A 57,671-nucleotide genomic window follows, 5' to 3' on the forward strand; every position below is an offset into this window, starting at 1 on the left:
GGTATGGCGATAACCACGTTGTAAAAAATATGAATATGGAAATTGCAGAAGGAGAATTCCTGACTTTGTTGGGCCCTTCCGGATGTGGGAAAACAACAACTTTAAGAATGATTTCCGGATTTGAATCTCAGACATCAGGTTCTATTAAAGTCGAGGGCGAAAGTGTTGAGAAGAAAGAGCCTTATCAGAGAGATGTAAATACCGTATTTCAGAACTATGCATTGTTTCCTAATATGAATGTTTTTGACAATGTGGCATATGGTTTAAAAGTCAAAAAAGTGCCAAAAGCTGAAATTAAAGAAAGAGTAGATGAAATGCTGAAGCTGGTAGAACTGGATGGCTTCGGAAAACGTCGAATAGACCAGATGTCAGGTGGCCAAAAGCAACGTGTTGCCATTGCAAGAGCGTTGATCAATCGTCCGAAAGTATTACTTTTAGATGAACCTTTAGGTGCGCTGGATTTGAAACTTCGAAAGCAGATGCAGATTGAATTAAAACGTTTGCAGAAAAAATTAAATATCACTTTTGTATATGTTACGCATGATCAGGAAGAAGCCTTGACTATGAGTGACCGAATTGCAATCATTAATCAGGGTGTTTTGGAGCAGATTGATGAACCTAGAAAAATATATGAAAAGCCAAAAACAAAATTTGTTGCAGGATTTATCGGAGAATCTAATATTCTTGATGTTGTAGCACTGGAAGATATGGGAGACGGTGTACTGAAAGTAGGTTCAGAAGCAGGAAATGGTCTGGTTAAAACAGAAAACTACAAATCCGGAGATACATTTTCTATTTCCGTACGTCCTGAACATATGATGTTTTCCAAAGAGCCAATGGAAGGCTTTTCATTACGAGGAATCGTAAAGGATACGATTTATGTAGGAAATCTTATTAAAATGATGGTTCAGTTAAATAATGGAGATGAGATTAAAATCAATCGTTTCAATGCCGAAGATCTTGCAGAAATCGGAGATAAAGTTTATCTATACTGGCATCTGAATAAATGTGTAGCCGTAGAAAATCAGAGCCGAAGCATCGTTGACACAGATACTGTCAGAGATTTAGGAGGCGATTGGAATGAAGCAGAAAAGTAAAAAAACAGTTGCAGCAAGAGTTGCGGAATTTGTCCAGGCAGGGCCAATTAGTATTTATGCTGTTATCTTTATTATTATTCCATTTCTTGTATTGCTATTTATGAGTTTTATGACCAAAGGACCTTTGGGAACCATTCAATATAAATTTACATTGGATAATTATAAAACAATATTGGAACCTGTGTACTGGAAAGTTGTGAAAGATTCTATTGTCATTGCAGGAATTTCTACCATTGCAACGGTATTTATCGGATATCCTCTGGCATACTATGTGGCAGGAAAAAAACCCGGTGCATCTAATGCCATGCTTATGTTGATGATGATTCCGTTCTGGGCAAGCGAGCTGGTTATTTTATACAGCTTTGTTACATTATTTAATAAGACAGGAATCATTAATACATTTCTTTTAAATATTGGACTAATTCAGCAACCACTAAATCTATTGTATAACAAGTTTGCTATTGTTGTAGGTATGGTATACTCACTGTTACCATTTGCCGTGCTTCCAATGTATTCTTCCATTGAGAAAATGGATAAAAGCCTTCTGGAAGCTTCTAAAGACCTTGGAGCAGGACCTGTTAAAACATTTTTAAATGTAACTCTTCCTTTAACAGCGCCTGGAATGTTTGCTGCAGTTATTCTTGTATTTATACCTTCTGTTGGATATTACATGATTACTGACATGTTAGGAGGAGGTACCAATATTATGATTGGTAATATTATTTATAATCAGTTTACCGTAGCCAGAAATTGGCCATTCGGATCAGCATTATCAATTATTCTGGCGGTTATTATTCTGATTATGGTAGCAATTTACAGTAAGATGGGCGGAGACCTGGATGATTTGGGGGTGTAGGAAATGAAAAATCCAAGAATGCTGAAGAAAAAAATATTTGCCGGATTTGGACATTTTTATGCACTGCTAATGCTTGCATTCTTTTATATTCCGGTTATCGTAATGGTAATTTACTCTTTTAATGACGGAAAGAATAATAACACCTGGGGTGGATTTACAACCAGATGGTATACAGAACTGTTTCAAGATACAGAATTGTGGGGTGTATTTGGAACCACGGTATGGATTGCAATCGTATCAACAATTCTGGCTATTATCATTGGAACGCTGGGAGCTGTAGGGCTTCATAAATGTAAATTCAGCGGGAAAGGGATTATCACAAATTCCATGTATCTTCCTATTGTAGTGCCGGAGATCGTCCTTGCCATTGCAACCTTTATTGCACTGCAGACAGCCGGGTTCGAGCTGGGACCTGCAGCTATGATTCTGGGAAATACAACATTGGTACTTCCTTATGTATATATTACAGTTAAGTCAAGACTGGTCGGTATGGATCCTTCTATTGAAGAAGCATCCCTTGATTTGGGAGCAAACAGAGCCTATACCTTTTTGCACGTTATACTGCCAGCTGTAATGCCTGGAGTAATGTCTGGAGCATTTATGTCTTTCACACTGGTACTGGATGATCTGATTGTATCAAGTTTCCTGGCAGATGCCACCACTGTAACACTTCCAATGAGAGTATACTCTATGCTGAAAAAAGGAATTAAGCCGGAAATCAACGCACTTTCTACTGTAGTCCTGGCAGCATTTCTGATTGCTCTATTGGTTTATGGAATTATTTTGTTTGTGAAGGGAAGAAAAAATAAATTAGCTTATAACTAGAACATTGACAACGTAATGAGACAGAAAAGAGGTTTGGATATGAGTGATACAAAAATTGAGTTTTTATATTTAAACGAAGAAGATATGATCAAATCCGGAGTACTGGATGCGGGAAGATGTGTGGATGTTATGGAGGATGTAGTTACCTTATTAAGTGAAGGTGACTACCGTATGGGAGGAAAAGAAAATAACTCCCATGGGTTATATGTAACATTTCCGGATGAATCAGACATTAAAGATTTTCCGTTAAATGATTCCAGGGATCGCAGATTTGTATCTATGCCGGCTTATCTTGGAGGAAAATATCATTTATGTGGTGAAAAATGGTATGGTTCCAATGGAAGAAATGCGGCAAAAGGACTTCCAAGATCTATTCTTATGGTAACCTTGAACGACCTGGAAACAGGGCAGCCAATTGCTTATATGTCAGCTAATCTGCTAAGTGCTATGAGAACAGGTGCCATGCCAGGTGTGGTTGCAAAACATCTTGCAAGAAAAGATTCAAAAGTTATTGCACTCATTGGAGCAGGTGTCGTAAACAAAACAAGTATTATGGCTTATCTTTCCAAGTTTCCGGGAATAGAAAAAGTAAAGATAAAAGGTAGCACTCCAACATCAAGAACAGCAATGGAATTAAAGGCGTTTATTGAAGAGAAATATCCAGATTTAAAAGAAGTTACGGTATGTAAAACACTGGAGGAAGCAGTGAAAGATGCTGATATTATCAGTGAGGGTGTTTCTACAACTGTAAGAAAATGGCCTGTCTATGATCCAAAATGGTTTAAACCGGGAGTTGTATTTATTTCTTCCGGAAGTATGGGACTGACAGATTTAACATTTGCCAGAGATCATATGACCAAGGTTGTGGATAATATTAAAATGTACGAGGAATATGTGGATGAATTTGAAGAGTATGATAAACAAACCGGTAAAAGGCTGTCATCAGGTATTCCTGGAATGTATTTTGTAAATATGATTCAGGACGGGGAAATTGACCCTAAAGAGGTAAGACATCTGGGGGATATTGTACGAGGAATCGTTCCAGGAAGAACTTCAGATGATGAGATGTTTCTGGTAAGCGTTGGAGGCATGCCGATTCTTGATGTGGCATGGGGAAAAACATGCTATGACCGTGCCGTTGAATTAGGATATGGAACTAACTTGAAATTATGGGATCAGCCATATTTTGCATAAAGAAAAACTAAGAGGAAAAAAAGTGACAAACAGACGATTACAGGTACATTATTGTTGTGTTCAAGGGGCGTATTGGATACTTGCAGCGATCATGTCCGGATTTATGACACCAATCCTACAGGCAAAAGGGTTTTCAAGTATGGAAATTGGAATTTTGCTTGCGGTAAAGCATATCTCTTCTATATTTGTACAGATGTGGGTTGCAGATTTTTCCGATCGGCATGCAGATCGGATTCCATTAAAGTACATTATTGGCACGGGACTTCTAATAGGGATTATTGCAACCGGTGTATTTTATTCCTGTCCGGAAAATTTTATAACAGCAGTTTTTCTGTTCCTGATTTTTGGTTCGACTATTAATATTATAGTTTCTTTTATTGATGCAATGTCTATTCAATATATAAATTCAGGAAAGAATATCAGCTATACAATGGCAAGAGGATGTGGTTCTTTTACATGGGCAGTGTCCAGTATCTTTCTAGGCAGATATGCTGATCAGTACGGTGCAGCAAAACTCCTTCTCGTTCAAATGGGAATTTCTTTTCTGCTGTTCATGATTATTTTAACCATCCAACCGGCTCAAGTAGTAGAGCAGGCAAATCATAAAAAACAGAAAGTGGAAGTCCATAGTATTGGATATTTATTAAAAAATTATCCTGGATATACATTATTTCTCCTGTCTTGTGTTTTAACGACCATCTGCTATAATACGGGAAGCTGTTTTTTGATTGATATTGTAAAAGCAACCGGGGGTGGAGAAAGTGAATACGGAATTGTGTGTTTTGTACTGGCTATTGTTGAGATTCCAACCGCTGTCTTTTTTATGAAGATGAAAGAAATCGTTGGATTAAACCGGTTATTGATGATTTTCACTATTTCGAATACGTTGAAAGCAGCAGTTTTATTTTTTGCCACAAATGTTTATGCTATTTATTTTGATCAGATTTTTGAGATGTTAGGATTTGGTTTGTTTTATGCAGGAAGTGTTTTTTTTGTCATGGAACAGCTTCCATCGGAAGATGTTGTAAAGGGTACTACTTTGATTACGGTTGCGGTAAATGGGATTGGAACGGGAGTAGGCTCTATGATTTGTGGATGGATCATGTCTGTATTAGGACTAAAAGCACTACTTGGATCCGGTATTATGTTTGGTGCTGCAGGAATTTTTATTATGAGTCTTGCAATGTCAGAAAAAAGTAGACCATAATGTCATTTTAAGATGGCATTATGGCCTTTTTTTGTTATAATGAGATTAATCAGAATATCAGAAATTTGGAAAGGAATATAACAATGAGCGGAAGAAATGATTTGGAACTGGGGGATATCACTTTACTGGGAAATCAGAAAACGAAATATCCAGATGATTATGCACCGGAGGTTCTGGAAACGTTTCCTAATAAGCATCCGGATAATGATTATTTTGTCAAATTTAATGCACCGGAATTTACAAGTCTTTGTCCTATAACCGGACAGCCGGATTTTGCAACTATTTATATTTCCTATGTACCGGGAGAGAAGATGGTTGAGAGTAAATCCTTGAAGTTATATCTGTACAGTTTCAGAAACCATGGAGATTTCCATGAAGATTGTATGAATATTATAATGAAAGATCTAATAAAGTTAATGGAACCAAAATATATTGAAGTTTGGGGTAAATTTACTCCAAGAGGAGGAATTTCTATCGATCCTTATTGCAACTATGGAAAACCAGGGACAAAATGGGAAGAAGTAGCTTGGAATCGACTGGCAAACCATGACTTGTATCCGGAAAAGATCGATAATCGATAGTATATCAGATGAGGGATGACTCCCGCCTCTGTAGGCGGTGAGCAACAATTATGTATCAGTGGCGGGTTTCAATCCCCCATCTGATATACGCTCCGCGAGGATGCGCAGGAATTCGGATTGGAAGTATGTCTGCTATGCAGACCCGAATTCCGCGCCAAGACTCGCGAGCGAGTCTTGAATTAAAAAGAGGGAACAAATATTTTAAGGATATTTATTTTAAGGAGGAAGAGGTATGAGAAAAAGATTTTTAAAAGGAGCAGTTTGTGCGGCATTGGCAGTGTCGATGGCGCTGGGAACGGTCATGGTAGGGGCAAGTGATAAGATGGAATTAAAGGAGCACATCGCTTCAATTGATACCGCAAATAGCGGAATAAATTGTCGGATTACTTCCGTTGGGGTGGAACAAGGGAAAATTCCATTAGCTAAATCTGCAAGATCAGGGAGAGTGACTGCAAGAAGTGTACAGTATGATACGGCATATCTTGTGTATAATGCATATACAATAGACAAGGTGAATATGGATTTACAAGATACGACTCATTATACAAACTGGATATTAGGACGAACAACAGCAGATGCCAATACCATGGTTGTTAACATTACATTACAGAAATCAGGATATTTATATGTACCATTTATAGGGCAGGATGAAAATGGACTAGATCAAAATACAGAACTTACTTTATATCAGGGAAATACAAAGGTTGGGTGGACCTATGGTAGTTCTGGAGTATTAAAATCTCAGAAGGTTTTAGGAAGAGGGACATATCAATTGGTATTAAAAGCACCATATGGTAAAATAGGTTATGCAGCGGTTTATCCATATTATGTCACTTCTGAAAATATTGGAATGTCAACAAGCAGTAAATTAATTGTTGGAAATGGAAACAATATCGTTCAAACATTTAAAATCAGTGGAAGAAGACAGGTTTGGATTGATTCTGATAAAGCAGGGTATGGATATATTCAAAGATATACAAGTGGGAAGTGGAAAACTGTTTCCTATCAGAACTATTTTTACAATTCCAATGGAAAATTAGAAAGAGCATATTACGCATTAAGCACTGGAACTTACCGTTTTGTTATGAAACCAGCAAATGGAAATTTTGTTGAATTCCGTTATGGAAGTAAATTATATTCTGGTTCCTATGCAACTAAAAAATCTAAAGCGAAAACTTTAGGTCGTAAGAAATCAGCAAAATATAATGTTTTGACTGCAACAGATGCTAAAGGAAAATCACATTACTATAAAATTAAAGTAACAAAAAGAAGAAGTACAAGAATTAATATTACTACAGCTCAAAATTCAGGAAATATTAGAGTTACTGTATACGGAAAAGGTTTAAAAACAAAGAATTTATATTTTAATGGTAGTAAATCCGGGTATGTGAAAGGGACTTTGAGAAAAGGAACATATTATATTCGTGTTACGAAAATGACACAGAATACCAGCGGAAGATACTCTGTACAATATAAATACTAAAATTCTTTTGTTGATTTTTACACAATTTTATTTTTTCTTTAGAATTGTTTATAATCAGTACATTGATTAAGGAGAGGGTTGGGAATATAATAAGACCATAGTTTTTCATATATATATTTTAATCCTCTCTTTTCATTTAGACCCCGCAACGAAAGCGGGGTCATTTTTGTTTTATAGGAAGTTTTGCAAAAAAGACCTGTTCAAGAGTTTTTTATAGAATTTAATAATTTGTTTATAAATGTTTATATATAGTATATTGATTAGAAGGACACATGTGATTATACTTAAACCATAGTTTTTCATATATATTTTTTAATCCTCTCTTTTTGAAATAGCTTTGTTTAATCACGAAGCTATTTTTTTAAATTGTTCAAAAATTAAAAAAGTATTGACGTGAGAAAAAGACCATGATATACTCATTACGCTAGACTTTAGCGTTGGAAGAAGGTCTTTTTTTTATGCCTTATTTTAATTAACAATAATAATGGAGGTGGAAGTTGTGCGCACAAAAATCACATTAGAATGTACAGAATGTAAACAGCGTAACTATGACATGACTAAGGATAAGAAAACTCATCCAGAACGCATGGAAACAAAAAAATACTGTAAATTCTGTAAGAAACACACATTACACAAAGAAACTAAATAGTTTCCCGGTAATAGCTTAAGGAAGTGGAGTATGGAAAAAACTAACAAAGCGAAAAAGTCAGAATGGTTTAAAGAATTAAAAGCAGAATTTGCAAGAATCATTTGGCCAACAAAGGAAAAAATCGTAAGAGAAACAGCAATTGTAGTTATCTGTGCTATTATTATCGGAATCATTGTTGCAGTTCTTGACATGGGACTCCAATATGGAATTCAGGCATTGGTAGGATAGAGGTAAGGAGAATATATGGCAGAAGCAAATTGGTATGTTGTTCACACTTACTCAGGATATGAGAACAAAGTTAAGGCAAACCTTGAAAAAACCATTGAGAATCGAAAGCTTCAAGATGAGATTTTAGAGGTTCGTGTACCGCTGGAAGATGTGGTAGAGCTGAAAAATGGTGTGAAAAAACAAGTTTCTAAGAAAATGTTTCCGGGATATGTATTAATTCATATGGTAATGAATGATGACACATGGTATGTAGTAAGAAATACCAGAGGTGTTACAGGATTTGTCGGTCCTGGATCAAAACCGGTGCCGCTTACTCCTGCTGAAATGAAACCATTAGGAATCCAGGTCAGTGGAGGAGCACAGGAAGAAGCACCAAAACGTGAAAAAGTTGAAATTGATGTAGAAATTGGTGATATGATTGTTGTAACTTCCGGTGCTTGGGAAGGAACAACAAGTGCAGTCACTGCAATCAATGAACACAAGCAAACAGTTACCATTGAAGTAGAGATGTTCGGAAGAGCTACTTCTGTGGAAATTGATTTCTTAGATATTAAGAAAGTGTAACGAAAAGCAAAAAGTAATGATATTTTTTGTTTGAGACAAAGTGGGAGGGCTATCCCGTAATTACCACAATAATCAGGAGGTTAACGATTATGGCAAAGAAAGTAGAAGGTTATATTAAACTTCAAATCCCAGCAGGAAAGGCAACACCAGCACCACCAGTTGGACCAGCACTTGGACAGCATGGTGTAAACATTGTACAGTTCACAAAAGAATTTAACGCAAGAACAGCTGATCAGGGAGATGTGGTTATTCCTGTAGTTATTACAGTATATCAGGACAGAAGCTTTAGCTTCATAACAAAGACTCCACCAGCAGCAGTATTATTAAAGAAAGCTTGTAATATTCAGTCTGGATCAGGTGAACCAAACAGAAAGAAAGTAGCTACTATTTCTAAAGAAGATATTCAGAAGATCGCTGAAACAAAAATGAAAGACCTGAATGCAGGATCTATTGAAGCTGCTATGAGCATGATTGCCGGAACAGCAAGAAGTATGGGAATCACTGTAGAAGAATAGGCATTGAATGCCAGTCAGGTGTAACTACCTTAAATAATAGTAAAAAAAGTGGGAGGGCTTGCTCCCGATATTACCACAGGAGGTATTTTAGAATGAAAAAAGGAAAGAGATACGTAGAACTTAAGAAATTAGTGGATAAATCAACAGCTTATGATCCACAGGAAGCAATTTCTTTAGTTAAAAAATTAGCGAATGCGAAATTCGATGAAACAATCGAAGCTCACATCCGCCTTGGAGTAGATGGACGTCAGGCTGACCAGCAGATTCGTGGTGCAGTTGTACTGCCACACGGAACAGGTAAAGAAGTAAAAGTTCTTGTATTTGCTAAAGATGCAAAAGCTGAAGAAGCAAAAGCAGCAGGAGCAGAATTCGTTGGTGCTGAAGAATTAGTACCAAAAATCCAGAAAGAAAACTGGTATGACTTCGATGTTGTTGTAGCTACTCCAGACATGATGGGTGTCGTTGGTCGTTTAGGTCGTGACCTTGGACCAAAAGGTTTAATGCCAAACCCTAAAGCTGGAACTGTAACAATGGATGTTGCAAAAGCCATTAAAGAAATCAAAGCAGGTAAAATCGAATATAGATTAGATAAAGCTAATATTATCCACGTACCAGTTGGAAAAGCTTCATTTGGTGAAGAACAGTTAGCGGACAACTTCCAAACGTTAATCGATGCAATTATCAAAGCAAAACCTGCAGCAGCAAAAGGTCAGTATTTCAGAAATGTAACAATTTCTTCAACAATGGGACCTGGAGTGAAAGTAGATTCAACAAAATTTGCTTAAATCTTAACGATTTTCCCCTCTATAAGTTTTATAGAGGGGTTTATTGTTACATAAAAATACTAAGAAATGTTAGATATAAAAAGCGGACTTGTCCGCTTTATTCTGTATCCAGAGATATTTTAAATTAAAAACGAAAAAAGAATGAGAGGAAAAAATGAAGGATCTAACTACAGGAAATCCGTTTCAGGTCATTCTAAGGTTTACCCTTCCAATGCTTTTCAGCATGATTTTTCAACAGGTATATAGTGTTGTAGACAGTATTGTTGCCGGAAAGTACATAGGTGTCAATGCCTTAGGAGCCGTAGGCGCTTCTCAGCCTATAACAGCAATATTTATTGCTGTTGCTGTTGGAACCGGTATGGGAATAAATGTTGTTATATCAAACTTTTTTGGAGCCAGGAAATATAAAAGGGTCAAAAGTACCATTTCTACTTCTGTCATAACAGTGGTCATTATGAGTGTGATATTAACTGTTTTGGGCAGCATTGGATGTAATGGAATGCTGAAACTTCTGTCAACGCCGACAGATATATTTTCAGATGCGGCATTATATCTGAAAATATATATCTGGGGGATTATTTTTCTGATGCTGTATAATGCGGCAACTTCAATTTTTACAGCTTTGGGAGACTCCATGACCCCTTTGGTTTTCCTTATATTTTCATCTGTACTGAACATTATTCTTGATGTAGTGTTTGTAACCTGTTTTCATATGGGAGTATCAGGAGTTGCCTGGGCAACATTTATAGCTCAGGGAATTGCTTCGGTATTAGCTGTTATAACAGTGTTTATAAAAGTTAAGAAAATCAAAACTCCTGCATATAAGAAATTTAATACTCTTTTATTAAGAAAGGTTATGACGATTGCGGTTCCAAGTATTATGCAGCAGTCATTTGTGTCTATCGGACAGCTGTTTGTACAGGGAAGGATCAACAGTTTTGGAGCTATCGTAGTTGCAGGATATTCTGCAGCATTTAAAATACAGATATTTATTCTTGCAGCATTAAGTACGGTATCCAATGCCATATCCAGTTTCATTGCCCAGAATCTGGGTGCTGGAAAAACAGAGAGAATGCGTGATGGAATTAAAATCGGTTTAAAAATGATTTTCTCTATGTCGGTAATATTTTTCCTTGTCTGCTATTTTATGGCAAATCCGTTGATGGAACTGTTTATGGATGGAAAGACACAGGAATCGTTAAATGGTATTAAAGTAGGTGTAGGATTTCTGCATATTGTAACACCATTTTATATGATAATCTGTATAAAATTTATTTATGACGGAGCGTTACGTGGAATGGAAGCGATGAAAGGATTTATGGCATCTACATTTGCGGACTTAATTGCCAGAGTAGTTTTATCTTTTCTGTTTTCAATACCATTTGGATATATAGGAATCTGGTGGGCTTGGCCGGTAGGATGGTTTATCGGAACCTGTGTATCGATTTACTGTGGGAAAAAAGAATTGAAAAAATATTAAAAGTAGTTGACAAAAAAGAACAAATATGATATCTTATTAAAGTATTACTGCCGAAGACAGTAGGTGCCATATGGCGTAACGTAGAACAACCTACCGAGGAGAATATTAGTATGAAGCTAATTATGCCCTTTGTTTTTGCAGACAGAGGGTTTTCTTATATTCGAGCGGTACACGAAAATAAATCAAGGAGGTGCACCAATAAAATGGCAAAAGTTGAATTAAAACAACCAATTGTAGACGAAATCAAAGAATTACTTACAGATGCTCAGTCCGCAGTATTAGTATCCTACCGTGGAATTACTGTAGAAGAAGACACAGCTATGCGTAAGGAATTAAGAGAAGCAGACGTAGAATACAAAGTATATAAAAATACTATGATTCGTTTTGCTGTAAAAGATACTGAATTTGATTCATTATCTGGAGATTTAACAGGACCTACTGCTATCGCTATATCTAAGACAGATGCAACAGCTCCTGCAAGAATCCTTGCTAAATATGCAAAGAGTGTTGAAGCTTTAGAATTAAAGTCTGGAGTAGTAGAAGGAACATTCTATGACAAAGATGGTATCCAGGTTATCGCAAGCATTCCATCAAGAGACGAATTACTTGCAAAATTCCTTGGAAGCATCCAGTCACCAATTACAAACTTTGCTCGTGTTATTAAGCAGATCGCTGAAAAAGACGGTGAAGTTGCAGAAGAAGCAGCTGAATAATTATCAGCAAAGAATTAAATAATATTAGGAGGAAATTATAATGACAACTCAGGAAATTATTGAAGTTATCAAAGGTTTATCAGTATTAGAATTAAATGAATTAGTAAAAGCTTGTGAAGAAGAATTCGGTGTATCTGCAGCAGCAGGTGTTGTAGTAGCTGGAGCAGCTGGAGCTGGAGAAGCAGCTGAAGAAAAAGACGAATTTGATGTAGAATTAACAGAAGTTGGTGGAGCTAAAGTTAAAGTCATCAAAGCTGTTCGTGAAATCACTGGTTTAGGATTAAAAGAAGCTAAAGAATTAGTTGACGGAGCTCCTAAAGTAGTTAAAGAAGCTGTATCTAAAGCAGAAGCTGAAGACATCAAGACTAAATTAGAAGAACAGGGTGCAAAAGTTACTCTTAAATAATTAAGAGAAAAAACTTCCGATTGATTTAGAAGATTTAAAATGCCGTACTAACGTAAGTTGGTACGGCATTTTTTTATTCATAAAGTACCTGCACATCGTATTTATAACACATTTCATCAATATCCTCCGGAAGGGGACGATCTGTGATCAAAACATCAATTTCTTCAAAAGAAAGAACTTTACGATAATAAGTATGTCCGAACTTTGTATGATCCATTAAAACAATGGTTTGATCGGCATTTTCGTGGAGGACTTTTTTTAAAACAAATTCTTCTCTGGAAGTTTCTGTCAAACCTCCATCTGCGGATAATCCATATCCACTCAGGAAGCAGATCGTTGCGTGATGCTGGCTGAAATAATCGCAGGCTTCTTTTCCGTAAACACATTCTCTTTGGGGATGAAATTTCCCGCCGGGAAGTTCTAAAAAGATTTTTGGATTTGTGCCTAAAGCTTGTGCGGCAGGAATGCCAAAAGTCAGTACATCTAATTCGATATCCTCAGGAAATGACTTTGCCAGACAGAGACAGGTAGAACTGGAATCTAGAAAAATACGATCTCCATAATTGATAAATGATGCAGCGATTTTTCCGATGTGAAGTTTCTCTGCAATATTTGTTTTGTTCCGAAAGACAAAAGGCCATCTTGCCAATGTTGGATGAATGTATGAAGCACCACCACGGGTCCGTTTTAAAGAGCCTTCTTTTTCTAAATATGCCAAATCTCTTCGAATGGTTGGTTCACTAACAAAAATAGATTTAGCAAGATCAGAAACACTCATATAGGTATTTTTTTCTAATAAAGCTAGAATTTCTTCTCTTCGGGTTTCTGGAATCATAATTTCTCCTCTCAGAAATGCTTTTGCTAATTTGATCAAGATATTTTCTAAAATATGAGAAATGATAACATGTTTTTGATCAAAAATCAATAAAATCGCCATTCATTCAAAAATTATCGATCAAGTGTTATACTAAAACAAAATTTAGACGAATCAAATAATCAGAAACGAAATGATAAATGAATGGAGGAGACGTGAATGGAAACCGTTACATTACAAAATGGAGTGAAAATGCCGGTCATTGGATTTGGAACTTGGAAATCTCCAAATGATGAAGTGACAAAGGAGGCAGTAAAAACTGCAATTGAATGTGGGTACCGTTATATTGATGGTGCAGCAGTTTATGGCAATGAAACATGGGTAGGACAGGGAATCAAGGAGAGTAATATTCCAAGAGAAGAATTATTTATTACAAGTAAAGTTTGGAATGATGCTCATGGATATGAGCAGACTTTGAAAGCATTTGATCAAACAATGGAGGATCTTGGTTTAGACTATTTGGATCTTTACCTGATTCATTGGCCGGTACCGGCAGGAACACAAGATACATATGTGGAAACATTGCGAGATACATGGCGTGCTCTTGAAAAGTTATATAAAGATGGAAAGGTAAAAGCAATTGGTGTCAGCAATTTTAAACCTCATCATATGGATGAAATATTGGAAGTATGTGAGATTGCACCGATGGTGAATCAGATTGAATTCCATCCAAGTTATCTTCAAAATGAAATTAGAGATTACTGCAAAGAACATGATATCATTGTTCAGGCATACAGTCCTCTGGCAAACGGAAAAGTATTTGAGTGTAAAGAAATTGCAGATATGGCAGAAAAGTATCAAGTATCTATTGCTCAGATCTGTGTCAAATATGCACTCCAGCATGATACAGTAGCTATTGTAAAAAGCGTAACAAAAGAAAGAATTCAAAAAAATATTGAGTTAGATTTTACGATTAGTGATGAAGATATGAAAGAAATGGATGCCATTACCACCTGTGAAGGATGGTGCCAGGATAGCGATAATATTGATTTTTAATAAATGTTACGAAGGAAGAAGGGAAACATATGAAAGCAAAAGCAGTCAGAATGCACGGAGTTAATGATTTACGGCTGGAAGAATTTGAACTTCCTGAATTAAAAGAAGATGAAATTTTAGTCCGTATCATGACAGATAGTGTGTGTATGTCTACATACAAAGAAGCAAATCAGGGAAGCAAGCATATCCGTGTACCGGAAGATATTGAAGAACATCCGGTCATTGTAGGACATGAATTTTCCGGAAAAATTGTTGAAGTTGGAGAAAAATGGAAAGATCAATATGAGGTTGGACAGACGTTTGCAATGTATCCGGGAATTCCCGGACAATTGTATGCACCTGGTTATTCTTATGAATTTTTTGGAGGAGCTGCAACCTACTGCATTATTCCTGCAGCTGCAATAGAAGCGAAAAGTCTGATGCCGATAGATTCTGAATGTTTTTATGAATTATCCACAACAGAACCGATTTTTTGTATTGCGGGAGGATTCCATTCCAATATTCACTTGAAACCGAATTCACATGAAGTGATCTCAGGAACAAAAAAAGATGGAAATATGATCATTCTTGGAGGATGCGGACCAATGGGATTGGGAGCTATCAGTTATGCTATGTCATTGGAAAATCATCCAAAACGATTGGTAGTGACAGAAATCTCAGATGAACGTTTAAAGAGAGCAAGTGAAATTTTATCCGTAGAACTAGCAGAGGAAAAAGGGATTGAACTTCATTATATCAATACTGCAAAGTTGGATGATGAGATTGCGGAACTAATGGAAATTACAGAAGGAAAAGGATATGATGATGTTTTTGTATTTACACCAATTAAGAGTGTAGCAGAAACAGGAAATGCAATTTTGGCAATGGATGGCTGCATGAATTTGTTTGCAGGACCTGCAGACAATCAATTTAAAGCAGAAATTAATTTATATGACAGCCATTACAAAAATACAAAGATTGTTGGTTCTTCTGGTGGAACAAGAGATGATTTTATAGAAGCATTAGAATTGATCAAAAATAAAGAAATCAATCCGGCAGTTATGGTAACTCATGTAGGAGGAATCAATGCATATTCAGATGCGGTAATTAATCTTCCAAAGATACCAGGCGGCAAAAAATTAATTTATCAGCAATTTGATATGCCGTTAACAGCCATTGATGATTTTGCAAAATTAGGAGAAGAAGATCCGTTGATGAAAGATTTAGCAGATGCCTGTGAACGAAATAAGGGTCTGTGGAATCCGGAAGCAGAGCAAATCTTGTTAAAACATTATGGAGTTATAAAATAAAAGAATTAGAAAGAATAGAAGGAGGAAAATAATATGCTAATTCATATGGGAAAACTTTTAAAAGATGCCAAGGAAAGAGGATATGGGGTTGCAGCACCAAATGTATGGAGTTTAAATACAGCAAGAGTGGTATTTGAAGCTGCGGAAGAATTAAAAGCTCCGGTTATTTTTGATGTGGCAGGAGTTCATAAATTAGAAGAATCTGCAGATGCGGTAAAATTCTATGAAAAGAAATTTCCAAATGTAGTTGCTGCATTGAATCTGGATCATGGTGGAGATTTTGAAGAAATCGTTGCAGCCATTCGTTTGGGGTACAGTTCAGTTATGGTAGACCGTTCTACACTTTCTTTTGAAGAAAATGTAAGAGAAGTTTCTGAGATTGTAAAAATTGCACATGCTGTTGGAGTATCTGTGGAAGCAGAATTAGGGCATGTAGGACAGGGGTTTGAATATGAGGCAACCAGAGATGCAGGGTTAACTCGTAAAGAAGAAGCGGTAGAATTTGTAAAAAGAACAGGAGTGGACTGTTTAGCGGTTTCCGTAGGAACTTCCCATGGAACTTATACGGGAACACCAAAACTTGAATTTGAATTGTTAAAAGAGTTATCTGATCTGGTAGATGTACCTTTAGTATTACATGGTGGTTCAGGAACCGGAGATGACAATTTAAAGAAAGCAGTAGAAACAGGAATTCAGAAAGTTAATCTTTGTACAGATTTGAGTAATGCTGGATTAGAAGAATTGAAAAAATATCTTGCTATCGATTATGACAGTATGAAGAAGAGCGGTAATCTTGGAGAGTTTGGAAATCCAAGTGCCCATATGTTTGATATGTCAAATGCAGTTGCTGAAGGTTATAAGGAGAAATTAAAACATTATATAAAATTATTTGGTGCAGAAGGAAAAATAAAATAATAAACACATAAATTTATACGAGAAATGAAATGCGGCTTTCAAAATTTTGAGGCCGCATTTTTGGCAAATTTTACAATCTTGCGCATATGTGAAAAAATATTCAAAAATGTATTGACATTGATACAAAAGGTGTTATAATAAAGTTAATGAACAAATTTGCACATTATATAACGAATGCAAAAGGAGGTGTTGTTATGCCAGAGAAAATGAGGTTTGGATGCTTGGTAAAAAAAGGAGTGGCAGAAGTCAGAGAAAGACCTCTTCCGGAAGTAGGAGAGCATCAAGTATTGTTGAAAATGAAGGCTTGTAATATATGTACAACAGATTATGGCCAGTGGCTGGGATTAAGAGAACATCAAGGATATCCTATGGCCGGAGGCCATGAAGCAGCAGGAGTTGTTGTTCAGGTTGGATCCAAAGTTAAGGATTATCAAGTAGGAGATTTGGTAGCAACCGGATATAACGGATGTGGTAATTGCATGGCATGCAGAAGCGGAAATGTGGATGAGTGTGAGGAAAAAGCAGTTACAACTGAAGATGGTTATTGCTATGGATTTTTCGGATTTTCTGATTATTGTGTAAAGAATACAAGAAGTCTTTATAAAGTAAGTTCAGACTTAAATCCGGCAGAAGCAGGATTCTTAGAACCGCTGGCTACAGTATTGCACGGAATGAAAAAATTAAGAGTACAGCCTTTTGAGACGGTTGTAGTCATTGGAGCCGGAACCATGGGACTGATCAATGCACAGGCAGCAAAAGCTTATGGTGCCAGAGTCATTGTTTCCGAAATCATGGAAAAGAAAATTAATACGGCAAAAAGCATGGGATTTGAAGTAATTGATTGTAATGTTGATGATCCGGTTGTAAAGGTAAAAGAATTAACGGATGGAAATGGTGCCGATGCTGTCATTGTTGCAGTCGGTAATACGATAGCCAATAATCAGGGACTTGAAATGCTAAAACAAATGGATGGGCGGTTATTGTTATTTGCAGCAGGTTATCCTGCGCCGGAATTAAAGGTAGACTCTAATACGATTCACTATAGAAGAATTGAACTAATTGGTACTTTTGGGGCAAATCATGAAGACTTTTCTGAAGCAGCTAAGGCACTTAGTACCGGAGTTGTTGATGTATCAAAAGTTTTGGAAGGAGAAAGTTATCCTTTGGATGATATTCAAGAAGCGTTTGCAGCGGCTAGTGAACCGGGGAAATATAGAGTTACTGTTATTTTGGATAAATAGGAGGAAAGAAGCTTGAGAACTTACAAATCAGAAACAATCAATCCGGATGTACCGGGGATTATTTTATTAAGTCACGGACCATTCGCGGTTTCTTTGGTTGAGACAGCAGGAATGTTATTTGGAGATGCAGAAAATATTGCAGCATATTCTTTAGATCCGGGAGATGACATTGATCATTATAGAGAGTCTTTCGTGGAAACGATCAATGAATTTCCGGAAGGAACGGTTATTATGGTGGATCTGTTTGGAGGAACCCCGTGTAATCAGGTCATGCGTTATATTCAGGAAACAGAAAAACCATTGGAAATTGTTGCAGGTATGAATCTTCCAATGTTGGTAAATGCTATTATGGCAAGGGAATCTTTAGCAGGTAAAGATTTTAGTTTAGATGCAGTTGCTAACGGTCAAGCAGGAATCTTACGAGTTGATGTAGAAGGATTCTTAAGCGATGACGATGAAGAAGATGATGAATAAATTATCATACAAGCAAAGTGAAAGGAGGAAGATTTATGGCAAAAAATTTGGCAGTTAGGGTGGATGATCGTTTGATCCATGGACAGGTAGTAACACAGTGGGTAAAAGTGTTCAAAGCACAGAAAATCGTGGTGATTGACACAGATGTAGCAAAAGATAAAATGCAGAAAAATGTATTAAAATTTGCTGCACCGCCAGATATGAAAGTTAGTATCCTGTCTGTTGATAAAGCGGTTGAAGTCTGGAATAAGAATAAGTTTGGAAATCTTAATGTTTTTGTTCTGTTTCGAAATGTAAAATACATTAAAGAATGTCAGGATAAAGGATTAAATTTCGAAGAAATTTCTTTAGGACAGATGGCTATCATCAATGAAAGAAAGCAGATTTATAAACAGCTTGGTCTAGATGAAAGCGAAGCACAGACAGTGCTGGATTTGGAAAAGAGTGGAGTAAACATCTATTTTCAGATGCAACCAACTGACAAAAAGGAATCATTGGAAATTATCAAAAAAGTATTTCCAGATGTGAACTAAGAAAGAGGAAGAGAAGGAGAAAAAAACTATGACGATTACACTTACAAAGGCCATTATCCTTGGCCTGTGCTGTGGTATTGCAAAAACATGTATTCCATATACCTGGGGTGCATTTGTATATAACACGGTAATCTTTAATGCAGTAGTTATCGGAGCTGTTATGGGTAACATGACGCAGGCAATGATCATTGGAGCATCTTTACAGCTGATTTATCTTGGAGTCATTTCCGCTGGTGGAAATCAGCCATCAGATCCATGTTTGGCATCTTATATTGCAATTCCGGTTGCGCTGGTTTCTGGATTGGATACCAATGCAGCAGTTGCATTGGCAGTGCCAATTGGACTTTTAGGAGTACAAATTTCCAACCTGCTTTATTTAATGGCTGGATTTTTCGCTCAGAAAGGTGACAAATTTGTAGAACAGGGAAATGCAGGTGCAATGACACGTTGGTCAGTTGTGTATGTTGGTATTATCAGGACATTAGCTTTTGGAATTCCTGTGGCAATTGCACTTTACTTTGGGGCAGGAATGATGCAAGGGGTATTAGATGATATTCCTAAATTCTTAACAAATGGATTATCTGCAATGGGAGCTTGTCTGCCGGCAGTTGGATTTGCAATTATCGCAAACTTAATTTCCAAACCAAAATATGTACCATTTTTCTTTGCTGGATTTTTCCTGATCCAGTATACAAAAATCGGAACAATTCCTTTACTTTTGGCAGGAGCATTTATTACATTCTTATATCTGACATTTACTTCAAAAGAATATACAGCAAATGTGGATGATGAAGACGAAGATGATGAAGACGAAGATGAGGTAGAAGAAGTTGGAGAACACCACAGATTACTTTCTAAAGGTGAAGTTCTTAAATCATGGACCATCTGGTGGGTCATTGCAGAAGTTGGACATAGTTTTGAACGTATGCAGGCACCTATGTTCTGTACAGCTATGGCATCAGCCTTGAAAAAATTCTATCCTGGAGAAAAGAATAAAGGACGTTATATTGAAGCATTAAAACGTCATATGACATTCTTTAATACAGAAGCTCATTGGGGTGGAGGACCTTGCTTAGGACTTTCTCTTGCTATGGAAGAAAAGAAATCTCAGGCATATGATGAAATCCCTGGTGAAGTCATCCTGAACCTGAAAACTGGTTTAATGGGACCTTTAGCTGGCATTGGCGATACGATCTCATGGTCTACATTAATGTACTTGTTCATTGGTTTATTCCTTCCATTAGCTCAGAAAGGAAATCCAATTGGTGGAATTGGTCCGGTTGTATGTTTAACAGTTGTATGTTATGCCATTGGATATTTCTTAACGGAAAGAAGTTATGCATATGGATATTCATTTGCAGAAAATATGTTAAAATCCGGATTAGTTAATATGATTATTACAGGTGCCAGTATTCTCGGATTATTTATGATGGGTGGATTAGCAGCTACATATGTTACTGTTACAACACCAATTAAATTTGTAACCAGTACATATACAACAACATTACAGTCTATTTTTGACTCTATTCTTCCAGGAATCCTTCCATTAGTAGTTGTATTGCTTGTATGGAAATATTTATCTAAGAGTAGAAATTATTTCAAAGCAACCATTGGATTAACAATTGTTTCCTTAGTATTGGGATGCTTAGGATTGATTATTTAAATTGACGAAATACCCTGCCCAATATTATACTATAAAGTAGAATAAACGGAAAATGCGAAAGGTAGGGAACAAGGAAAGATTGAGAGAAGAAAGATTTATTACAAAAGTTGTGGACATGCATTATAAAAGAGGTATGTCCCAGCAGGAAATCGGAAAAGCATTAAATGTTTCAAGACCAACGGTATCCAGAGCCTTAACAAAGGCGAAAAAAGAAGGTTATGTGGAGATTAAGATTAATCATTTGGATGGATCAATGATTCCTACGGAAGAGGTATTGGAGAACAAGTTCCATTTAAAAGAGGCAATCATAGCATCGAAACGTAAAGATGAGGATATCGGTGATACGGTAGCATTTTATGCATCAGACTATCTGCTTCGAATTATTAAAAATAATATGATACTTGCCATGTCCCGAGGAGTGACTTTACAGAAAATGGTAGAATCTTTGGAAAAAGATGTGCGACGAAGGTTTTTGAGACTGCAGGGAATAGAAGTTGTTCCTTTGGAGGCATCCACAAATGTCTTGGCGACAGCGTCGCGAGCCTACAGGCTAGCTTATTCCAATTACTTAACAGAAGAAGTTGCGGCATTGCTAAATGGAAATGGATATCAGATACTGGCTCCCCAGTATGTTAGTTCTGCAGAAACCAAAAGGGTTTTAATGGAAGAGAAAAGTATTAAGGATATCTTTGATATAGCGGCAGCGGCAGATGTAGCATTCATTGGAATTGGTACGGTGGAATCAAATTCAGCAGTTATGAATGCAGAACTTATGCCGCCGAAAGAATTCCAGCGGTTGAGCCGTAAAGGTGGAGTCGGGGAGATTATCGCATATGTTTTGGATGAAAATGGTGATCTTCTGGATGATCCCATTGTTGATCGATTGATCTGTCTGGAACTTGAGAGATATAAGAAGATTCCAATTCGTGTTGGTGTGGCATATGGTATGAAGAAAAAAGAAGCAATTCTTTGTGCACTAAAGGGTGGTTGGATTAATGTATTGATCACTGATGAAGAAGTAGCTGAGTATTTAGTTGAAGCAGAAATCTGATAACAAAACAATTGATAAAATCCCAGAGAAATATTTATTTCTTTGGGATTTTTGTTTACACAGAAAGGTGAAGACATGAAGCAAATTATAAAGAAAAAATTAGAAGAAACAAGACCGCATGCTTTTGAAAAAAAAGTATTGGAAAGAGAAAAAGCAAAAGGTGCTCCTAATGTGAGTTTATTTTATCAGAAAACTACTTCAGAAGTTGATAATATAGATTTAGCAGCTATTCGAAGAGATATGAAACGTGAAGGCGAAGATATTACTACAGCTGAGGTAGAAGAAATAGCTAAAATTATTCCAGTTGGCAATCATATGATACAGGTATCTGTTTATAAAAGAAAAGATATAAAGGAAAAAGCCAATGCGGTCTTGTTTCTCCATGGTGGAGGGTTTGTAGGCGGAGATGTTGCAACAAAAGGAAATCAATGCAAATATCTGGCAGAACAATCTGGGGCAGTGATCATTTCTCCTGAATATCGTCTGGCACCGGAAACACCATATCCGGGTGCAATTGAGGATGTCATGGGAACTCTGGAATGGATAGTGGAAAATGATGGATATCTGGGAATTAATAAAGATAAAATAGCTATTTCAGGGGAAAGTGCCGGGGGAACCCTTGCAGCAAACTGTTGTTTAAGGGACAAAAAAGAAAGGATAAAACTGGCATTATATGTATATGGTGCATTTGATCTGGCTGCAGCAGAAGAAACCGATTATCATTGGGATTATTTACTCTATGATATGGTAGATGATCAGGAACAAAAAGATTATATTATGAATCGTTTATTTCGATTTAAGGAATTAACAACATCTATAGATGCTTTATATGTTTTGGATGGTACATCCATAAAGGATAAGAATGTTTCTCCATTTTATGCAGAAGATTTAAGTCGAATGCCAAAAACTGTTATGATTGAAGCAGAATTTGATTATTACAGAATCTGCAATGAAATATATGCCAAAAAACTGGATGAAGCCGGCGTAGATACAGAGGTTATTTTCTATGAAGGACTGGATCACGGATTCTTTGACAGATTGGGGGTTCTTCCGCAAACAGCAGACTGTATTGAAGAAATAGCAAAACGAGTGAGAGAAATGTAGAAATATCAGGATAGGTTAAAGATATAACAAAGAAAAGAATCATAAAGAAGTGCTGTCACACCGAAGATGGATCAGCTGCATTGCAGTATGATTTTCATATAATTGAGTGTGGCAGCTTTTTTTACCTAATGAATTATACTATAATAGGAAATATGGTACAGCAAAGAAAAAGGCTAACAAAGGGGAAAGAGGTACAGTATGAAGATTATGAAACTAGTTATTATTGAACCATTGGGTGTAGAAGAAGCTTTTTTGATGGATGTTGCAAAAAAAGCTTTAGGGGAATCTGTAGAAATTATTTCTTATCCAACCAGAACTACAGATACGAAAAGTCTGATTGAAAGAGGAAAAGATGCAGATATTATTATGGTGGCAAACCTGCCATTAAATAGCGAAGTAATCCGCGGATGTGAGAAGTTAAAATTACTGGCAGTGGCATTTACCGGAATTGATCATATTGCAATGGAAGCCTGTAAAGAACGTAATATTACTGTCTGCAATTGTGCAGGATATTCTACTGCTGCTGTATCAGATTTGGTGTTCGGACTGCTTATTTCGTTGTACCGGAATATTATTCCATGTAATCAGGTAGTAAGAGAAGAAGGAACGAAAGAAGGTCTGGTGGGATTTGAACTGGAAGGAAAGAAGTTTGGTGTTGTAGGAACAGGGGCGATCGGAACAAATGTAGCCAATATTGCCAAAGCCTTTGGATGTGAAGTATATGCATATTCCAGAACAAAGAAAGATTTAGATGGTATTACATATCTTTCATTAGAAGAGTTGCTTTCCACATGTGATATCGTATCCTTGCATGTGCCTTTGAATGAAAGTACGAAAGGATTGATTCATAAGGAGAATCTTGCATTAATGAAAAAGAGTGCGGTACTGATCAATACTGCCAGAGGACCTGTGGTGGATAGTGAGGCTTTGGCTGATGCACTAAATGAAGGGAAAATTGCCGGAGCAGCAGTTGATGTTTTTGAGACAGAACCACCCGTACCGAAAGATCATCCATTATTCCATGCCAAAAATCTTATTGCAACTCCTCATGTGGCATTTGCTACAAAGGAAGCTTTGGAGAAACGGGCGGTTATGAATTTTGATAATGTGAAAAAATGGTTAGAAGGAAATCCGGTGAATGTACAGTCATTCTAAAGAAATAGACATAAAAGTTTTCTAAAAAAGTTAAAAAGGAAACAGGAGATGTTCCGCACAGATGTGTACTTGGAACATCTCCTGTTTTTCATCTTTTTTATTTGTTATCGGTTTAGATATCCAATAAGTCACTGAATGCTTTTAATGCTCCGTCTGTATCATGGGCAAGAACACGTTTTGCAAGAATCTTACCAAGTTGAACTCCTTCCTGATCAAAGCTGTTCAGATTCCACAGGAATCCCTGGAACATAATCTTGTTTTCAAAATGAGCTAATAATGCACCAAGTGATTCTGGTGTTAACTGATCTCCGATAATGATGCTTGAAGGACGTCCACCGGCAAATTTCTTATTAGGGTTTTCGTCATCTTTACCACAGGCAAATGCAATGATCTGGGCTGCTACGTTAGCGCAAAGTTTCTGCTGGCTAGTGCTGTCTTCGATTACAACATCTGTACCTAACTGGCTCTTTTTAAATCCAACGAACTGTAATGGAACGATGTCTGTTCCCTGATGTAATAACTGATAGAAAGAATGCTGTCCGTTTGTACCAGGTTCTCCAAAGATAACTGGTCCGGTTACATAATCTACAGGTTCTCCAAAACGGTTTACACTTTTACCATTTGATTCCATATCACATTGCTGTAAATGTGCAGGGAAACGGCTTAATGCCTGAGAATAAGGTAAAACAGCGGTAGAAGGATATCCCTGAACGTTACGTTCATAAACACCAATTAAAGCATCTAACATATCAGGGTTTTTCAAAACGTCTTTGTTCTTTGCAAGTGCATCTTCATCTGCTGCTCCGTTTAGGATTCTTGCATAAATATCTGGACCAAATGCCAGTGAAAGAACAACTCCACCAACAACAGAAGATGAAGAATAACGACCTCCGATAAAGTCATCCATGAAGAATGATTCAAGGTAATCATCACCCTGTGCCAAAGGAGATGTTTCGCTTGTTGCGGCAAGCATGTGATTTTTAGGATCCAGTCCCTGTTTCTTTAAGGCTTCTTTTACAAAAGCTTCATTTGTAAGGGTCTCTAATGTTGTTCCTGATTTTGATACAACGATAAACAGAGAACGGGATACATCAATAGAGTTAAGAACGGCAGCAGCATCATCCGGATCCACGTTACTGATGAATTTTGCTTCCATTTTAAATGTATCATTTGCTTTTGCCCAGTTTTCAAGAGCAATGTATAAAGCACGAGGACCTAAATCGCTTCCTCCGATACCAATCTGTACAACGGTTGTAAATGTTTCACCGGCAGCATTTGTGATTTCACCAGAATGAACTTTCTTTGCAAATTCAGCTGCTTTTTCCTGCTGGGAAACATAAAAATCACGCTTGTCTACACCATCAACAATAACAGGATTTCCTAACTGTCTACGAGCTAAATGATGAAGAACCAGACGTTTTTCTCCGGTATTGATAACTGCACCATTATATAATTCCTGGAATTTTTCAATTAACTGCTGTTCTTCTGCCAGTTCAGCAAGTGCATCCAGAATAGTGTCATCAATTTCTTTTGCAGCATAGTTGAAATTAAGACCAGCTGCCATAGGTGCATTATAACGGGATACGCGGTCAGCACCTTCTTCACCGGACATTGCTTCGATAATGTTTACTCGACCTTTCAGACCGGTAAGTTTTTCATAAGACCCTAATGTGTCAAGATTGTTCCATGTTGCCATAAATAGTTCCTCCTTAATAATATGGTTGTTCATTGATTGGATGAATAGATGCAAATACCAATGGTGAGTCCCAAACAAAGGATGTTTTTCCATCACAATTCTAAATTTATTATACTAGAAATAGTCTCTTTTTTCAATGGATTGTACTTACTAAATTGTTTTTGGATTTAGACCATATGCGACAAAAAGAGACAGTTATTCATACACAACCTGATAACATATTTAATTTGGAAATATGGTAAAGAATAAACTCTTACCACTAAATGTGAAAAAAGTCAAGGGAAAAATGAAAAAAAGTTGTTGACATGGCAAAATCACTATGATAATATAAGAAAATGCTTTACTGTGGGTTTGTATGCCCATGGTGTTTAGGAAATTCATTTTTAAATTGTGTTAAAACCTGGCAAATATGAGGGTTTTACACAATATGTAGTATATAAACCAGCTTTAGATCAAGAGGTGAAAAAACGTCCATGGAAAAGAACAGAATACAGCCAATAAAATCAGGTACCGGGATGCGAATCAGCTATGCCAGGCAGGAAGATGTCCTTGAAGTACCGAATCTGATCGAAATTCAGAAGGATTCATATAATTGGTTCTTAGATGAAGGATTAGCAGAAGTCTTTGAAGACATCTCTCCAATTGAAGATTATAGTGATCAGTTGAGCTTGGAATTTGTTGACTATCAGTTATGCAGGGATGATATTAAATATTCTATAGAAGAATGTAAAGAAAGAGATGCAACATATGCAGCTCCTTTAAAAGTGAAGGTAAGACTTCTTAATAAGGAAACAGATGAAATTAAGCAGCATGACATTTTTATGGGCGATCTTCCACTGATGACAGAAACTGGTACTTTCATTATTAATGGTGCGGAACGTGTTATTGTCAGCCAGTTGGTTCGTTCTCCTGGAATTTATTACGGAATTGCTCATGATAAGATCGGTAAGAAGTTATATTCAGCAACTGTTATCCCGAACCGTGGTGCATGGCTGGAATATGAAACAGACTCCAATGATGTGTTCAACGTTCGTGTAGACAGAACAAGAAAAGTACCGATCACAGTGCTGATCCGTGCATTAGGTATCGGAACGAATGCAGAAATCAAAGAATTATTTGGAGAAGAACCAAAGATTCTTGCAAGTATCGAGAAAGATCCTTCTGATAATTATGAAGATGGACTTCTTGAATTATATAAGAAAATCCGTCCGGGTGAACCATTATCTGTCGATAGTGCACAGAGCCTGATCAATAGTATGTTCTTTGATCCAAGAAGATATGATCTGGCAAAAGTAGGACGTTACAAATTTAATAAAAAACTGGCATTCCGTAATCGTATTGCCGGATTTATGCTGGCAGAAGATGTTGTGGACACAACAACAGGGGAAATTATCGCAGAAGCAGGAACAGTTGTAAGTATGGAACTGGCTGATCAGATCCAGAATGCAGCAGTGCCAAGTGTGATGATTCAGACAGAAAACGGTAATACAAAAGTGTTATCTAATATGGCTGTTAATCTTGCAGAATATGTAGATTTCAATCCGGAAGAAATCGGTGTTCATGAACATGTATTTTATCCTGCTCTGGAAAAGATTCTGGAAGAAGGATATGAAGGAGAGGAACTGAAACAGGTTCTTAAGAAAAATATTCATGAACTTATTCCTAAACATATTACAAAAGAAGATATTTTAGCTTCTATTAACTATAATATTCATTTAGAATATGGAATTGGAAATGATGATGATATTGACCACCTGGGAAATCGTCGTATCCGTTCTGTAGGAGAACTGCTTCAGAACCAGTACCGTATTGGATTGTCCCGTCTGGAAAGAGTTGTTCGTGAAAGGATGACAACACAGGATATTGAATCTATTTCACCACAGTCTCTGATTAATATCAAACCTGTAACAGCGGCAGTAAAAGAGTTCTTTGGAAGCTCTCAGTTATCCCAGTTCATGGATCATAACAATCCGCTGTCTGAATTAACTCATAAGAGACGTTTATCAGCATTGGGACCAGGAGGTCTGTCCCGTGACCGTGCCGGATTCGAAGTTCGAGACGTACATTACTCACATTATGGAAGAATGTGTCCAATCGAAACACCTGAAGGTCCTAACATCGGTCTGATCAACTCTTTGGCAACATATGCAAGAATCAACGAATATGGATTTATTGAAGCTCCATATCGTGTGCTTGATAAAACTGATCCTGAAAATCCGATTGTTACCAATGAAGTTGTTTATCTGACAGCTGATGAAGAAGATAATTTTATTGTAGCACAGGCGAACGAACCTCTGGATGAAGAAGGGCATTTTGTTCATACTCATGTATCCGGACGTTACCGTGAAGAAACATCTGAGTTTGATAAAGCAAATCTTGATTTAATGGACGTTTCTCCAAAGATGGTATTCTCTGTAGCTACATCCATGATTCCTTTCCTGGAAAATGATGATGCCAACCGTGCGCTGATGGGATCCAACATGCAGCGTCAGGCAGTTCCACTTCTGTCAACAGAAGCACCTGTAGTTGGAACAGGTATGGAGTCAAAAGCTGCATATGATTCAGGAGTATGTATTACTGCAAAGAATTCAGGTGTAGTTGAAAGATCCACAAGTACTAAAATCGTTGTAAAAAATGATGATGGTGGAAGAGATGAGTATAATGTTATCAAGTTTGCACGAAGCAACCAGGGTAACTGTATGAACCAGAGACCGATTGTTTTTGTTGGAGACAGAGTAGAAAAAGGTGACATTTTAGCTGACGGAGCTTCTACATGTAATGGAGAAATGGCTCTTGGTAAGAATCCGCTGATCGGATTTATGACATGGGAAGGTTATAACTACGAAGATGCGGTACTGTTAAGTGAACGTCTTGTACAGGAAGATGTTTACACATCTGTTCATATTGAAGAATACGAAGCAGAAGCTAGAGATACTAAATTAGGACAGGAAGAAATCACAAGAGATCTTGCCGGTTTAAGTGAAGATGTTCTGAAAGATCTGGATGATAATGGTATTATTCGTATTGGTGCAGAAGTGCGTGCCGGAGATATTCTGGTTGGTAAAGTAACTCCAAAAGGAGAAACAGAATTAACAGCAGAAGAAAGACTGCTTCGTGCAATCTTTGGTGAAAAGGCAAGAGAAGTCCGTGACACATCTTTAAGAGTTCCTCATGGAGCATATGGTGTTGTTATGGATACAAAGATCTTCACAAGAGAAAACGGAGATGAGCTTCCACCAGGAGTAAACAAGAGTGTTCGTGTTTACATTGCACAGAAGAGAAAGATTTCCGTAGGAGATAAGATGGCTGGTCGTCATGGTAACAAGGGTGTAATTTCCCGTATTTTACCAGTAGAGGATATGCCTTATCTGCCAAACGGACGTCCACTGGATATCGTACTGAATCCACTGGGTGTGCCATCACGTATGAACATCGGACAGGTGCTGGAAATCCACTTATCTTTGGCTGCAAAGGTATTAGGATTTAATGTGGCAACACCAGTATTTAACGGGGCCGATGAAAATGATATTGCAGATACTCTTATGATGGCAAATGATTATGCAAATACTTCATGGGAAGAATTTGAAGCAAAATGGCGTGACAAAGTTAATGACGATGTTATGCAGTATTTATATGAAAACAGAGACCACAGAAAAGAATGGGAAGGTGTTCCGATTGATACAACAGGAAAGGTAAGACTTCGTGACGGACGTACAGGAGAAGAATTTGACAGTCCTGTAACTATCGGTTTCATGCATTACCTGAAACTGCATCATCTGGTTGATGATAAGATTCATGCCCGTTCTACAGGTCCTTACTCATTAGTTACTCAGCAGCCTCTGGGTGGTAAGGCACAGTTCGGTGGACAGCGTTTTGGAGAAATGGAGGTTTGGGCACTGGAAGCTTATGGTGCATCCTATACACTTCAGGAAATCCTGACTGTAAAATCTGATGATGTGGTTGGACGAGTTAAAACATACGAAGCAATTATTAAAGGTGACAATATTCCAGAACCTGGTATTCCGGAATCTTTCAAAGTACTGCTGAAAGAATTCCAGTCCTTGGCTTTGGATGTGAAAGTATTAGACGAAAATGCTTCTGAAGTTGAAATCAGAGAAGATATTGATGGCGGAGACGTTGATCAGGATCTGGCACCAATGATTGAAGGAGACAGCGTCTTTAACAATTATGAAGAAAGTGAAGCAACTTTAGGTGCCCTGGGATACAAACAGGGAGAACTTTCAGAAGGTGAAGATGATACGATCTTATAGATGGATGTGCAATTAGGAAGGAGCAGCCTTAATGATAGAATCAAGCAATGAATATTCAAGCAACAAAATTTCATTTGATGCAATTAAAATCGGGTTGGCTTCTCCAGAAAAGATCCGTGAGTGGTCAAGAGGAGAAGTAAAGAAGCCTGAGACGATTAACTATCGTACATTAAAGCCTGAAAAAGACGGGCTTTTCTGTGAGAAGATCTTTGGACCAACCAAAGACTGGGAATGTCACTGTGGAAAATACAAAAAAGTACGTTACAAAGGTGTTGTCTGTGACCGATGCGGCGTAGAGGTTACAAAGGCAAATGTACGTCGTGAAAGAATGGGACATATTGAACTGGCAGCGCCAGTGTCCCATATCTGGTATTTTAAAGGAATCCCTAGCCGTATGGGATTAATGCTTGACATTTCACCTAGAACTCTGGAAAAAGTTTTATATTTTGCTTGCTATATCGTATTGGATGCAGGAGATACTGATCTTGCATACAAACAGGTATTAACAGAAAAAGAATATAGAGAAGCTTATGATAAATATGGTGATGCATTCCGTGTAGGTATGGGTGCAGAAGCAGTAAAAGAACTGTTAGAAGCTATTGATCTGGAAGCAGAAGCAAAAGCACTGAAAGATGAGTTTAAAACAGCAACTGGACAGAAAAGAGCAAGAATCGTCAAAAGACTGGAAGTTGTAGAAGCATTCTGCAACTCTGACAACCGTCCGGAATGGATGATCCTTGATGTTGTGCCGGTTATTCCGCCAGATATCCGTCCTATGGTACAGCTGGATGGAGGACGTTTTGCAACATCTGACTTAAATGATCTGTACAGAAGAATTATTAACAGAAATAATCGTCTGAAAAGACTTCTGGAACTGGGAGCACCAGATATTATCGTAAGAAACGAAAAGAGAATGCTGCAGGAAGCAGTAGATGCTCTGATCGATAATGGAAGACGTGGACGTCCTGTAACAGGACCGGGAAACAGAGCTCTTAAATCCTTATCTGACATGCTGAAAGGTAAACAGGGACGTTTCCGTCAGAACCTTCTTGGAAAACGTGTAGACTATTCCGGACGTTCTGTAATCGTCGTTGGACCGGAACTGAAGATTTATCAGTGTGGTCTTCCAAAAGAAATGGCAATTGAATTGTTTAAGCCATTTGTTATGAAAGAACTGGTAGAAAGAAAGCTTTCTCACAATATTAAATCTGCTAAGAAAATGGTTGAAAAACTGCAGCCGGAAGTATGGGATGTACTGGAAGATGTTATCAAAGAACATCCGGTTATGTTAAACCGTGCCCCTACACTTCATAGACTTGGTATTCAGGCATTTGAACCAATTCTGGTAGAAGGTAAAGCAATTAAGCTTCATCCGCTGGTATGTACTGCATACAATGCCGACTTTGACGGTGACCAGATGGCTGTCCATCTTCCATTATCTGTGGAAGCACAGGCAGAGTGTCGTTTCCTTCTGTTATCACCAAATAACCTTCTGAAACCTTCAGATGGTGGTCCGGTAGCCGTTCCTTCACAGGATATGGTACTTGGTATCTACTACCTGACTCTGGAAAAAGAAGGAGATAAAGGTGAAGGAAAATACTTTAAGTCTGAAAATGAAGCATATCTTGCATATGAAAATAAAGTTATTACGCTTCATGCACGTATTAAAGTAAGACGTACAGGAGTAGATAAAGATGGAAATCCTATTTCTCAGGTTGTTGATTGTACACTGGGACGTATCCTGTTTAATGAAATTATTTTACAGGATTTAGGATTTGTAGATAGAAGTAAACCGGAAAATGCTTTAGCTTTAGAAATCGATTTCCATGTAGGAAAGAAACAGTTAAAACAGATTCTGGACAGATGTATCAATATTCATGGTGCAACAAAGACAGCAGAAGTGCTGGATGACATTAAAGCCATCGGATATAAATACTCTACAAGAGGTGCCCTGACAGTATCCATTTCTGATATGACAGTGCCACCTGAAAAACCTCAGATTCTGGAAGATGCTCAGAATCAGGCAGAATTTATTACAGAACAGTACAAACGTGGATTAATGACAGAAGAAGAACGCTACAAAGCAGTTGTTAAAACATGGTTTGATGCCGATGAAGTTCTGACAGACAAACTGATCACAGGATTGGATAAATTGAATAATATCTTCATGATGGCTGACTCTGGTGCCCGTGGTTCTAACCAGCAGATTAAACAGCTGGCAGGTATGCGTGGATTGATGGCCGATACATCAGGACGTACCATTGAACTTCCAATCAAGTCTAACTTCCGTGAAGGTCTGGATGTACTGGAATATTTCATTTCTGCTCATGGTGCTCGTAAAGGTCTGTCCGATACAGCTCTTCGTACAGCCGATTCAGGTTACCTGACTCGTCGTCTGGTAGATGTATCACAGGATCTGATCATTCGTGAACAGGATTGCTGTGAAGATAAAAATGAAATTCCTGGAATGTATGTGGAAGCATTCATGGATGGACAGGAAGTTATTGAAAGTCTTGAAGAACGTATTACAGGAAGATATGCAGCAGAAGAAATCAAAGATCCTGAAACAGGAGATGTTCTGGTAAAAGCAAACCATATGATTACACCAAAACGTGCTAAAGCTGTTGTGGAAGCCGGACATACAAAAGTTAAGATTCGTACAATGCTTACCTGTAAATCACCAATTGGAGCCTGTGCAAAATGTTACGGTTCCAACATGGCAACAGGTCAGGCAGTACAGGTTGGAGAAGCTGTCGGAATTATTGCTGCCCAGTCTATCGGTGAGCCTGGTACACAGCTTACAATGAGAACATTCCATGCCGGTGGTGTAGCCGGTGATGATATCACACAGGGTCTTCCACGTATTGAAGAGCTGTTTGAAGCACGTAAACCAAAAGGTCTGGCTATCATCGCTGAATTCGGTGGAGAAGTACAGATCAAGGATACAAAGAAAAAACGTGAAGTTATCATCTCCAACAGAGAAACTGGAGATGTTAAGACTTATCTGATTCCATACGGATCCAGACTGAAAGTAATGGAAGGACAGATTCTGGAAGCTGGAGATGAATTAACAGAAGGTTCTATCAACCCTCATGACTTGCTGAAAATCAAAGGTATTCGTGCCGTTCAGGATTATATGATCCGTGAAGTGCAGAGAGTATATCGTCTGCAGGGTGTAGATATCAATGACAAGCACGTTGAGGTTATCGTACGTCAGATGCTGAAGAAAGTCCGCATTGAAGATGGTGGAGATACAGATTATCTGCCAGGAGCAATGGTAGACGTTCTGGAACTGGAAAAAGCAAATAAGGAAATGGTTGAAAAAGGATTAGAGCCTGCACAGGCAGAACAGATTATGCTTGGTATTACAAAAGCATCTCTGGCAACAAACTCTTTCTTATCTGCAGCATCTTTCCAGGAAACAACAAAGGTTCTGACAGATGCAGCAATCAAAGGAAAAGTCGATCCATTGGTAGGTCTGAAAGAAAACGTACTTCTTGGAAAACTGATTCCGGCCGGTACTGGTATGAAACGTTATCGTGACGTTAAGATCAGCACAGATGTGGAAGATTTCACAATTGGTGATGAATTTGATTTTGATGACGAAATCAGTTTTGACGAAGAATTAGATTTCCAGGAATAAGTTAACTGAAAAAATAAGAAATAAAATTAGAAACAGAGTATAATTCCAGAAATTTACTCTGTTTCTTGTTTTTTTATTGCAAAAAAACTATGAAAATGATAAGGTTAAATTGATAATTTATATGAGACTCGGAAGGTATGACAAAGGATAAATAAAAATATGATATACATGATATTAGGCGTTTTGGCATTTGGACTGTTTTTTCTGTACGATATAAACAGTGTTTTATGGCAGGATAAGGTTTTGCATAAAAGTTTTTTTGCCGGTTGTATGATATTGGCAGTCTCTACTGTTTTATTTACCATCAAGTTTTTTTCCAGTGAAAAGATTCATATGATACAGTGGATATGTTTATTGCTCACGATTATTTCATTTCTGCTATTTATTTATACACTTTTTTTTGCCCTTCCTTTTGATAAAACCTATAGGGAGATGGAAGGTCCTGCTTGTGTATATACAGGTGGGATTTATTCGTTATGCAGGCATCCAGGAGTCCTTTGGATGTTTTTCTTTTATGTTTTTCTGGGAGGATTTTTAAATTCTTTCACAGTTATTTTAATTGGAATTGTATACAGCATTTTGAATATAGCATATGTAGTGCTTCAGGATTGCTGGACTTTTCCCAAAACACTTGCCGGATATGATGAATATAAAAACACAACACCTTTTCTTATTCCGACGAAGGATAGCATAAAAAAATGCTGGAATACAATATACTCCGGAAAGGGGAGAGATGATGAAGTTCGAAGAAAAGTTAAGAGAAAGGGATAGAAAGGAAATCTGGGATGAATATTGTGGATTTCTTGATCTTTCTATGGAAGATTATATGCACATTCAAAAACGTCTGTTAATGGAACAGATGTCTTTGTGGTGCAATTCAAAACTTGGACAGGATATTTTAGACGGTAAAATGCCGCGTGATATTGATGAATTTCGTCAAATGGTTCCTTTAACCACTTATGAGGATTATGCAGATGTTTTACTGTCGAAACAGAAAGAAATGCTGCCGGATGAGCCGATTATATGGATTCAGACCACATGGGAAGGCGGAAAACATCCTATAAAAGTTGCTCCTTATACAAGGAGTATGCTGGATACTTATACACATAACGTACTTGCCTGCCTGATTTTATCCACAAGTAATCAAAAGGGTGAATTTGATGTTAAAGTAACTGATAATATTCTATATGCATTGGCACCTCTTCCATATGCTACAGGTCTTTTTCCTCTCGCATTAAAAGATCAGATTAATATTGGTTTTCTGCCACCGGTGAAAGATGCTGTAAAAATGTCTTTTGGAGAACGAAATGTAAAAGGATTTAAAATGGGGCTAAGCGAAGGAATTGAATTTTTCTTTGGACTTGGCAGTGTAGCATATTTCGTAAGTCTGAGTATTGCAGACATGCAGAAAAAGAGTGGAGAAAAAAAGGGAATCATCGAAACGCTTTCTAAACTTTCTCCATCAATGATAATAAAGCTAATTCGTGCAAAACAAAAATGCCGAAAAGAAAATCGTCAGCTGAAACCAAAGGATTTATTTAAGCTGAAAGGATTTATGTGTGCAGGAACAGATAATTACTGTTATAAAGATGATCTTGAAGAATTATGGGGAGTTCGACCAATGGAACTCTTTGCAGGAACAGAGCCAACCTGTATCGGGACGGAAACCTGGACGCGCAATGGCATGTATTTCTTTCCGGATGCATGTTTTTATGAATTTATTCCGGAAAGTGAAATGGAAAAAAGTTTTATTGATCCGGAATACCAGCCAAAAACATTTTTAATGGATGAAGTTATACCTGGAGAAAAATATGAGATTGCTATTACAGTTTTAAAGGGCGGAGCTTTTGCGAGGTATCGTGTAGGCGATGTGTATCGGTGTGTAGGGCTTAAGAATAAAGAAGATGAGACAGTTATTCCTCGTTTTCAGTATGTGGATCGTATACCTACAATCATTGACATTGGAGGGTTTACACGAATTTCAGAAAATTCAATTTCGGATGTGATTCAGTTATCTGGTCTGCCGATTAAAAACTGGGTGGCTTTGAAAGAATATACAGAAAACAATCGTCCATATCTGCATTTATATGTGGAAATGGAAAAAGAAAGTCTGGAAACTATTGCGATCAACAAAGAAATCTTAAAAAATCATTTAAGTGTATATTTTAAATATTTGGATCAGGACTATAAAGATTTAAAGAGAATTTTAGGAATAGACCCACTGGAAATAACGATTTTAAAATGCGGGACTTTTGATAAATTTGAAAGCCGTGGAAAACAGCTGGTCAGGAGAGTGAATCCTCCTTATCAGGAAACAGCTGTTCTTTTGGAAGATTATGTAGCAGAAAGAGGAGGTATCAGCTATGAATAGTTTTTCGATTATTCCAATTACTGCTCTGATAGGATATGTATTCTTCTTAATGGCATTTGTGGCAGCAAAAAAAACAAAATTAATTAACTCATTTATTTATCTCCTGATCGTTATGATTGCCTGGACCGGTGGTTCTTTTGCCATGAGGCAAATGATGTGGCCTTCTGTAAGGTTCTGGTTTCATATATCACTGACCGGAATGTTATTTATGCCATTGGGCTTTTTAAATTTTATTGAGGAATTTCTTGCAGTTAACCGGACAAATAAGAAAATCTTATTTGTAATAACGACGGTGATTCTGGTAGTAAATGCAGCTACAGAATGGATTCTGGCAACACCGAGACCAATAGAAGATAACGGAAAAATTACTTTTGTTTATACGATGCATTGGCAGGTTGTGATTTTGTTTGCATTTTGTGTCATTGTAATTTTAAGAATGATGCAGGTGACGATTTTCTACTGGAAGAGAAACGATTTTGTAACAAAACAGCTGACTCCGATTTTGATAGGAATTCTGGTTCTTTTTGTGGGGCATGTTTGTCTGTTGTTACCATTTTTTCAAGGATTTCCTATAGACCTGCTATCTGGAATCATTAATATCATTTTTATTTTTTATGCACTGTATGCTAAGAGGATATGCAAGCTGACTCTTTTGATATCAAAAGGAAACTGCTATATTCTCTCTATGGGTCTTGTGGTAATTTTGTATTATTATATGGCAACGCCTTTAAAAGATTTTATTGTGGAAAATGTGTCAGAAAAATATTCTGGAATTATTATTATATTGATCGTCATGATTGTTTCAATGACATTTTATCATGCAATTCAAATGTTTTTTGATAAAATCTGTGAAAAAGAAGAACTGGCACAAACGGAAAATCTAAGAAAATTTAGTATGCAGGTATCTAAGTCCCTTAATATCAGAGGAATTCTGGATGCCATGGTTGAAGTAATCCAGAAAACGGTACAGGTTGAAAAGGTATATATCTGTATTGCAGATGATAATCATAATTATGAAGTATTTCATACAACCAGCAGACTGGACAGAAGGTCGTTGCGAATGTCAGAAGATCATCCGGTAGTACGATATTTACAGAATCATGATGGAAGTCTCCTTATGAAAGATTTTAAATGTACATCTTCCTATAAGTCCATGTGGGAAGATGAAAAAAGGCTTTTATCTGAATGGAAGATAGAGTGTTTTCTTCCGCTAAAAGATGAAGATGATCTTATTGGAATTGTCATGCTGGAACATAAAGAAAAGTATAAAGAATTTACATTTGAGGATCTTAATTTTCTGGAATCTGTTGAATCTATTTCTGCCATTGCAGTGAAGAATTCAAGGCTATATGAAAAAGCCTATGAAGAAGCCAGAAAAGATGAGCTTACAGGATTATACAACCGGAAATGTTTCTATGAGCTTTTGCACAGTGAATATATGAAATGTAAAAAAGATTCTCTGGCTTTGGTTATGGTGGATATTGATGATTTTAAACTTTATAATCAGCTGTACGGTAACCAGGAAGGAGATGCTGCACTGATAAGGGTTTCTGAGATTATCAGGGCTACAGTTGGAGAAAATGGATATGTTGCCCGATATGAGGGGAAAAGATTTGGAATCATTCTTCCGGGAAAGAATTTATATGAGGCAAAACATCTGGCAGAAAATATCAGCGGGCAGATCAGACAGATGAATTCCAATCGAAAGGATTATTCTTTCAGAGTATTGACAGTCAGCTGTGGAATCAGTGCAATTCCGTATTCAGCAGCTACAGAAAAAGAATTGATTCATAATACTGATATGGCTGTATATAATGTGAAACGTTCAGGGAAAAACGGTGTATTTATATATACAGAAGGAGAATCAAAACGAAGAACCGAAGGGAAACAGGAACAGAGAAAAAGTGCTTATAAAGAATATGCATCTACGATATATGCACTGACCGCTGCCATTGATACAAAGGATCACTATACGTTTAATCATTCCAAAAATGTGGCATATTATGCCGGTGAACTGGCGAAAATATACGGATTGGATCAAAATTGCATTGATATTGTGCGAGAAGCGGGACTACTGCACGATATAGGGAAAATAGGTATTCCCGAAAATATTCTTAATAAACCAGGCAAACTTACAGAAGATGAATATGAAATTATTAAAACTCATGTGGAAAATTCCATTGGAATCATAAGACATCTGCCATCTCTTGATTATGTAATACCAGCCGTTCTGGGGCATCATGAACGATATGATGGAAAGGGATATCCAAGAAGGATGAAGGGAGAAGATATCCCTCTGATGGGAAGAATGCTGTGCATTGCAGATTCTTTTGATGCTATGTTGTCAAAAAGAAGTTATAAAGATGGTTTCCCTCTTGAAAAAGTATTAAGAATAGTGGAAGAAGAAGCGGGAAAACAGTTTGATCCAAGATTGTCAGAGTTGTTGATACAGGCTGTCAGAGATGGAAGAATTAAATGCAGAACAAATGCGAAAAAGCACGAAGAATTAATGGAATAGAAAAGGCAGGTTTACAAAACCTGTCTTTTTTTGCCGGTAAAAAATTTTTCAATACCATATAAACTCTATATCAATTGAATGTAAATAAATTGAATTTACCAGGTGAAATCTTAAATAATCTGAATATACTTTTAATTTGACAAATTAATCAGAAATTGATATAATAAAGACAACAAAAAGAGATAAGTTTTTATAGAAAGGAGAAGTTGCCTAGAGTGCTCCCAGAGATTCGTGGTTAGAATCTTTAAAACCGGCAGTCGATCATCTGAGTATTGGAAAAGAGAAAGATGAGACTGACTTAACAAGATATTGTAATCCATAGGATGGATCATACAAGTCTTTGAACGGATAGAACGGTAAGGAGTCAACCTCATGGAGAAGGAGATACAAAGAGAATAAGAATCATAGATTTTCAGATACTTGAGCAGGTCGAAGAATCAAGGGAGAATCAAAACAATATCCAAACAGATAAGAAAGATTCTATGAGAATGAAAAAGGATTCAAAGATAAATAGAGTATAGAGAATCAGCAGGATTCAGAAAATCAGGAAAAGAAGATTTATCATTGTATCGACTGACCGGTGGAGCATTTAAAATCAGAACTCATAACAATTCTCCAAGGATAATGTTATTGGAAGGATCAGATGTAAAGAAATCGATCCAATGATAAGAAAATAGTGAGAAGACGGAAATAGCCATGAAAACAAAGAAGCTGCAGGAAGCGAAAGACAGAGTGTGACGAGAAAGCATTCTGTTAGCAGTAGGAAAGATGGCAGAGATTTTCCCGATATCCGCAAAATAAATTATTAAAAAAAGTACAATAATAATTCCGGAGAAAAGTATTGACAAAGACACGCTAGAGATTTATAATATCCTAGCGTGTCTTTTTAGAGGTTTAAAGAGACATGTGGAAACCAGGTGAATTTAAGTAACCACAGTAGAAAACATGTATGGAGGTGAAATCAATGCCAACTTTTAACCAATTAGTTAGAAAAGGGAGAAAGACATCTGTAAAGAAGTCTACAGCACCAGCACTTCAGAAAGGATTTAACTCTTTGAAGAAGAAATCAACAAATACAAGCTCTCCACAGAAGAGAGGTGTTTGTACAGCTGTTAAGACTGCAACTCCTAAAAAGCCTAACTCAGCTCTTCGTAAGATTGCCAGAGTTCGTCTTTCTAACGGAATCGAAGTAACAAGTTATATCCCAGGTGAAGGACATAACTTACAGGAACATAGTGTTGTTCTGATTCGTGGTGGTCGTGTTAAGGACTTACCAGGTACTCGTTACCACATCGTTAGAGGTACACTGGATACAGCTGGTGTAGCTAACAGAATGCAGGCTCGTTCTAAATATGGAGCAAAAAGACCTAAGAAAAAATAGAACAAAACTAAATTGGTACAAAGCAGCGTAAATATGCGCTACCTTGTATAGTTGTGCCGGAACTTTATTGTTTCCTACAAAAGGTTACAGGAGATATAAAAGTCCTGCACGAACATGCAATCAAAGTATACTCACGGAGTATTCCGTATTTTATGACCGACTCTGGGTCAGGTATGCTTCGCATAGTAATGTATGAGTACCGATGAATTAATTATTATTAAGGAGGGAAGAACCGTGCCACGTAAAGGACATATTGCGAAAAGAGACGTATTAGCAGATCCTATTTACAACAATAAGGTTGTGACAAAATTAATTAACAACATTATGTTAGATGGTAAAAAAGGAGTTGCTCAGAAAATCGTATACGGAGCATTTGCCCGTGTAGAACAGGAAACTGGTAAACCAGCTCTCGAAGTATTCGAAGAAGCTATGAACAATATCATGCCAGTTCTTGAAGTAAAGGCTAGACGTATCGGTGGAGCTACTTACCAGGTACCTATCGATGTAAGACCTGACAGAAGACAGGCTTTAGCACTTCGTTGGTTAACAACTTTCTCACGTAAAAGAGGAGAAAGAACAATGGAAGAACGTCTTGCAAAAGAACTTCTTGATGCTGCAAACAATACTGGAGCATCTGTAAAGAAAAAAGAAGATATGCACAAAATGGCAGAAGCAAACAAGGCATTCGCTCATTACAGATTCTAATCTTTTTCAAAGATTTATTGTGCGATTGTCGTGGATGCTTCCACGTAAAAACAATAGGAGGAAAAAACCTTGGCTGGAAGAGAATATCCATTAGAGAGAACCAGAAATATTGGTATTATGGCTCATATTGATGCTGGTAAAACAACATTAACTGAACGTATCCTTTATTATACTGGTGTTAACTATAAAATTGGTGATACTCATGAAGGTACTGCTACCATGGACTGGATGGAACAGGAACAGGAAAGAGGTATCACAATCACTTCCGCTGCTACAACATGTCACTGGACTCTTCAGGAAAACTGCAAACCAAAAGCAGGAGCTGAAGAACATCGTATTAACATTATCGATACTCCAGGTCACGTTGACTTTACAGTAGAAGTAGAACGTTCTCTGCGTGTACTTGATGGTGCCGTAGGTGTGTTCTGTGCAAAGGGCGGAGTTGAACCTCAGTCCGAAAACGTATGGCGTCAGGCTGACACATACAATGTACCAAGAATGGCATTTATTAATAAGATGGATATCTTAGGTGCTAACTTCTACGGTGCAGTAGACCAGATCAAAGATCGTTTAGGAGCTAATGCAGTTGTACTTCAGCTGCCAATCGGTAAAGAAGACGATTTCCAGGGAATCATTGATCTGTTTGAAATGAAAGCTTACATCTACAATGATGAAAAGGGAGAAGATATCTCCATTACTGATATTCCAGAAGATATGCAGGAAGATGCAGAACTTTATCATACAGAACTGATTGAAAAAATCTGTGAACTGGATGATGATTTAATGATGGAATACCTTGAAGGTGAAGAACCATCTATTGATGCTTTAAAAGCTGCATTAAGAAAAGCTACATGTGAATGTGAAGCTGTTCCTGTATGCTGTGGTTCTGCATATAGAAACAAAGGTGTTCAGAAACTTCTGGATGCAATTCTTGAATATATGCCAGCACCAACAGACATCCCAGCGATCAAAGGTGTGGATGAAGATGGTAACGAAGTTGAAAGACATTCATCTGATGATGAACCATTCTCAGCTTTAGCATTCAAGATTATGACAGACCCATTCGTAGGAAAACTTGCTTTCTTCAGAGTTTACTCTGGAACAATGAAATCAGGTTCTTATGTACTGAATGCAACAAAGAACAAAAAAGAACGTGTTGGACGTATCCTTCAGATGCATGCTAACAAACGTGAAGAATTAGATGTAGTATATTCTGGTGATATCGGAGCTGTTGTTGGATTTAAATCAACAACAACTGGTGATACTATCTGTGATGAACAGCATCCAGTTATTCTGGAATCCATGGAATTCCCAGAACCAGTTATCGACGTAGCGATCGAACCTAAAACTAAGGGAGATCAGGGTAAAATGTCTGAAGCCCTTGCAAAACTGGCTGAAGAAGATCCTACATTCAGAGCTCATACAGATCAGGAAACAGGACAGACAATTATTTCCGGAATGGGAGAACTTCATCTGGAAATCATCGTTGACCGTCTGCTTCGTGAATTTAAAGTAGAAGCTAACGTAGGTGCTCCTCAGGTAGCATACAAAGAAACATTTACAAAAGCTGTTGATGTTGATTCTAAATATGCTAAACAGTCTGGTGGTCGTGGACAGTATGGACACTGTAAAGTACACTTTGAACCTATGGATGCCAACGGAGAAGAACTGTTCAAGTTCGAATCTACAGTTGTTGGTGGATCTATTCCAAAAGAATATATCCCTGCAGTTGGAGAAGGTATCGAAGAAGCAGCTCAGTCTGGTATCTTAGGAGGATTCCCAGTACTTGGTGTTAAAGCTACAGTATATGATGGATCTTATCATGATGTCGATTCCAGTGAAATGGCATTCCACATCGCTGGTTCTATGGCATTTAAAGAAGCTATGCAGAAAGCAGGAGCTATCTTACTTGAGCCAATCATGAGAGTCGAAGTCACAATGCCTGAAGAATACATGGGAGATGTAATTGGTGATATCAATTCACGTCGTGGACGTATTGAAGGTATGGATGACATCGCCGGAGGAAAAATGGTTCGTGCATTTGTACCACTTTCTGAAATGTTTGGTTATTCAACAGACCTGCGTTCAAGAACACAGGGACGTGGTAACTATTCTATGTTCTTTGAAAAATATGAACCAGTACCAAAGAATGTTCAGGAAAAAGTACTTGCTGATAAATAAGAAATAACCCTATTTTCAAGAAAATAGGCTTGAAATCTTTAAGTAAATGAAATATAATCAAATTTAGGACAGCCCTTTTGGGGGCAACTATTTTGAAGTAGTAAAATCATTATTGTATTGCCCTAAGGGCGTAATAAGGAGGACATTTAAAATGGCTAAAGAAAAGTTTGAGAGAAGCAAACCTCATTGTAACATTGGTACCATTGGACACGTTGACCATGGTAAAACAACTTTAACAGCAGCAATCACAAAAACTCTTTCAGCTCGTGTAGAAGGAAACGCAGCAGTTGATTTCGAAAATATCGATAAAGCTCCAGAAGAAAGAGAACGTGGTATCACAATTTCTACAGCTCACGTTGAGTATGAAACAGAAAAACGTCACTACGCTCACGTTGACTGCCCAGGCCATGCTGACTACGTTAAAAACATGATCACTGGTGCTGCTCAGATGGATGGTGCTATCCTTGTAGTAGCTGCAACTGATGGTGTTATGGCTCAGACTAAAGAACACATCCTGCTTTCTCGTCAGGTAGGTGTACCTTACATCGTAGTATTCATGAACAAATGTGACATGGTAGACGATGAAGAATTATTAGAATTAGTAGAAATGGAAATTCGTGAATTATTAAATGAATACGAATTCCCAGGAGATGACATTCCTGTAATCCAGGGATCTGCTTTAAAAGCTCTTGAAGATCCTAACGGAGAATGGGGAGATAAAATCATGGAACTGATGGATGCTGTTGACAGCTATATCCCAGATCCAGAACGTGACACAGACAAACCATTCCTTATGCCAGTAGAAGACGTATTCTCTATCACAGGACGTGGTACAGTTGCTACAGGTAGAGTAGAAAGTGGTGTACTTCACGTATCTGACGAAGTTGAAATCGTTGGTATCAAAGAAGAAACAAGAAAAGTTGTTGTAACTGGTGTAGAAATGTTCCGTAAACTGTTAGACGAAGCTCAGGCTGGAGATAACATTGGTGCATTACTTCGTGGTGTTCAGAGAGATGAAATCGAAAGAGGACAGGTTCTTTGTCAGCCAGGATCAATCACATGTCATACAAAATTCACAGCTCAGGTTTACGTATTAACAAAAGATGAAGGTGGACGTCATACTCCATTCTTCAACAACTACCGTCCACAGTTCTACTTCAGAACAACAGACGTAACAGGTGTTATCGAATTACCAGAAGGAACAGAAATGTGCATGCCTGGTGATAACGTAGAAATGACTATCGAATTAATTCACCCAATCGCTATGGCTCAGGGATTATCTTTCGCTATCCGTGAAGGTGGACGTACAGTAGGATCAGGTAGAGTTGCATCTATCATCGAGTAATTAAAAATTATTCAGTAAATTCAAGGGTTTCGGAGATTTCTTCGAAACCCTTTTTACGTGCAGAAATAATAAAATTGAGTATAAGCGTTGCCAAAACGGTGCCGAACATAATAATTGTTATGATGTAAAATGTAAAATGTAAAGTAAAATAGTTTGACATTTACAAAATAGTGTGGTAATATATGGATACAAGAAAAAGTGTAACATCTAAATTTTGGTGTTGAAATTAAATAGTACAAGGAGACAAGCATCTGTTATTTGATGTTTAGATTGATTTAATGAATAATATAAAAGAATACCTTAAAACAATTGGTATATCAAAACAAGAATTTGCAAATGAGATAAAACTTTCAAGACCAACACTAGATGCGTATATTGCAGCATACGAAAATGGAGAAACAATTCCAAGAGAACGATATCAGATAATTTTTGATAATTTATTTGGTGAGGAATTGAAATTGGAAGCATTCCAAGAAACACTAAAGCGGTTAAAGAATCTCCTGGACAGAGATGAGAGATTAGGGACGGATAAATTGGATGCCAGAGCAGCAGATATGGTATCAAGATTAAAGGAAAGAATGCTCCAAGATATGGCCAAAGGAGATTGGAATCAATCTGTGTACGTATTTATTGATATGCTTATAACAAGTTATAGACAAAACGTTATTTTTGAAAAGCTAGCAGAGTATTTTACATATCTTAACAGAAGTGAATTGGATGATATTGCTAGTGATGACCAAATTCCATATTTTGCTCAATTCTACAGAGTGTTTGATACATTACTCAAGAATCCTTCATCATATGAAAAGACGGATTACGAAACGTTTATGAGAAGGCGGAAACAGTTAATTGAAGGCAGAAAAAAAGAGCAGGAACAGAAAGGGGAGAAAATTAAGAAATTAATTTTTGATACAGCCAAAGAACTGGAAGAAACAGGGCTTGTTGCAACAGATGCCGAAATATTAAAGGCAGTACTTGAGAAGTTACAGAAATAAAAAAGAAAACCGATCAAAACTATACATTTCGAACGGCTCTCTATGTGTTATAAACACTATTCGCACAGTTATTATAACCCAATAGAGATAATTTGACAATTGGAACGTATGTGCGAAAATCGGCTTTCTTTAAGTTATAAAAATAATTTAAGGAGGCTTTTTTATGAGATTAAAAGCATTAAGCCATTATAATGGCGACACGGATACTCGCTTTGGGGATTGTATCATGATAAGCAATTCTACACAGTTAATTGTATATGACTGTGGTCATAAAAAACATGTAGAAGCAGTAGGAGATTTTTTGAGAAATAATACTTCAGTTAAAGAAGTTCATATTGTTGTTTCTCACAATGATTCAGATCACACAGATGGAATTATTCCGCTAATAGATTATCTCGCGAGTGAAGGGTATGAAACGACAGTTTATACCTCTTTATACTTGAAACATGCATCCAAAGTAGAAAAGTTATTGGACGACGGTCGTAGAAGCAAAAAATCTATCTGTGATCACATTCTGGAAATATTTAACAATATTGCAGAGATTGTAGAAAAGGCACAAGAATATGGGTTTTCTGTTAAAAATGCAAGCAAAGGAGTTACTTTGGCAACGGCACAAATTGTAGGACCATTAGAAGATGAATTTGTTGAAGTGGTTGCTACGGCAATAGAAGAGGATGGAACCGGTACAATAAATGGTGAAACAGTGATGAATGCAGCGAGTGTACAATTAAAATTCTGCTTAGATAATCAGAATATAGTACTGCTTTGTGGAGATGCAGCACCTCAGTATTTAAAAAATCTAGATTCTTATGACATAATACAGTTTCCACATCATGGTCAGTATCAGGATGGTGTTGCAATTCTTGATTGTTTGGGGGATGCATCTTATAGTAAGAAATATTTGATATCGGATAATACCGGAAGTGGAAAAACTAGCGGTGGTTCAGCGGAATTGGTTGACTATATGAAAGAAGAAAATTATGAAGCTGCTTTTAATACTTTGAATGGGGTGGTTTCTTTACCTGTGAAATTAGCCTCTTCTTCAACAAGTTCAAAAGGAGTGCGTTTAGGTGTATTTTTTACTTAGTACAAATCCTGATATTATAGGGACAAAAGAGAATAGGATGGCACGACTCAAGTTTATTAATGATATAACAGGGGTTGTGCCTACTCCTTGGGAATATTTTAAGCTTTGCAATGAGGGAAAGCTATTTTTGATATGTAATACGTTTGATGGCTTAAACGGAATATATATTACGGCACATAATTATGAAGTTGTAGAAATATGCAGAACAGGATTTGTTTCTAATGTGAATTTTTTAGTTGCTAATACATGTGTATATAGAGAAAATCTTGATACAGACATATTGTGGTTGCTGAGACAGCAAAATAAGAATATAAGGCTTTGGTATGCGAAGCAAGACCTAGAACTTATATATGATCATGTTTTACGGAATACCAATCTATTAAGAGATGCTGGAACGTTTGGTTTTATGACTTCGAAATCGGATAGATTGATGTTTAAAAACCGGAAAAAGGGATTTGAAACAGCATTAAAATTGTCTTTTGATAGGGTTTCCGGACTGTACGGAGTTTGATGAAGGAAAGGAGATAAGTCGTGGAAGAAATAGGAAAATGTATGTTATTAAAGATATCATCTTATAATATCTTTAATAATTTTTTTCCAGGAATTGCTTTTTGCTATATGGTTAAATATTTAACGAATTATGAACTGGACACAGGAAGTGTTTGGGAGAATTTATTTATATATTATTTCTGGGGACTAATCATTAGTCGTATTGGTTCTGTAGTAATTGAAAATATATTGTTAAAAATAAAAATAAAAAACAAAGAAAGTAAGTTAAAAGAAAATTACATAAATCGTGCTCCATATGAAGAATATAGTAGAGCATCGGAAAAATATTCTTTTATAAAAATTCTCAATGAAACTAATAATGTGTATCGTACAATGGTTAGTACTTTTGCTTGTGTTTTAATAATTAAAATATATGAAGTATTATCAGTATATTGTGTCAAATTATTTGGACAAATAGGAATGGTATTCCAAATATTGTTTTTAGCTGTAGGGATAATTCTCTTTATAATGAGCTATAAGAAACAAACGGATTATATAAGAAAAAGAGTTCAAGATTATATGATTCAAGAAGATAAAAAGTAAATACTTTTCAGTTATGAATATAAAGGATAAATCTCGACTCCAGTGAATATTTTATTCACTGGAGTAATTTTTTCTTCAAATGTTTTAAATAATTCTTCTTGAAATCTCTGATATTATCAAAAAAGTCCATTTCGGAATGGGAGAATGATTTATGCTCTGCCTTTTCGGCAAGAAGTTCCATCTTAAAATGATAGGAAAGGTTTATGATTATGAGTAACAGTACATACAATCAGTTAACGGCAAATCTGGATTTGCAAAAATTATCACAAATGAAACTACATCTTGATGAAAATCGGGATTTTGTAACAGCCAATGGATTATCCTTTACGGAAGGGCTGTTAAAACTCAGCAATTATGAAGTGGATTTTAAAGAACAGAATGCTTCCAGATCAATGATAAAGGCTGCAGCATTTCCTTTTGTATAAGAACTGAAAGATTACGATTTCGAATTTCAGCCAAGCGTAAATGAACAGGAAATGAGAGAACTTGCAAGTCTCGGTTTCCTTGAAAAGAATGAAAATATCGTATTTCTGGGACCGAGTGGAGTCGGAAAGACACATTTAGCAACTTCCATCGGTATTTCCGCCGCAAAAAACGGGTAAGCACGTAATTTATAAAGTGCAATGATCTGCTTCAACAGCTAAAAAGAGTCAAACTAGAAAACAGACTTGATGCAAGATTAAAGCATTTTTGCCATTATCGACTGCTCATAATTGACGAGCTGGGATATCTGCCTATTGATAAAGAGGATTCAAATCTGTTTTTTCAGCTTATAAATATGTGCTATGAAAGAAAAAGCACAATATTAACAACAAATATGAACTTTAATGAGTGGGATGGCATATTTTATGACGCAGTCGTTACAAATGCAATAATGGATAGGATTTCGCACCATTCGCATGTAATCCCAATATCTGGTAAATCAAACAGATTAAAGGATCATTTAAGACAAACAGATTAATTGTACATTTTTATATAATATTTTTTGTACATTAGGTCTTGACATTTGAATAGGCTGAGAAAAAGAGAGAGATGGAAAATCAGCAACGGAAGAAAAATAAAACAAAAAGACAGAGGAATGGAGTTGTAAGGATATGAAAAAACATATTTATGATGAAAAGAATGGATTAAGTTATACACTGCATGGAGATTATTACCTGCCGGATCTTGTAATTAACGAGGAAGAACCAATATATGGAAAATATGGAATGTTGCGAAAACAGTTTCTGAAAGAACACAGACCGGTAAGATACCAGTATTTACTGATGACCGGGAAGCTGACAGCACATCTGAATGCAGTTGGCCGGGAAGCAAGAGAGCAGGTAGAGATATTGATGAAACAGATGTCAAAACAGCAGGTGGTCACCGAAGAATTGAAGATTAAAAATCAGATGGAGTGGGTGGAGAAAATGAACAATATAAAGAGTGCTATGGAAGAAATTGTATTAAAAATTATATATTCATAGCAATAATAAATAATTTGAAAGAACAAGCAAACGAAAGTATGTTCGCATTTTCGCTTGATTTTTAAATTGCTCTCGAGTATAATAGGGAAAAAACAGGTACAAATATATTCCCAGGAGTGATGAACTATGAGACAGGTACATATAAGAGTAGATGACGAACTGTATAATGAATTGAATTCATATTCAGAAAAAAATGAATTAAGTATGCAGGATTGTGTCAGAGAAGCGGTAGCATATTATATGAGTGATGTGAAAAAAAAGAAGAACATAGGAAAAGAGAAAAAATTTACATTTATTGATCTTTTTGCAGGAATCGGTGGGATGCGTATTGCCTTTGACCGGGCAGGCGGACAATGTGTGTATTCAAGTGAATGGAATAAGTACAGCCAGCAGACCTATTTTGCAAATTTCGGGGAACAACCGGAAGGAGATATTACAAAAGTTAATGCAACAGATATTCCGGATCACGATATTCTGGTTGCAGGATTTCCGTGTCAGCCTTTTTCAATAGCAGGTGTATCAAAGAAAAACAGTATGGGCAGAGCTACCGGGTTTGAAGATAAAACACAGGGAACGCTGTTCTTTGATGTTTGCAGGATACTGAAAGAGAAAAGACCAAAAGCATTTATGCTTGAAAATGTTAAAAATTTATGCAGTCATGACAAAGGAAGAACATTTCAGGTAATCAAAGAGTCACTGGATGAATTAGACTATGAAATTTTTTATAAAGTACTGGACGGACAGAATTATGTTCCTCAGCACAGAGAAAGAATACTGATTGTGGGATTTGACAGAGAACGATATGGAGACAAAATTGATTTTGAATTTAATCTTACACCACGCATTCCGAAACCGGTTATGAAAGATATTCTTGATAAAGAAGTTGCAGATAAATATACATTATCTGATAAATTGTGGACATATCTGCAAAATTATGCAGCAAAGCACAGAGCTGCTGGTAATGGGTTTGGATATGGAATAGCACCGTTGGATGGAGTATCCCGGACATTGAGTGCAAGATATTATAAAGATGGATCTGAAGTACTTATTGCCCAGGAAGGGAAAAATCCCCGGAGACTGACTCCGAGAGAATGTGCAAGACTGCAGGGATTTCCGGATACATTTAAAATTCCTGTTTCGGATACACAGGCATATAAGCAATTTGGTAATTCTGTAGTAGTTCCTTTGATAGGGGAAGTTGCAAAGTTGATTGTAAATGAAATCGACAGATTAGATAAAGAAGGTGCGGAATGGAAACGGGTTATTTAAATAAATACTTTTCTGGTGTGATTGTAAAAAGACTATCTGAAGTTGAAGCTAACATTGAAAGCAGTAATCAGCACGAGCTTAATGGAAATAAAGCTATGCGGCAGATATTAGGAACAGATATTCAAAGAAGGGAATTTGATGCGATATTTTTATATATGGATGATGATTTTACTATAGACGCATCCGGGAAAATGACGTGGTACGATTCGAGGTATAATAATCCAAAAAGAACAGAGTGGAGATTTTATTTTCCAACAACAGAAGTATCAAAACGCGCTAAAGCGGGAGACAGTCTTTTTATATGTAAAAAAACAGATGATACATTACTTATGATTATTGCAAAGAAAGACAGTACAATAGAAAATCAGTTGTACTGGTTATTTGATTTGAATGAAAAAGATGCAGACAGATTTATTGGGAGAACTGAGTTTAGCAGTGGGGACAAACAAATTGAATTTGCAGTCAGAATGATTTTAGAGCAAATAGGAATTGAGTATGAGGATCGGAGTATAGAATCTTATCTTGAACCAATGTTAAATCAATTCAATGGATGTTTTCCAACTACAAGGGAGTTTTCTGCATATGCACGAAATACTATTACTGATGTAGATCCTGTAGAAAATCCAGATGATACCTTGCTTAAATGGGTGAACCGAGAGGAAGCATTATTTAAATTGCTGGAACAATATTTGATAAAAGAGCGAATTCAACAGGGATTTAAAATTGGTGAAGAGGTTGATGTGGATGCATTTATTCAATTTTCTCTTTCTGTGCAGAATCGAAGAAAAAGCAGAGCCGGATTATCCTTGGAAAATCATATAGAAGCATTGCTTAGAGAACAGAATATAGTGTATTCGCACACCCCGATTACAGAAGATAAATCCAAACCAGATTTTATTTTTCCCAATATAGAAGCGTATAGAGATAAGACATATCCGGAAATAGAACTGACAATGTTGGGGGCAAAAAGTACATGTAAAGACAGATGGCGACAAGTATTATCTGAAGCGGAGCGAATAGAGCGAAAACACTTGCTGACCCTTGAATCTGCAATAAGTGAAAACCAGACTAATGAAATGATTAATAAAAAGTTGCAACTGGTGTTGCCTTTACCAATTCATAAAACATATACATTAAAACAGCGAGCATGGCTTTATTCAGTGAAAATGTTCATGGAAGAAGTAAAAGAAAAGCAGAAATTTTATGAAAGAAAGCAGAGATAAACATGGATATCAAGAGTCCGGAAGAACGCAGCAAAAACATGGCAGCAATACATTCAAAGAACACAAAACCGGAAATATATCTGAGAAAATTGTTGTTTGCTAAAGGTTACAGATATGGAGTGAATTCAAAAAGTGTGCCGGGACATCCAGATATATATATGAAAAAATATAATACAGCAATTTTTGTACATGGATGTTTCTGGCACAGGCATGAGGGATGCAAATATGCTTATATCCCTAAATCTAGGGTGGAGTTCTGGCAGAAAAAATTTGATGTTAATGTGAAGAGGGATGAAATTGTTCGAAAAGAATTGATTGATAAAAAAGTCAAAATGGTAATTGTATGGGAATGTACAATAAAGAAAATGAAGAAGAATAAACAAACAGAGCAGGAAATAATAGCTCTGATAGAAAAGTTTCTATTTTCTTCGGATGGCGAACTTGTAATATAAAATGGATTCTATTACTAGAATTCATTTTATATTACGGAAAATTACTTGACAAAAACAATAAAAATGGTAAAATGACATAAAAAGAGCGAATTTAAAAGGAGAAAAATATATGAAACGATATAATGAAAAAATACCATTAGATACATGTATTGTCAAGTTACTTGTTAAGTCAATCGAAAATGCTGATTATTTATATCGAAACTATTTGCTGGAAGAAGAATTTCCAACAGACAATGGAAGCGAAGGAGCAAAATGGAATTATATTAACAGAGAAGTAAAAAATGATTTGGAAGAAGGAAGATATCAGATTGAGGTGCTGTACCGTGGACCATGGAAATTTTTAGGGATATATGATCGTGGAACAAGATATTTTTATACACTTATGAGAGAAAAAAATCTTCTTTCTCTACAGAAAAATCAAAGTACAAAACTTTTTCATTACATGAATGCTCTGAGTCGATTGAATGAAGGATTAAAAACTGAGTATGTGGTAGAAAATGAGCAGTTATGTTTGTTTCCGGATATGATGTACGATGAGGAAGGCGAAGAAACTTTAAATCGGATACTGGAGAAACTTACTGCTAAAATAGATGGTTCTATAGAGCGATATGTTTTAATATCATTTGATATTTCACATGGTCAGGTAACTGCAATTAAAGGAACTGTTCCGGCAGTTGGAATGAATTACTATAAAGAAGAAGACTGGGCCGATTTGTTAAATGCATCATATTATACTGATGATGCTGGTGGATCAGAAGAAGTCTCAGAAGAGATTGTGATGCTGGAGCGCAAACCAAGGCTTTGTAGAAGAAAAAGGAAAGAAGAGCACCAAGGTGCTGAACAGAAATAACACTGGAGGAATAGAATGACGTGATGAGAGTTCAATCTGGATTTAATGGAAATAGATTAAAGGCTGCACGTTTGTATAGAGGGATGACAATATCAGAAGTAGCTAAAATGTCGAACGTGTCAAAACAGGCAATATCTCAGTTTGAAAACAGCAAAGCAGAACCTAAATTAGAAACATTAATGAGAATAATGCAAATATTAAAATTTCCGAGAGAGTATTTTTATGAAACCCCAGAAGATAAAGTAGTAGTTGGCGATACGTATTTCAGATCACTATCATCCACAAGTAATAAAGAGCGTCTGGCACAAATAGAATGTGTTAAGCTGTTGGTATCCATTTATCGGGGAATCGATGAATATATAGCGTTTCCGGAACTTAATCTGTATACAGTTCCGGAGGATTTTGATTTTGATGTAGAAACACTGGCAAAAAAAGTACGTGAATTTTGGAAACTGGGAAACGGGAGAATATTAAATCTTGTCAGCGTACTGGAAAAGAATGGGGTTATTGTCAGCACAAGATTTACAAATGGAAGAAAAATAGATGCCTTTAGTCAGATTGAAAATATAAACGACAAAATAATTGCCGTTGTAATATTAGGAGACGATAAGGAAAATGCATTTAGAAGAAATTTCAGTGCTGCACATGAACTGGGACATTTGTTATTAGACGATTTTTATGATATAGAAGGAATGAGTAAAGTTGAATATAAAGAAATGGAAGATACAATGAATCGCTTTGCAGGAGCATTACTGGTACCGGAAGAAGTTTACAGAATGGATTTGCAGACAAGTGCAAAGACAGAACTTAATTTCTATATTCAAATGAAAAAAAAATATGGTATATCTGCTGCAGCTTTGATAGTAAGAGCGAGACAGTTGGAAGAGATTACAACAAATCAATATCAATATCTGATGAAACAGTTGTCACAAAAAGGGTACAGAACGTGTGAGCCTTATGATAAAGAAACGAAACAAATGCAACCGAGATATTTAAAAGAAGCGATGAAAATGATTATTGAAGAGGATAAAATAACAGGACGTGAATTTCTGGACGTGATTTCTGAAAAAGGTGCAAGTATTTCGGAAGAAATAGTAGAAAATATACTTAATTTGGAAAAAGGATATCTTAGAATGAATGACTGTGCTGGAGAAGTTGTTGCTCTGGAAAGAAGGTAAAAGATTATTATGGGAGGTAGCTTATGCAAACAGTTGTATTAGATGCATTAATTCCGAGAGAAGATTTTGAAATAGTTTCCGATATAGGGAATGGAGGAAATACACGGAATAAAACAACATTATCAATCGAGGACCTAAAGTATGATTCATTCTTTTTTGCTGCATTGAGAAAACCGATTTTTCAAAGGGAAACAAATGAATGGGATCCTAAAAAAATCTGTGCCATGATTGAAAGTTTTGTAGATGGAGAATTAATTCCGGCAATTATATTATGGAGAAATCAAAGTGGATATATTTTTGTAATTGATGGTGCTCATAGGCTTAGTAGTTTGGGAGCTTGGATAAATGATGATTATGGTGATGGTATAGTATCACTAAAGTATTATGAAAATTATATATCTGAAGAACAAAGAAAAATAGCCGAAAAGACAAGAAAACTCGTAAATGAAAAAATTGGATCATTTAGAGAAATAATGGAAATTTGCAGAAATATTAATATTTCTTCTGATGAGAGAAAGAAAAAAATTGCAAAAAATTTGGGGGCATTAGCATTACAATTACAATGGGTTGAAGGAAATGCGGATAAAGCAGAAGATTCATTTTTAAAAATTAATCAATTAGCAACCAAAATAAGTAATGCGGAGTTAGAATTGATCCAGAATAGAAACTATGCATATGCACTTGCGGCTAGAGCGATTGTTAGAGCCGGTAAAGGTTATAATTATTGGTCATCTTTTAATGAAGAAGTGCAGAAGAAGATAATTGATAAATCAAAAGAAGCAAATATTCTGATGTTTGGCAAAGGACAATATATATCGAATGATATAAATAATTTGCCAATAGGTGGAGCTCAAATATCAACCTTCACATTAGATGTAGTTACTCAAACTGTAAAAATATGTAATGGAATTACAAAATTGGACATGGCTAAAAAAGCATCTGAGAATGAAGTATTAAAATGTATTGATAATACACTTAAAATTTTGCAGTATATTAATTCGAAAGAAAAATTTTCTCTTGGATTACATCCGTTTATATATTTTTATTCGGATATAGGAAAACACAAAATAGGATCGTATTATGGAATTTTGTTATTTGTAAAAGAATTGATAGAATATAAAAAGTTGAATGAATTTATTGCTATAAGAGAGAAATTCGAACAGATAATATATCAGTATAATTTTCTGGTTCAACAAATTATTCGAAAGTATCGTCAATCTAAACGTGCATATTTTTATGTTAAAGATTATTTTATAATTATCATGAAGAAACTAAATAAATATCCAGAGTATAATACAGAGCAAATTATAGAACTGTTAAAACAGGAAGACGCATTTAAATTTCTTCAAACGGAGATTGTTGATAATGAAGAAGTATCAGTGAAAAGTAATTTCTCCAGAGGTCGGAAACAACAAATAAAAATAAGAACTTTTGTATCAACATTACCGAAATGCCCGATATGTGGAGGATATCTGGATAATAAGTCTATTTCAATAGATCATATAAAAAGAAAAGAGGATGGAGGAGATAATTCTATCAAAAACGGACAGGTGACACATCTATATTGTAATACTACATATAAAAATTGATAACACCATGATAACAAAATCCTCAAAAACCACACGGACACAGCGGAAAATCCGCATTTTTCCGTACAAAATGAACGGAAAATAACCATTTAGCCTCTGCAACACGCCATTCTGATACCGTGAAGGTGGACGTACAGTAGGTTCAGGTAGAGTTGCATCTATTATCGAGTAATCTACGCGAAAGCAACGATAAGCTTAGATAAGTACAAATTAGCCCGGAGAGTGCTTGCACTCTTCCGGGTTTTTTGCTATATAAAAATAATGAAGTATCACTCTGGATTGTTTCCCGGCAGATTAATTTATAGGGAAAGCACTGGTAATAGATTACAGAAATCTAACTGAGGGAGAGAGCATTACCATGGAGTAGATTGAGAAATATAAAAAAATGGACAGTTTAACGAAGCTATGGTAAAATAACAAAAATAACTGGTGTGCCTGTAAAATGGGAAACTGCCAAAAAAGGATTCGATTTGGAATCTTTTTTTGGCAGTTTTTTTTGGAGGAAAATATGTATTTAATGATTGATAATTATGACTCTTTTGTATATAATCTCGTTTGCTACTTACAGGAATACGGAGAAGATGTAGCATTGGTACGAAATGATAAGATTACCATAGAAAAAATAAAAGAATTTTTGGGCCGTGGTATCTTAAAAGGCATTATCATATCACCTGGTCCGAAAAGTCCTGAAGACTGTGGATCATGCAAAGAAATAGTAAATGAAATGGCTGGTAAAGTTCCAATTTTAGGTGTCTGTCTCGGACATCAGATTATTGGACATGTATTTGGTGCAACCATCAAAAAAGGCGTACAACCTATGCATGGTAAAGTTAGCAGAATATTTAATAATCAAAGGAATCTTTTTTTAAACTTGCCAAAGTCTTATTATGTTACAAGATATCATTCTTTAGTCATTAGTGATGATGATTTTCCAGATGCATTAGAAATAGACGCCCAATCTGAAGATGGGGTGATTATGGGGATACATCATAAAATATATCCCATATATGGGGTTCAATTTCACCCTGAAGCAGTTTTGACAGAATACGGTCATGGATTACTTAAGAATTTTATAAAAATATGTAATGGATGGTATAATACTCATGGCAACAAAAATTTGTAAATTAGATTTTTATAGAAAAGCAGAGAATATTTTTGAACAATACAAAAATGATAACATGGCGATTTTTTTAGACTCTTCATTAGAAAATCAACAGGGGAAATATTCTATGATAGGGTTGAATCCCTATCTTATTTTAAAGGAAATAGACGGAGTCTTTTATAAAAATGATGTACCTCAGGTGGAAAGCTTTGAACAAGGTGTGCAAAAGTATTTAGAGCGGTATAAAGAAAATAATCCCACAAGCCTGCCTTTGATTTCCGGTGCTTTTGGATATTTTTCTTATGATTATGGAAGAAAATTTGAAGATATACATAGCCGTCATCCTAAAAAGCTTTTTATACCGGATGCATTGTTTGTCTTTCATGATTTACTGATTATTGATGATAAATCAGAGCAAACTTTATATATTACTGCCAGAGGAGAGCTGGAGGATCCTGATATTGCAATGGAAAGATTAAAAACAGAAATAAAGGAATGTCAATCTTATAAAATTCCTGAAAAACATAATTCTTTTGCCGAATTTATACCGAACTTTACTAAGGAAGATTATAAAAATGCCATTCAGAAAATGATTTCTTATATTGTTGAGGGAGATATTTACATTGCAAATATGACGCAACAATTAACCATAGAGAGCAAAAAGGACCCTTATGATGTTTATCGTTATTTGCGTACATATAATCCTGCTCCTTTTGGAAGTTTTTTTCAATGTGGGGATTTTCAGATTATCAGTGTTTCTCCTGAACGGTTCCTGCAAATAAAAAAAGATCGTATAGAAACCCGCCCTATTAAGGGAACAAGAAAACGCGGAGAAACAAAACAGGAAGATATTCTTTTAAAAGAAGAATTGCAAAATTCCTCTAAGGATCGTAGTGAACTTCTAATGATCGTAGATTTAGAAAGAAATGACTTAAATCATATATGTAAATCCGGCAGTGTAAATGTTACCAGACATTTTGAAGTAGAAACTTATGCTACAGTCTTCCATTTGGTAACAACTATTATCGGAACATTAAAGGAGAACCTGGAGATTTCTGATTTATTGGGAGCAGTTTTCCCGGGTGATTCCATAACAGGTGCACCTAAAATACGTGCAATGGAGATCATTGACGAATTGGAGCACGATAGACGGAATTTATATACTGGATCACTGGGATATTTTTCTTTTGACGGAAACTGTGATTTTAATATTATCATTCGAACTGCGATTCATCAGAACAAAATGTATCATCTTGGTGTCGGTGGTGGTATTACATGCGAATCCGATTTGGAATTTGAATATGAAGAAACTTTGCAAAATTTTAGGGTTGAATCAATCTTTAGATGATGACATCAAGGTAAAAGTAAACAGTGCTTTA

52 protein-coding genes and 1 other annotated feature (2 of these 53 only partly in view) are annotated in these 57,671 nt (G+C 36.4%); of the genes, 50 read left to right on the forward strand and 2 right to left on the reverse strand.

The genetic code is table 11. The features are described 5' to 3' along the window. The 15 genes from BHF70_RS08905 to rplL form a co-directional block, all read left to right on the forward strand. Positions 1-1,097, forward strand: the 3' portion of a protein-coding gene (locus tag BHF70_RS08905; RefSeq protein ID WP_075759889.1) for an ABC transporter ATP-binding protein. The gene continues 43 nt to the left of window position 1, outside the view; 1,097 of the gene's 1,140 nt are visible here — the last part of the coding sequence; its start codon lies beyond the left edge, outside the window; its stop codon occupies positions 1,095-1,097. Then, a complete protein-coding gene (locus tag BHF70_RS08910) occupies positions 1,081-1,953 on the forward strand; it encodes an ABC transporter permease (protein ID WP_075759890.1) in 873 nt (290 codons plus the stop codon). The genes BHF70_RS08905 and BHF70_RS08910 overlap by 17 nt, the downstream gene beginning before the upstream one ends. Before the next feature lie 3 nt (positions 1,954-1,956). Then, entirely contained in the window at positions 1,957-2,778 is an 822-nt protein-coding gene (locus BHF70_RS08915; RefSeq protein ID WP_075759891.1) for an ABC transporter permease, read from the forward strand. Between the two features lie 39 nt (positions 2,779-2,817). Continuing rightward, positions 2,818-3,972 carry a tyramine oxidase subunit B gene (locus BHF70_RS08920; RefSeq protein ID WP_075759892.1) on the forward strand — a complete coding sequence of 385 codons (1,155 nt, stop codon included), beginning with the start codon at positions 2,818-2,820 and terminating at the stop codon, positions 3,970-3,972. 22 nt (positions 3,973-3,994) lie between these two features. After that, positions 3,995-5,179, forward strand: a complete 1,185-nt coding sequence (locus BHF70_RS08925) for an MFS transporter (protein ID WP_075759893.1) — start codon at positions 3,995-3,997, stop codon at positions 5,177-5,179. A gap of 83 nt (positions 5,180-5,262) precedes the next feature. Continuing rightward, entirely contained in the window at positions 5,263-5,760 is a 498-nt protein-coding gene (queF, locus tag BHF70_RS08930) for a preQ(1) synthase (RefSeq protein WP_075760574.1), read from the forward strand. A gap of 232 nt (positions 5,761-5,992) precedes the next feature. Next, positions 5,993-7,243, forward strand: coding sequence for a hypothetical protein (locus BHF70_RS08940; RefSeq protein WP_075759895.1), 1,251 nt, complete (start codon positions 5,993-5,995; stop codon positions 7,241-7,243). Positions 7,244-7,727: 484 nt separating this feature from the next. Beyond that, positions 7,728-7,892, forward strand: coding sequence for a 50S ribosomal protein L33 (gene rpmG, locus BHF70_RS08945; RefSeq protein WP_230973717.1), 165 nt, complete (start codon positions 7,728-7,730; stop codon positions 7,890-7,892). A gap of 30 nt (positions 7,893-7,922) precedes the next feature. Beyond that, on the forward strand, positions 7,923-8,120 hold the full coding sequence (secE, locus tag BHF70_RS08950) for a preprotein translocase subunit SecE (RefSeq protein ID WP_075759897.1): 198 nt from the start codon (positions 7,923-7,925) through the stop codon (positions 8,118-8,120). Between the two features lie 15 nt (positions 8,121-8,135). Continuing rightward, positions 8,136-8,684: a transcription termination/antitermination protein NusG gene (gene nusG / locus BHF70_RS08955; RefSeq protein WP_075759898.1), complete on the forward strand. Its 549-nt coding sequence runs from the start codon at positions 8,136-8,138 to the stop codon at positions 8,682-8,684. Positions 8,685-8,773: 89 nt separating this feature from the next. Next, positions 8,774-9,199, forward strand: a complete 426-nt coding sequence (gene rplK / locus BHF70_RS08960) for a 50S ribosomal protein L11 (protein WP_075759899.1) — start codon at positions 8,774-8,776, stop codon at positions 9,197-9,199. Between the two features lie 92 nt (positions 9,200-9,291). Continuing rightward, positions 9,292-9,984, forward strand: coding sequence for a 50S ribosomal protein L1 (gene rplA, locus BHF70_RS08965; RefSeq protein WP_075759900.1), 693 nt, complete (start codon positions 9,292-9,294; stop codon positions 9,982-9,984). A 154-nt stretch (positions 9,985-10,138) separates the two neighbouring features. Then, complete coding sequence (locus BHF70_RS08970; protein WP_075759901.1) at positions 10,139-11,464, forward strand: MATE family efflux transporter; 1,326 nt, start codon at positions 10,139-10,141, stop codon at positions 11,462-11,464. 32 nt (positions 11,465-11,496) lie between these two features. Beyond that, positions 11,497-11,628, forward strand: a sequence feature (ribosomal protein L10 leader region). 39 nt (positions 11,629-11,667) lie between these two features. Further along, a complete protein-coding gene (rplJ, locus tag BHF70_RS08975; protein WP_075759902.1) occupies positions 11,668-12,177 on the forward strand; it encodes a 50S ribosomal protein L10 in 510 nt (169 codons plus the stop codon). Positions 12,178-12,217: 40 nt separating this feature from the next. Further along, positions 12,218-12,583, forward strand: a complete 366-nt coding sequence (gene rplL / locus BHF70_RS08980) for a 50S ribosomal protein L7/L12 (protein ID WP_075759903.1) — start codon at positions 12,218-12,220, stop codon at positions 12,581-12,583. A gap of 73 nt (positions 12,584-12,656) precedes the next feature. Here rplL and BHF70_RS08985 read toward each other — a convergent pair whose 3' ends face one another. Beyond that, a complete protein-coding gene (locus tag BHF70_RS08985; RefSeq protein ID WP_075760575.1) occupies positions 12,657-13,418 on the reverse strand; it encodes a DeoR/GlpR family DNA-binding transcription regulator in 762 nt (253 codons plus the stop codon). Between the two features lie 198 nt (positions 13,419-13,616). Here BHF70_RS08985 and BHF70_RS08990 point away from each other — a divergent pair, with 198 nt between their 5' ends. From BHF70_RS08990 to BHF70_RS09035, 10 genes are all read left to right on the forward strand, one after another. Continuing rightward, positions 13,617-14,453 (forward strand): aldo/keto reductase, encoded by an 837-nt coding sequence (locus tag BHF70_RS08990; protein WP_075759904.1) that lies wholly within the window; start codon positions 13,617-13,619, stop codon positions 14,451-14,453. 29 nt (positions 14,454-14,482) lie between these two features. Next, positions 14,483-15,742, forward strand: a complete 1,260-nt coding sequence (locus BHF70_RS08995; RefSeq protein WP_075759905.1) for a zinc-binding dehydrogenase — start codon at positions 14,483-14,485, stop codon at positions 15,740-15,742. Between the two features lie 33 nt (positions 15,743-15,775). After that, a complete protein-coding gene (locus tag BHF70_RS09000; RefSeq protein WP_075759906.1) occupies positions 15,776-16,657 on the forward strand; it encodes a class II fructose-bisphosphate aldolase in 882 nt (293 codons plus the stop codon). Between the two features lie 194 nt (positions 16,658-16,851). Next, entirely contained in the window at positions 16,852-17,898 is a 1,047-nt protein-coding gene (locus BHF70_RS09005; protein ID WP_075759907.1) for a zinc-dependent alcohol dehydrogenase, read from the forward strand. Positions 17,899-17,910: 12 nt separating this feature from the next. Beyond that, on the forward strand, positions 17,911-18,372 hold the full coding sequence (locus BHF70_RS09010; protein WP_075759908.1) for a PTS sugar transporter subunit IIA: 462 nt from the start codon (positions 17,911-17,913) through the stop codon (positions 18,370-18,372). A gap of 35 nt (positions 18,373-18,407) precedes the next feature. Then, complete coding sequence (locus BHF70_RS09015; RefSeq protein WP_075759909.1) at positions 18,408-18,905, forward strand: PTS sugar transporter subunit IIB; 498 nt, start codon at positions 18,408-18,410, stop codon at positions 18,903-18,905. Between the two features lie 28 nt (positions 18,906-18,933). Further along, on the forward strand, positions 18,934-20,568 hold the full coding sequence (locus tag BHF70_RS09020) for a PTS system mannose/fructose/sorbose family transporter subunit IID (protein WP_075759910.1): 1,635 nt from the start codon (positions 18,934-18,936) through the stop codon (positions 20,566-20,568). A 52-nt stretch (positions 20,569-20,620) separates the two neighbouring features. After that, positions 20,621-21,619, forward strand: a complete 999-nt coding sequence (locus tag BHF70_RS09025) for a sugar-binding transcriptional regulator (RefSeq protein WP_192846104.1) — start codon at positions 20,621-20,623, stop codon at positions 21,617-21,619. Between the two features lie 75 nt (positions 21,620-21,694). After that, positions 21,695-22,723 carry an alpha/beta hydrolase gene (locus BHF70_RS09030; RefSeq protein ID WP_075759911.1) on the forward strand — a complete coding sequence of 343 codons (1,029 nt, stop codon included), beginning with the start codon at positions 21,695-21,697 and terminating at the stop codon, positions 22,721-22,723. A 207-nt stretch (positions 22,724-22,930) separates the two neighbouring features. Continuing rightward, on the forward strand, positions 22,931-23,878 hold the full coding sequence (locus tag BHF70_RS09035; RefSeq protein WP_075760577.1) for a 2-hydroxyacid dehydrogenase: 948 nt from the start codon (positions 22,931-22,933) through the stop codon (positions 23,876-23,878). A gap of 112 nt (positions 23,879-23,990) precedes the next feature. On the opposite strand, the gene BHF70_RS09040 is transcribed toward BHF70_RS09035, so the two are convergent. Next, positions 23,991-25,574, reverse strand: coding sequence for a glucose-6-phosphate isomerase (locus BHF70_RS09040; protein ID WP_075759912.1), 1,584 nt, complete (start codon positions 25,572-25,574; stop codon positions 23,991-23,993). Between the two features lie 473 nt (positions 25,575-26,047). Here BHF70_RS09040 and rpoB point away from each other — a divergent pair, with 473 nt between their 5' ends. The 25 genes from rpoB to BHF70_RS09160 form a co-directional block, all read left to right on the forward strand. Next, positions 26,048-29,845: a DNA-directed RNA polymerase subunit beta gene (gene rpoB, locus BHF70_RS09045; protein ID WP_075759913.1), complete on the forward strand. Its 3,798-nt coding sequence runs from the start codon at positions 26,048-26,050 to the stop codon at positions 29,843-29,845. A gap of 31 nt (positions 29,846-29,876) precedes the next feature. Then, positions 29,877-33,488, forward strand: coding sequence for a DNA-directed RNA polymerase subunit beta' (gene rpoC / locus BHF70_RS09050; protein WP_075759914.1), 3,612 nt, complete (start codon positions 29,877-29,879; stop codon positions 33,486-33,488). Between the two features lie 736 nt (positions 33,489-34,224). Continuing rightward, complete coding sequence (locus BHF70_RS09060) at positions 34,225-35,859, forward strand: GH3 family domain-containing protein (protein WP_075759916.1); 1,635 nt, start codon at positions 34,225-34,227, stop codon at positions 35,857-35,859. Next, positions 35,852-38,377 (forward strand): HD domain-containing phosphohydrolase, encoded by a 2,526-nt coding sequence (locus BHF70_RS09065; RefSeq protein WP_075759917.1) that lies wholly within the window; start codon positions 35,852-35,854, stop codon positions 38,375-38,377. Before BHF70_RS09060 ends, BHF70_RS09065 begins: the two co-directional genes overlap by 8 nt. A gap of 964 nt (positions 38,378-39,341) precedes the next feature. Beyond that, entirely contained in the window at positions 39,342-39,758 is a 417-nt protein-coding gene (gene rpsL / locus BHF70_RS09070; protein WP_075759918.1) for a 30S ribosomal protein S12, read from the forward strand. A 234-nt stretch (positions 39,759-39,992) separates the two neighbouring features. Further along, positions 39,993-40,463 carry a 30S ribosomal protein S7 gene (rpsG, locus tag BHF70_RS09075; protein WP_192846105.1) on the forward strand — a complete coding sequence of 157 codons (471 nt, stop codon included), beginning with the start codon at positions 39,993-39,995 and terminating at the stop codon, positions 40,461-40,463. A gap of 69 nt (positions 40,464-40,532) precedes the next feature. After that, positions 40,533-42,644 (forward strand): elongation factor G, encoded by a 2,112-nt coding sequence (gene fusA, locus BHF70_RS09080; protein ID WP_075759919.1) that lies wholly within the window; start codon positions 40,533-40,535, stop codon positions 42,642-42,644. A gap of 151 nt (positions 42,645-42,795) precedes the next feature. Then, positions 42,796-43,989: an elongation factor Tu gene (tuf, locus tag BHF70_RS09085; protein WP_075759920.1), complete on the forward strand. Its 1,194-nt coding sequence runs from the start codon at positions 42,796-42,798 to the stop codon at positions 43,987-43,989. A 278-nt stretch (positions 43,990-44,267) separates the two neighbouring features. After that, the gene (locus BHF70_RS09090) at positions 44,268-44,984 is read left to right on the forward strand and encodes a helix-turn-helix domain-containing protein (protein ID WP_075759921.1); all 717 of its coding nucleotides are present in this window, start codon (positions 44,268-44,270) and stop codon (positions 44,982-44,984) included. A gap of 163 nt (positions 44,985-45,147) precedes the next feature. Continuing rightward, entirely contained in the window at positions 45,148-46,071 is a 924-nt protein-coding gene (locus BHF70_RS09095) for a hypothetical protein (RefSeq protein WP_075759922.1), read from the forward strand. Beyond that, the gene (locus BHF70_RS09100) at positions 46,055-46,582 is read left to right on the forward strand and encodes a hypothetical protein (protein WP_075759923.1); all 528 of its coding nucleotides are present in this window, start codon (positions 46,055-46,057) and stop codon (positions 46,580-46,582) included. The genes BHF70_RS09095 and BHF70_RS09100 overlap by 17 nt, the downstream gene beginning before the upstream one ends. A gap of 20 nt (positions 46,583-46,602) precedes the next feature. Beyond that, positions 46,603-47,163 (forward strand): hypothetical protein, encoded by a 561-nt coding sequence (locus tag BHF70_RS09105; RefSeq protein ID WP_083638392.1) that lies wholly within the window; start codon positions 46,603-46,605, stop codon positions 47,161-47,163. A gap of 209 nt (positions 47,164-47,372) precedes the next feature. Next, positions 47,373-47,588, forward strand: coding sequence for a hypothetical protein (locus BHF70_RS12775; RefSeq protein WP_278277197.1), 216 nt, complete (start codon positions 47,373-47,375; stop codon positions 47,586-47,588). Between the two features lie 3 nt (positions 47,589-47,591). After that, on the forward strand, positions 47,592-47,765 hold the full coding sequence (locus BHF70_RS12780; protein ID WP_442855743.1) for an ATP-binding protein: 174 nt from the start codon (positions 47,592-47,594) through the stop codon (positions 47,763-47,765). Between the two features lie 11 nt (positions 47,766-47,776). Then, complete coding sequence (locus BHF70_RS12785) at positions 47,777-48,124, forward strand: ATP-binding protein (RefSeq protein WP_442855744.1); 348 nt, start codon at positions 47,777-47,779, stop codon at positions 48,122-48,124. 133 nt (positions 48,125-48,257) lie between these two features. Then, the gene (locus tag BHF70_RS09115) at positions 48,258-48,629 is read left to right on the forward strand and encodes a TnpV protein (RefSeq protein ID WP_075759924.1); all 372 of its coding nucleotides are present in this window, start codon (positions 48,258-48,260) and stop codon (positions 48,627-48,629) included. 126 nt (positions 48,630-48,755) lie between these two features. Beyond that, complete coding sequence (dcm, locus tag BHF70_RS09120; RefSeq protein WP_075759925.1) at positions 48,756-49,898, forward strand: DNA (cytosine-5-)-methyltransferase; 1,143 nt, start codon at positions 48,756-48,758, stop codon at positions 49,896-49,898. Further along, positions 49,880-51,121 carry a type II restriction endonuclease gene (locus BHF70_RS09125; RefSeq protein ID WP_075759926.1) on the forward strand — a complete coding sequence of 414 codons (1,242 nt, stop codon included), beginning with the start codon at positions 49,880-49,882 and terminating at the stop codon, positions 51,119-51,121. The genes dcm and BHF70_RS09125 overlap by 19 nt, the downstream gene beginning before the upstream one ends. Positions 51,122-51,123: 2 nt before the next feature. Then, the gene (locus BHF70_RS09130; RefSeq protein WP_075759927.1) at positions 51,124-51,573 is read left to right on the forward strand and encodes a very short patch repair endonuclease; all 450 of its coding nucleotides are present in this window, start codon (positions 51,124-51,126) and stop codon (positions 51,571-51,573) included. 109 nt (positions 51,574-51,682) lie between these two features. Continuing rightward, on the forward strand, positions 51,683-52,423 hold the full coding sequence (locus BHF70_RS09135) for a DUF5986 family protein (RefSeq protein WP_075759928.1): 741 nt from the start codon (positions 51,683-51,685) through the stop codon (positions 52,421-52,423). Positions 52,424-52,446: 23 nt separating this feature from the next. Continuing rightward, positions 52,447-53,601: a helix-turn-helix domain-containing protein gene (locus BHF70_RS09140; protein ID WP_075759929.1), complete on the forward strand. Its 1,155-nt coding sequence runs from the start codon at positions 52,447-52,449 to the stop codon at positions 53,599-53,601. 23 nt (positions 53,602-53,624) lie between these two features. Beyond that, positions 53,625-55,190, forward strand: coding sequence for an HNH endonuclease (locus BHF70_RS09145; protein WP_075759930.1), 1,566 nt, complete (start codon positions 53,625-53,627; stop codon positions 55,188-55,190). Positions 55,191-55,698: 508 nt separating this feature from the next. Beyond that, a complete protein-coding gene (locus BHF70_RS09150) occupies positions 55,699-56,313 on the forward strand; it encodes an anthranilate synthase component II (protein WP_075759931.1) in 615 nt (204 codons plus the stop codon). After that, a complete protein-coding gene (gene pabB, locus BHF70_RS09155) occupies positions 56,294-57,640 on the forward strand; it encodes an aminodeoxychorismate synthase component I (protein WP_075759932.1) in 1,347 nt (448 codons plus the stop codon). The genes BHF70_RS09150 and pabB overlap by 20 nt, the downstream gene beginning before the upstream one ends. Then, a protein-coding gene (locus BHF70_RS09160; protein WP_083638394.1) for an aminotransferase class IV crosses the window boundary here: on the forward strand, positions 57,594-57,671 show its beginning. 546 nt of this gene lie beyond the right edge of the window; 78 of the gene's 624 nt are visible here — the first part of the coding sequence; the start codon lies at positions 57,594-57,596; its stop codon lies off the right edge, out of view. Before pabB ends, BHF70_RS09160 begins: the two co-directional genes overlap by 47 nt.

This window comes from Anaerostipes sp. 494a (assembly GCF_001940315.1).
GTDB classification, from domain to species: Bacteria; Bacillota; Clostridia; order Lachnospirales; family Lachnospiraceae; genus Anaerostipes; species Anaerostipes faecalis.

Excerpts from the sequence above, each read along its gene's own strand:
- rplA (WP_075759900.1), top strand. The coding sequence starts at position 9,292 with ATGAAAAAAGGAAAGAGATACGTAGAACTTAAGAAATTAGTGGATAAA.
- rplJ (WP_075759902.1), top strand. The coding sequence starts at position 11,668 with ATGGCAAAAGTTGAATTAAAACAACCAATTGTAGACGAAATCAAAGAA.
- secE (WP_075759897.1), top strand. The coding sequence starts at position 7,923 with ATGGAAAAAACTAACAAAGCGAAAAAGTCAGAATGGTTTAAAGAATTA.
- nusG (WP_075759898.1), top strand. The coding sequence starts at position 8,136 with ATGGCAGAAGCAAATTGGTATGTTGTTCACACTTACTCAGGATATGAG.
- rpoC (WP_075759914.1), top strand. The coding sequence starts at position 29,877 with ATGATAGAATCAAGCAATGAATATTCAAGCAACAAAATTTCATTTGAT.
- BHF70_RS09030 (WP_075759911.1), top strand. The coding sequence starts at position 21,695 with ATGAAGCAAATTATAAAGAAAAAATTAGAAGAAACAAGACCGCATGCT.
- BHF70_RS08910 (WP_075759890.1), top strand. The coding sequence starts at position 1,081 with ATGAAGCAGAAAAGTAAAAAAACAGTTGCAGCAAGAGTTGCGGAATTT.
- BHF70_RS09025 (WP_192846104.1), top strand. The coding sequence starts at position 20,621 with ATGCGAAAGGTAGGGAACAAGGAAAGATTGAGAGAAGAAAGATTTATT.
- rpoB (WP_075759913.1), top strand. The coding sequence starts at position 26,048 with ATGGAAAAGAACAGAATACAGCCAATAAAATCAGGTACCGGGATGCGA.
- BHF70_RS08940 (WP_075759895.1), top strand. The coding sequence starts at position 5,993 with ATGAGAAAAAGATTTTTAAAAGGAGCAGTTTGTGCGGCATTGGCAGTG.
- BHF70_RS08990 (WP_075759904.1), top strand. The coding sequence starts at position 13,617 with ATGGAAACCGTTACATTACAAAATGGAGTGAAAATGCCGGTCATTGGA.
- BHF70_RS09060 (WP_075759916.1), top strand. The coding sequence starts at position 34,225 with ATGAAGTTCGAAGAAAAGTTAAGAGAAAGGGATAGAAAGGAAATCTGG.
- BHF70_RS08970 (WP_075759901.1), top strand. The coding sequence starts at position 10,139 with ATGAAGGATCTAACTACAGGAAATCCGTTTCAGGTCATTCTAAGGTTT.
- BHF70_RS09140 (WP_075759929.1), top strand. The coding sequence starts at position 52,447 with ATGAGAGTTCAATCTGGATTTAATGGAAATAGATTAAAGGCTGCACGT.
- queF (WP_075760574.1), top strand. The coding sequence starts at position 5,263 with ATGAGCGGAAGAAATGATTTGGAACTGGGGGATATCACTTTACTGGGA.
- BHF70_RS09020 (WP_075759910.1), top strand. The coding sequence starts at position 18,934 with ATGACGATTACACTTACAAAGGCCATTATCCTTGGCCTGTGCTGTGGT.
- BHF70_RS09145 (WP_075759930.1), top strand. The coding sequence starts at position 53,625 with ATGCAAACAGTTGTATTAGATGCATTAATTCCGAGAGAAGATTTTGAA.
- BHF70_RS09005 (WP_075759907.1), top strand. The coding sequence starts at position 16,852 with ATGCCAGAGAAAATGAGGTTTGGATGCTTGGTAAAAAAAGGAGTGGCA.
- BHF70_RS09000 (WP_075759906.1), top strand. The coding sequence starts at position 15,776 with ATGCTAATTCATATGGGAAAACTTTTAAAAGATGCCAAGGAAAGAGGA.
- BHF70_RS08915 (WP_075759891.1), top strand. The coding sequence starts at position 1,957 with ATGAAAAATCCAAGAATGCTGAAGAAAAAAATATTTGCCGGATTTGGA.
- tuf (WP_075759920.1), top strand. The coding sequence starts at position 42,796 with ATGGCTAAAGAAAAGTTTGAGAGAAGCAAACCTCATTGTAACATTGGT.
- BHF70_RS09135 (WP_075759928.1), top strand. The coding sequence starts at position 51,683 with ATGAAACGATATAATGAAAAAATACCATTAGATACATGTATTGTCAAG.
- rpsL (WP_075759918.1), top strand. The coding sequence starts at position 39,342 with ATGCCAACTTTTAACCAATTAGTTAGAAAAGGGAGAAAGACATCTGTA.
- BHF70_RS09040 (WP_075759912.1), bottom strand. The coding sequence starts at position 25,574 with ATGGCAACATGGAACAATCTTGACACATTAGGGTCTTATGAAAAACTT.
- BHF70_RS09090 (WP_075759921.1), top strand. The coding sequence starts at position 44,268 with ATGAATAATATAAAAGAATACCTTAAAACAATTGGTATATCAAAACAA.
- rplK (WP_075759899.1), top strand. The coding sequence starts at position 8,774 with ATGGCAAAGAAAGTAGAAGGTTATATTAAACTTCAAATCCCAGCAGGA.
- BHF70_RS09150 (WP_075759931.1), top strand. The coding sequence starts at position 55,699 with ATGTATTTAATGATTGATAATTATGACTCTTTTGTATATAATCTCGTT.
- BHF70_RS09035 (WP_075760577.1), top strand. The coding sequence starts at position 22,931 with ATGAAACTAGTTATTATTGAACCATTGGGTGTAGAAGAAGCTTTTTTG.
- rplL (WP_075759903.1), top strand. The coding sequence starts at position 12,218 with ATGACAACTCAGGAAATTATTGAAGTTATCAAAGGTTTATCAGTATTA.
- BHF70_RS09115 (WP_075759924.1), top strand. The coding sequence starts at position 48,258 with ATGAAAAAACATATTTATGATGAAAAGAATGGATTAAGTTATACACTG.
- BHF70_RS08985 (WP_075760575.1), bottom strand. The coding sequence starts at position 13,418 with ATGATTCCAGAAACCCGAAGAGAAGAAATTCTAGCTTTATTAGAAAAA.
- BHF70_RS09065 (WP_075759917.1), top strand. The coding sequence starts at position 35,852 with ATGAATAGTTTTTCGATTATTCCAATTACTGCTCTGATAGGATATGTA.
- rpmG (WP_230973717.1), top strand. The coding sequence starts at position 7,728 with ATGGAGGTGGAAGTTGTGCGCACAAAAATCACATTAGAATGTACAGAA.
- BHF70_RS09095 (WP_075759922.1), top strand. The coding sequence starts at position 45,148 with ATGAGATTAAAAGCATTAAGCCATTATAATGGCGACACGGATACTCGC.
- BHF70_RS09125 (WP_075759926.1), top strand. The coding sequence starts at position 49,880 with ATGGAAACGGGTTATTTAAATAAATACTTTTCTGGTGTGATTGTAAAA.
- BHF70_RS12775 (WP_278277197.1), top strand. The coding sequence starts at position 47,373 with ATGAGTAACAGTACATACAATCAGTTAACGGCAAATCTGGATTTGCAA.
- BHF70_RS09130 (WP_075759927.1), top strand. The coding sequence starts at position 51,124 with ATGGATATCAAGAGTCCGGAAGAACGCAGCAAAAACATGGCAGCAATA.
- pabB (WP_075759932.1), top strand. The coding sequence starts at position 56,294 with ATGGCAACAAAAATTTGTAAATTAGATTTTTATAGAAAAGCAGAGAAT.
- BHF70_RS09015 (WP_075759909.1), top strand. The coding sequence starts at position 18,408 with ATGGCAAAAAATTTGGCAGTTAGGGTGGATGATCGTTTGATCCATGGA.
- BHF70_RS08920 (WP_075759892.1), top strand. The coding sequence starts at position 2,818 with ATGAGTGATACAAAAATTGAGTTTTTATATTTAAACGAAGAAGATATG.
- BHF70_RS08995 (WP_075759905.1), top strand. The coding sequence starts at position 14,483 with ATGAAAGCAAAAGCAGTCAGAATGCACGGAGTTAATGATTTACGGCTG.
- dcm (WP_075759925.1), top strand. The coding sequence starts at position 48,756 with ATGAGACAGGTACATATAAGAGTAGATGACGAACTGTATAATGAATTG.